Source organism: Micromonospora sp. DT63 (genome assembly GCF_049841615.1).
Classification (GTDB): domain Bacteria; phylum Actinomycetota; class Actinomycetes; order Mycobacteriales; family Micromonosporaceae; genus Micromonospora.
Genome location: NZ_JBNCKQ010000005.1, coordinates 222,864 through 280,534 on the forward strand (window position 1 = coordinate 222,864; position 57,671 = coordinate 280,534).

Annotated in this window: 43 protein-coding genes and 1 pseudogene (1 of these 44 only partly in view); 16 read left to right on the plus strand and 28 right to left on the minus strand. The window is 73.3% G+C overall.

Annotated features, from left to right (window positions below):
• Together mptB (ACLQ27_RS20120) and mptB (ACLQ27_RS20125) are read left to right on the plus strand one after the other, a co-directional pair.
• Positions 1–287, plus strand: partial view of a polyprenol phosphomannose-dependent alpha 1,6 mannosyltransferase MptB gene (gene mptB, locus ACLQ27_RS20120; RefSeq protein ID WP_425868112.1) — the 3' portion only. The gene continues 1,114 nt to the left of window position 1, outside the view; 287 of the gene's 1,401 nt are visible here — the last part of the coding sequence; the start codon falls outside the window, past its left edge; the stop codon is at positions 285–287.
• A gap of 14 nt (positions 288–301) precedes the next feature.
• The gene (gene mptB / locus ACLQ27_RS20125) at positions 302–1,762 is read left to right on the plus strand and encodes a polyprenol phosphomannose-dependent alpha 1,6 mannosyltransferase MptB (protein ID WP_425868114.1); all 1,461 of its coding nucleotides are present in this window, start codon (positions 302–304) and stop codon (positions 1,760–1,762) included.
• 148 nt (positions 1,763–1,910) lie between these two features.
• Here mptB (ACLQ27_RS20125) and ACLQ27_RS20130 read toward each other — a convergent pair whose 3' ends face one another.
• Together ACLQ27_RS20130 and ACLQ27_RS20135 are read right to left on the minus strand one after the other, a co-directional pair.
• Positions 1,911–2,888, minus strand: a complete 978-nt coding sequence (locus tag ACLQ27_RS20130) for a hypothetical protein (protein ID WP_425868116.1) — start codon at positions 2,886–2,888, stop codon at positions 1,911–1,913.
• Positions 2,885–3,250: a PadR family transcriptional regulator gene (locus ACLQ27_RS20135; protein ID WP_357496634.1), complete on the minus strand. Its 366-nt coding sequence runs from the start codon at positions 3,248–3,250 to the stop codon at positions 2,885–2,887. The genes ACLQ27_RS20130 and ACLQ27_RS20135 overlap by 4 nt, the downstream gene beginning before the upstream one ends.
• A gap of 331 nt (positions 3,251–3,581) precedes the next feature.
• Here ACLQ27_RS20135 and ACLQ27_RS20140 point away from each other — a divergent pair, with 331 nt between their 5' ends.
• The gene (locus tag ACLQ27_RS20140) at positions 3,582–4,055 is read left to right on the plus strand and encodes a hypothetical protein (protein ID WP_425868118.1); all 474 of its coding nucleotides are present in this window, start codon (positions 3,582–3,584) and stop codon (positions 4,053–4,055) included.
• 99 nt (positions 4,056–4,154) lie between these two features.
• Here the strand turns inward: ACLQ27_RS20140 and ACLQ27_RS20145 are convergent, their stop codons facing one another.
• On the minus strand, positions 4,155–8,462 hold the full coding sequence (locus tag ACLQ27_RS20145; RefSeq protein ID WP_425868120.1) for a hypothetical protein: 4,308 nt from the start codon (positions 8,460–8,462) through the stop codon (positions 4,155–4,157).
• A gap of 106 nt (positions 8,463–8,568) precedes the next feature.
• Between ACLQ27_RS20145 and ACLQ27_RS20150 the strand changes: the two genes are divergently transcribed.
• The gene (locus ACLQ27_RS20150) at positions 8,569–8,970 is read left to right on the plus strand and encodes a hypothetical protein (RefSeq protein ID WP_425868122.1); all 402 of its coding nucleotides are present in this window, start codon (positions 8,569–8,571) and stop codon (positions 8,968–8,970) included.
• 138 nt (positions 8,971–9,108) lie between these two features.
• On the opposite strand, the gene glnA is transcribed toward ACLQ27_RS20150, so the two are convergent.
• Positions 9,109–10,533, minus strand: coding sequence for a type I glutamate--ammonia ligase (gene glnA / locus ACLQ27_RS20155; RefSeq protein ID WP_234590915.1), 1,425 nt, complete (start codon positions 10,531–10,533; stop codon positions 9,109–9,111).
• A 261-nt stretch (positions 10,534–10,794) separates the two neighbouring features.
• Here glnA and ACLQ27_RS20160 point away from each other — a divergent pair, with 261 nt between their 5' ends.
• Positions 10,795–11,193 carry an RDD family protein gene (locus ACLQ27_RS20160; RefSeq protein ID WP_357496642.1) on the plus strand — a complete coding sequence of 133 codons (399 nt, stop codon included), beginning with the start codon at positions 10,795–10,797 and terminating at the stop codon, positions 11,191–11,193.
• Positions 11,194–11,590: 397 nt separating this feature from the next.
• Here ACLQ27_RS20160 and ACLQ27_RS20165 read toward each other — a convergent pair whose 3' ends face one another.
• Positions 11,591–12,274, minus strand: a complete 684-nt coding sequence (locus ACLQ27_RS20165; RefSeq protein ID WP_234590917.1) for a DUF4191 domain-containing protein — start codon at positions 12,272–12,274, stop codon at positions 11,591–11,593.
• 206 nt (positions 12,275–12,480) lie between these two features.
• Between ACLQ27_RS20165 and ACLQ27_RS20170 the strand changes: the two genes are divergently transcribed.
• The gene (locus tag ACLQ27_RS20170) at positions 12,481–12,651 is read left to right on the plus strand and encodes a hypothetical protein (protein ID WP_234590919.1); all 171 of its coding nucleotides are present in this window, start codon (positions 12,481–12,483) and stop codon (positions 12,649–12,651) included.
• Between the two features lie 302 nt (positions 12,652–12,953).
• Positions 12,954–15,845, plus strand: coding sequence for a helix-turn-helix transcriptional regulator (locus ACLQ27_RS20175; RefSeq protein ID WP_357575175.1), 2,892 nt, complete (start codon positions 12,954–12,956; stop codon positions 15,843–15,845).
• Between the two features lie 12 nt (positions 15,846–15,857).
• Here the strand turns inward: ACLQ27_RS20175 and ACLQ27_RS20180 are convergent, their stop codons facing one another.
• Positions 15,858–17,468, minus strand: a complete 1,611-nt coding sequence (locus tag ACLQ27_RS20180) for a hypothetical protein (protein ID WP_425868124.1) — start codon at positions 17,466–17,468, stop codon at positions 15,858–15,860.
• A 52-nt stretch (positions 17,469–17,520) separates the two neighbouring features.
• Positions 17,521–18,516, minus strand: coding sequence for a lipoyl synthase (gene lipA / locus ACLQ27_RS20185; RefSeq protein WP_357496649.1), 996 nt, complete (start codon positions 18,514–18,516; stop codon positions 17,521–17,523).
• A gap of 439 nt (positions 18,517–18,955) precedes the next feature.
• On the opposite strand from lipA, the gene aspS reads away from it, so the two are divergent.
• Positions 18,956–20,242, plus strand: a complete 1,287-nt coding sequence (gene aspS, locus ACLQ27_RS20190) for an aspartate--tRNA(Asn) ligase (RefSeq protein ID WP_425868126.1) — start codon at positions 18,956–18,958, stop codon at positions 20,240–20,242.
• A gap of 21 nt (positions 20,243–20,263) precedes the next feature.
• Here the strand turns inward: aspS and lipB are convergent, their stop codons facing one another.
• From lipB to ACLQ27_RS20205, 3 genes are all read right to left on the minus strand, one after another.
• Positions 20,264–20,905: a lipoyl(octanoyl) transferase LipB gene (lipB, locus tag ACLQ27_RS20195; RefSeq protein WP_234590279.1), complete on the minus strand. Its 642-nt coding sequence runs from the start codon at positions 20,903–20,905 to the stop codon at positions 20,264–20,266.
• A 106-nt stretch (positions 20,906–21,011) separates the two neighbouring features.
• Positions 21,012–22,265, minus strand: coding sequence for a hypothetical protein (locus ACLQ27_RS20200; RefSeq protein WP_425868128.1), 1,254 nt, complete (start codon positions 22,263–22,265; stop codon positions 21,012–21,014).
• Between the two features lie 62 nt (positions 22,266–22,327).
• On the minus strand, positions 22,328–24,160 hold the full coding sequence (locus tag ACLQ27_RS20205; protein WP_425868129.1) for a DUF2079 domain-containing protein: 1,833 nt from the start codon (positions 24,158–24,160) through the stop codon (positions 22,328–22,330).
• A 212-nt stretch (positions 24,161–24,372) separates the two neighbouring features.
• Here ACLQ27_RS20205 and ACLQ27_RS20210 point away from each other — a divergent pair, with 212 nt between their 5' ends.
• Entirely contained in the window at positions 24,373–25,614 is a 1,242-nt protein-coding gene (locus tag ACLQ27_RS20210) for an extracellular catalytic domain type 1 short-chain-length polyhydroxyalkanoate depolymerase (protein ID WP_357496655.1), read from the plus strand.
• Positions 25,615–25,707: 93 nt separating this feature from the next.
• Here the strand turns inward: ACLQ27_RS20210 and ACLQ27_RS20215 are convergent, their stop codons facing one another.
• Positions 25,708–26,607, minus strand: coding sequence for a TIGR01777 family oxidoreductase (locus ACLQ27_RS20215; protein ID WP_357496657.1), 900 nt, complete (start codon positions 26,605–26,607; stop codon positions 25,708–25,710).
• Between the two features lie 145 nt (positions 26,608–26,752).
• Entirely contained in the window at positions 26,753–27,742 is a 990-nt protein-coding gene (locus ACLQ27_RS20220) for an aldo/keto reductase (protein WP_425868132.1), read from the minus strand.
• A gap of 60 nt (positions 27,743–27,802) precedes the next feature.
• Between ACLQ27_RS20220 and ACLQ27_RS20225 the strand changes: the two genes are divergently transcribed.
• Positions 27,803–28,189 carry a MerR family transcriptional regulator gene (locus ACLQ27_RS20225; RefSeq protein ID WP_234590299.1) on the plus strand — a complete coding sequence of 129 codons (387 nt, stop codon included), beginning with the start codon at positions 27,803–27,805 and terminating at the stop codon, positions 28,187–28,189.
• 150 nt (positions 28,190–28,339) lie between these two features.
• On the opposite strand, the gene ACLQ27_RS20230 is transcribed toward ACLQ27_RS20225, so the two are convergent.
• The 3 genes from ACLQ27_RS20230 to ACLQ27_RS20240 form a co-directional block, all read right to left on the minus strand.
• Positions 28,340–28,840 (minus strand): hemerythrin domain-containing protein, encoded by a 501-nt coding sequence (locus ACLQ27_RS20230; protein ID WP_357575180.1) that lies wholly within the window; start codon positions 28,838–28,840, stop codon positions 28,340–28,342.
• 92 nt (positions 28,841–28,932) lie between these two features.
• On the minus strand, positions 28,933–30,270 hold the full coding sequence (locus ACLQ27_RS20235; protein ID WP_357496664.1) for a low temperature requirement protein A: 1,338 nt from the start codon (positions 30,268–30,270) through the stop codon (positions 28,933–28,935).
• Between the two features lie 45 nt (positions 30,271–30,315).
• Positions 30,316–30,531, minus strand: a complete 216-nt coding sequence (locus tag ACLQ27_RS20240; RefSeq protein WP_425868134.1) for a hypothetical protein — start codon at positions 30,529–30,531, stop codon at positions 30,316–30,318.
• On the opposite strand from ACLQ27_RS20240, the gene ACLQ27_RS20245 reads away from it, so the two are divergent.
• Positions 30,530–31,465 (plus strand): SDR family NAD(P)-dependent oxidoreductase, encoded by a 936-nt coding sequence (locus ACLQ27_RS20245; protein ID WP_357575182.1) that lies wholly within the window; start codon positions 30,530–30,532, stop codon positions 31,463–31,465. The genes ACLQ27_RS20240 and ACLQ27_RS20245 overlap by 2 nt on opposite strands.
• Positions 31,466–31,528: 63 nt before the next feature.
• On the opposite strand, the gene sucB is transcribed toward ACLQ27_RS20245, so the two are convergent.
• Positions 31,529–33,373: a 2-oxoglutarate dehydrogenase, E2 component, dihydrolipoamide succinyltransferase gene (sucB, locus tag ACLQ27_RS20250; protein WP_425868136.1), complete on the minus strand. Its 1,845-nt coding sequence runs from the start codon at positions 33,371–33,373 to the stop codon at positions 31,529–31,531.
• 67 nt (positions 33,374–33,440) lie between these two features.
• Positions 33,441–34,832, minus strand: coding sequence for a dihydrolipoyl dehydrogenase (gene lpdA, locus ACLQ27_RS20255; protein ID WP_357496672.1), 1,392 nt, complete (start codon positions 34,830–34,832; stop codon positions 33,441–33,443).
• A gap of 178 nt (positions 34,833–35,010) precedes the next feature.
• Between lpdA and ACLQ27_RS20260 the strand changes: the two genes are divergently transcribed.
• Positions 35,011–35,340, plus strand: a complete 330-nt coding sequence (locus ACLQ27_RS20260) for a hypothetical protein (protein WP_357496674.1) — start codon at positions 35,011–35,013, stop codon at positions 35,338–35,340.
• 39 nt (positions 35,341–35,379) lie between these two features.
• Here ACLQ27_RS20260 and ACLQ27_RS20265 read toward each other — a convergent pair whose 3' ends face one another.
• A complete protein-coding gene (locus tag ACLQ27_RS20265) occupies positions 35,380–36,954 on the minus strand; it encodes a leucyl aminopeptidase (RefSeq protein WP_357496676.1) in 1,575 nt (524 codons plus the stop codon).
• Positions 36,955–37,116: 162 nt separating this feature from the next.
• Between ACLQ27_RS20265 and gcvT the strand changes: the two genes are divergently transcribed.
• Positions 37,117–38,247, plus strand: coding sequence for a glycine cleavage system aminomethyltransferase GcvT (gene gcvT / locus ACLQ27_RS20270; RefSeq protein WP_425868139.1), 1,131 nt, complete (start codon positions 37,117–37,119; stop codon positions 38,245–38,247).
• Between the two features lie 150 nt (positions 38,248–38,397).
• Here the strand turns inward: gcvT and ACLQ27_RS20275 are convergent, their stop codons facing one another.
• The 4 genes and pseudogenes from ACLQ27_RS20275 to ACLQ27_RS20290 form a co-directional block, all read right to left on the minus strand.
• The gene (locus ACLQ27_RS20275; protein WP_357496680.1) at positions 38,398–39,696 is read right to left on the minus strand and encodes a DUF2314 domain-containing protein; all 1,299 of its coding nucleotides are present in this window, start codon (positions 39,694–39,696) and stop codon (positions 38,398–38,400) included.
• 66 nt (positions 39,697–39,762) lie between these two features.
• On the minus strand, positions 39,763–40,536 hold the full coding sequence (locus tag ACLQ27_RS20280; protein WP_357575185.1) for an adenosylcobinamide-GDP ribazoletransferase: 774 nt from the start codon (positions 40,534–40,536) through the stop codon (positions 39,763–39,765).
• On the minus strand, positions 40,526–42,496 hold the full coding sequence (locus ACLQ27_RS20285; protein WP_357496684.1) for a bifunctional adenosylcobinamide kinase/adenosylcobinamide-phosphate guanylyltransferase: 1,971 nt from the start codon (positions 42,494–42,496) through the stop codon (positions 40,526–40,528). The genes ACLQ27_RS20280 and ACLQ27_RS20285 overlap by 11 nt, the downstream gene beginning before the upstream one ends.
• A gap of 1,182 nt (positions 42,497–43,678) precedes the next feature.
• A pseudogene (locus tag ACLQ27_RS20290) lies at positions 43,679–44,542 on the minus strand (serine/threonine-protein kinase); the annotation flags it as partial.
• Positions 44,543–44,687: 145 nt separating this feature from the next.
• On the opposite strand from ACLQ27_RS20290, the gene ACLQ27_RS20295 reads away from it, so the two are divergent.
• Positions 44,688–44,888 carry a hypothetical protein gene (locus tag ACLQ27_RS20295; RefSeq protein WP_030337978.1) on the plus strand — a complete coding sequence of 67 codons (201 nt, stop codon included), beginning with the start codon at positions 44,688–44,690 and terminating at the stop codon, positions 44,886–44,888.
• On the plus strand, positions 44,888–45,685 hold the full coding sequence (locus ACLQ27_RS20300) for a site-2 protease family protein (RefSeq protein WP_425868142.1): 798 nt from the start codon (positions 44,888–44,890) through the stop codon (positions 45,683–45,685). Before ACLQ27_RS20295 ends, ACLQ27_RS20300 begins: the two co-directional genes overlap by 1 nt.
• A 53-nt stretch (positions 45,686–45,738) precedes the next feature.
• On the opposite strand, the gene ACLQ27_RS20305 is transcribed toward ACLQ27_RS20300, so the two are convergent.
• The 6 genes from ACLQ27_RS20305 to nadA form a co-directional block, all read right to left on the minus strand.
• Positions 45,739–46,737 carry an aldo/keto reductase family protein gene (locus tag ACLQ27_RS20305; protein ID WP_357496688.1) on the minus strand — a complete coding sequence of 333 codons (999 nt, stop codon included), beginning with the start codon at positions 46,735–46,737 and terminating at the stop codon, positions 45,739–45,741.
• Between the two features lie 44 nt (positions 46,738–46,781).
• Positions 46,782–51,845, minus strand: coding sequence for a WG repeat-containing protein (locus tag ACLQ27_RS20310; protein WP_425868144.1), 5,064 nt, complete (start codon positions 51,843–51,845; stop codon positions 46,782–46,784).
• Positions 51,846–52,219: 374 nt separating this feature from the next.
• The gene (locus tag ACLQ27_RS20315) at positions 52,220–52,780 is read right to left on the minus strand and encodes a helix-turn-helix domain-containing protein (protein WP_425868146.1); all 561 of its coding nucleotides are present in this window, start codon (positions 52,778–52,780) and stop codon (positions 52,220–52,222) included.
• A gap of 177 nt (positions 52,781–52,957) precedes the next feature.
• Entirely contained in the window at positions 52,958–53,551 is a 594-nt protein-coding gene (locus tag ACLQ27_RS20320) for a DUF3043 domain-containing protein (protein WP_357496694.1), read from the minus strand.
• 113 nt (positions 53,552–53,664) lie between these two features.
• Positions 53,665–55,020 carry a UDP-N-acetylglucosamine 1-carboxyvinyltransferase gene (murA, locus tag ACLQ27_RS20325; RefSeq protein WP_308195384.1) on the minus strand — a complete coding sequence of 452 codons (1,356 nt, stop codon included), beginning with the start codon at positions 55,018–55,020 and terminating at the stop codon, positions 53,665–53,667.
• Between the two features lie 212 nt (positions 55,021–55,232).
• Positions 55,233–56,408, minus strand: coding sequence for a quinolinate synthase NadA (gene nadA / locus ACLQ27_RS20330; protein WP_234587011.1), 1,176 nt, complete (start codon positions 56,406–56,408; stop codon positions 55,233–55,235).
• A gap of 68 nt (positions 56,409–56,476) precedes the next feature.
• On the opposite strand from nadA, the gene ACLQ27_RS20335 reads away from it, so the two are divergent.
• A complete protein-coding gene (locus ACLQ27_RS20335) occupies positions 56,477–57,616 on the plus strand; it encodes a glycerate kinase family protein (protein WP_357575190.1) in 1,140 nt (379 codons plus the stop codon).
• The last annotated feature ends 55 nt before the right edge of the window (positions 57,617–57,671 follow it).

Here is a 57,671-nt window from a genome sequence, read left to right on the forward strand (position 1 = left end):
TGTGGCACGCCGCCCTGGCGCTGGCCGCAACTGTCGCCCTCGCGCCGCTGTTCCACCCCTGGTACTGGATCTGGCCCCTCGCGGTGCTCGCGGCTACCGCCCGGCGTACCGGATGGTTCATGGTGGTCGCGCTTGTCGCGTCGTTCCTGGTGCTGCCGGACGGCACCGGGCTGGCCCGGTTCACCAAGTCGGTCGGGGCGCCGCTGATGACGCTGTTGGTGATCGTGCTGGTCATCCGGTTGGTACGGTCGGCTCGGGCGGCCCGTCAGCCGGTCGCCGCCGACTGAGGGAAGGTGCGCCGGTGACCGCTCCCGGCGCGTCGCCGCCGCTTGCCGGCCCTTCGGTGGCCCGGTTCGCCAGGTACTCCGGCCTGGTCGGCGCGGTCCTGCTCACCGTTGCCGGGTACCTCGGCGGGGCGCTGCCCGACGCCCCGCTGGGCGCGACACCGGTGTCGATCTGGCGGGCCCCGCACGGGCCCGCGACGCTGACCTGCTGGCTCGTCGGCACGGCGCTGCTGGTCGGCGGCTGGTGGTCACTGCGCGCCGGTGCGCCGTCGGGCCGGTGGGCGTACGTCACCGCCGGGCTGTGGGTCCTACCGCTGCTGGTCGCGCCGCCGCTGGGCAGCCGGGACGTCTACTCGTACGCCTGCCAGGGCTGGACGTACGCGCACGGCGTCGACCCGTACGCGGTTCCGGTGGCGGCGGCCGGCTGCCCGTGGGTGGAGACGGTGGCGCCGATCTGGCGGGACACACCTGCCCCGTACGGGCCGGTCTTCGTGCTGCTCGCGGCGCTCGCGGTCACGCTGGGCGGCGGGCTCACCGGCGCGGTCGTACTGCTGCGGGTCCTCGCCGTGGCGGGCCTGCTGCTGGCGGCGTACTGCCTGCCCGCCCTGGCGCGGGCGGCCGGCGTGCCGACCCGGCGGGCGGCCTGGTTGGCGCTGGCCGCGCCGGTGGTCGGCGTGCACCTGGTGGCCGGGGCGCACAACGACGCCGTGATGCTCGGGCTGCTGCTGTGCGCGTTGCTGCTGGTGATCCGACGGCCGGGTCGACCGGGGGCGCTGCTCGCCGCCGGGGCGCTGCTCGGCCTGGCGGTCACGGTGAAGGCCACCGCCGTGGTGGTGGCCCCGTTCGCCGCGCTGGCCGCGGTGCACGGCCGGCACACCGTACGGGCGCTGCTGCGCGACGGCGGCGCTCTGGCCGGCGGGATGCTGGCCGCGTTGCTGGTCACCTCGGCGCTGTCCGGTCTCGGCTTCGGCTGGGTGGGCGGGCTGACCCGCAGCGGAGACTCCGAACAGTGGACGTCGCCGCCCACCGCCGTCGGCCTGCTGGTGGACTACGCCGGCGCGCTGGTCGGGGGCGACCCGCAGGCGGTGCCGGTGGTCCGGGCGGTGGCGCTGCTGCTGCTCGCGATCGTGGTGGTGGTCCTGTGGCTGAGGGCCTGGCGGGCCTCGGATGATCCGACCCTGGACCGCGCCCGGGTCACGCTGCACGGCGCCGGCCTGGCCCTGGCCGCCACTGTGGTCCTGTCCCCGGTCTTCTACCCCTGGTACGCGACCTGGCCGCTGGCCCTGCTCGCGCTCACCGCCACCCGGACCACCTGGTTCGTGCTGCCGGCCGGGGTGGCGACGTTCCTGGTCCTGCCCGACGGCACCAACCTGGCCCGCTTCACGAAGGCCCCCGGCGCGGTGGCGATGACCGCTCTGCTCCTGTTCCTGCTCCTTCGGGTCGGTCAGAACGGGCTGAAGCGTCCGCCACGTCGATGATCGCGGTCCGCTGCTCACGATCGCGCTCGAACAGGGAAGTAGTGGCATCGCCGGACCTGCGAGGCCACTACTTCCTGAATCGAGCACGATCTTGCGGCAGCGGCAGCGGCAGCGGCAGCGGCAGCAGGGACGTGCGGGGTGGGCGCGGTCAGCGGTGCGTGTTCCAGGTGGCGCCGGGGGTGGAGGGCCGGGCCAGCCGGGCGCGTACGGCGAGTGCCACCGGTAGCAGGGCGGGGCCGACCAGGCCGACCACGGCCGCCGTCGCGGCGAGTGCCGTCCAGCTCGGGTTGAACTCGGCCGGCACGCCGTCGGCGGCCCCGGCCAGTGGTTGCAGGGCCAGCAGGCCCACCGGGGTGAACAGGGTCAACAGGGCCCAGCCGCCCCGGTGGTCGCCGCGCAGCGCCAGTCCCACGGCGAGCAGCACGGCCACCGCGAGCACCGCCACGGCGGCGTTGAGCAGGGCCTGACCCGCGGTCCCCGCGCGGTAGGTCCAGGCGAGGCTTTCCGGCGTCAGGCTCGCTGCCGCCACCAGGCCGGCGACGGCCGCGACCAGCGGCGTCACCCGCAGCGACACCTGCCGCTCGCCGGACGCGCCGAGCGCCACCAGCCCCAACCCGACCTGGGGGAGCAGCACGAACAGCGGCGGACGGGGCAGGTCGGTGAGCGCGGCGGCGGGGACGAGCGCGACAGTGAGGAGCACCGCGAGCGCGACCGCGTGTCGGTGCCACCTGCCGGGTGTCAGCGCCTGCGCCGCGGCGGCGAGCAGCCAGCCGACCCACGCCACGATGCCGAGCGAGACGAACGGCCCGACCGACGGCTCACCGAAGCCCGGCGGTGCGGGGCGCAGTTCGAGCACCGTCCACACGCCGGCGAGCATGGTGGCGGTGAACAGGGCCACGGCGGCCGCGAGGCGTACGCCCGGGACGAGGTGGATCACGCCGGCGGCGCGTACCCGCTGACGCAGCCCGCCGCGCAGGAGGTCCGCGGCGTCCGCGGGCGCCGGCCAGCGGCGGCCCGGCGTGGCCAGGTCCAGGTACGTGCCGACGATCTCGGCGCCACGGGAGCGCCGGTACTCGGCGGGGTAGGCGAGCAGCAGCCGCAGGTAACGTCGCTCAAGATCGGTCATGCCAACCCTCCGGCGATACGCGGGGCGGCCGGCCGGGCGGTGCGGGCCCGCTCCGCCAGCCGCCTGGTGGCGGCCTCGACGTTGCGCCGGAGCCGCTCGGTCTCGGCGCTCAGGGTGGCGTCACCGGCGGGGGAGAGCCGGTAGTAGCGGCGCAGACGGCTGTCCACCACCTCCTCCCGGTCGACCTCGACGAGACCGGCGTCGACCAGCCGGTCGAGTGCCCCGTAGAGCGTCCCGGGGCGGAGCGACACACGGTTGTCGGAGAGGACGGCGACCTCGCGGATCAGCCCGTAGCCGTGCATCGGCTCGGCGGCGAGCGCGGTGAGGATCAGGAACGTGGGTTCACGCAGTGGTGTATCCATCGCCGTAATATATCGGATACGAAGGTATGCCGGGGGGCGGCGCCGCTTCGCACGCATCTGATCGGATACCAGGGGTCGAAGTGGCCCACCGGCTGCGGCGGCCCCGGAGCACCCATCTGCGATCATGCTCCGCTGTGGAGCTATACGGACCGTTTCGCCGCGAGGCGATGGAGCGGGGCATTCCGGCGGATCAGGTTGACCGGTTCGCCGAGCAGCTGCGATTCGCGATCTGGGTAGGTGGCGGTGACGGCGGCGAGGACGTGGTCGGGCAGAGCGGCGGGCTGCCCGGCTACCTGTCGGCGCCGAGTGGCCGTCCGAGCGCGGGATTCCGTTGCCGTTCGTCGCGTCCCTCGACTGCGCGGCCCTTCCGAAGGTGGAGCGGCTTCCCCTGCCGGTGGACGAGAACCTCATGTTCGCCTCGGACACCGTGCAGCAGCTGGTCAGGGAGCTGACGTTCACCGACGAACTCATCGAGCTGGTCCAGGATCTCTGGCCCACGGAGAACGGCCTGGCATCCCTGCGCATCGGTGGATACACGAAACGAATCGGAGGCAAGTACTCTCCGGAGGAGCAGATGGCGCGTGCCAGCCTGCGGGCCCGACTGGCGACCGGACCTGACCTTGCGCGGCCCGAGAGGATCCGCTGGCGCCGCGAAGAGGAATCCCGACTCATTCGGGAATGGGTGCCGCTCGCCCAGTTCCCCACCGAGTCCTTTTGTCACTTCGGTCGCTTCTTGATCAGATTCGACGACCTGGCCGCCGGCCGCTTCGACCAGATGCGCTCCTTCCCCGCATTCACCGAGTAGGCCGACAAGAGCTACCTCGGCGTTTGAGGACCGGGGCGAGCACGGTGACGTCCTGCTCGTCGGGCAGGGCGCCGATCTGGTCGGTGAGGTGAGGTCGGTTCACGAGTCGTCCCGGGTGGTGGGCGGGGCGGCCTGATCGGTGGGCGCTGTGGCGGCCGGGGTGAGCCGGTCCAGGATCGCGGTGACCACCGCGGCGGTATCCGGGTCGAGCCCGTCGAGCAGGGTGGGGTCGCGGTCGCCGGCGAGGATGCGGTGGAGCACTGCCGCGAACGCCGCGCCCTCTGGGTCGGCGGCGAGATCGTCGAGGACCGGGGTGAGCTGCGCGGTGGCATCGGGGTCGCCGCTGGCCGCCGCGACCGTGACGTCCATCAGCGCATCCAGCCACTTCTCCTCGTTGTTGGTGAGGGTGTGCCAGGCGTCGAGATCGACGGTGACCTCGCCGGCGAGGGCATCCAGGAGGCGGCGGACGATCGCGGTGTCGATCGGGTCGAGCCCGTCCAGTGCTGGGGTGTGGTCGCCGGCGTGGATGCGGCGCAGCACCTCGGCCAGCTGCCGCCAGTCACTCTGCTCCCCGCGGGCGGTGAGGGCCTGGTCGAGGGCGGCAGCGGCGTCCGGGTCACCGCCCTCGGCGGCGATCAGGGCGGCGATCACCGGTTCCCACCAGGTCAGGTGCCGCTGCAGGTCGGCTTCCTCCTCGGGGGGCAGGGAGCGGGCCAGGCGGAGCACCTCATCCAGCGCCGCCTGCCCGTCCGGGGCGCGGGCGGGTAGCCGGGCCACCAGATCGGCCAGGTGCACTCCGTCGACCTGGTCGACGATGCGGCACACGTCGGCGAACGCTGCCGGGGGCGGCGCCTCGTCCCGGGCAAGCAGTCGGGCGAGGGCGCGGACACGTCCGGTCAGCTCCCCGGCACCGGTCTGGTATCCGATCACGGCGGCGGCCAGGCGATGGGCCCACACCTGCTGCCGCTCGCCGCCGTACCGGTTCAGGTAAAGGGCGAGGTTGGTGTGGCTGACCCCGATGCCGTCCGGCTCCCCGGCCGCGTAGCCCAGCCGCAGGGCATCCTTGCCCAGCTCGATCGCCGGGCCGCCGTGACCCAGCTGATCCTCCACGTCGGCCAGAGCGGACAGCACCTTGCCCAGCATGGTGATGTTGTGGTCGGCGTCGAAGACCGTCCGGCACCACTGCAGCAGGGTCCGGGCCTCACCGACCCGGCCCAGCCGCAACAGCGGCCCGTATTCGTTGAGCGCCGAGAAGGCCTGCTCGGCGTCGCTGGCCCCCCGCCCCCGCTGGGAGGCGAGTATCTCGGCGCTGAAGTCCAGCGCCTGCTGCCACCGGCCGAGATCCTGGGCCGCCGTACGGCCGAGGTCGAAGATCACCTCCCGGACGTTGAAGGGGTCTGAGGCCTCGGGTGTATCGGAGGACTCGGGGAGGGCGGCCATCGCCGGACGGAGCTGTTGCACGGCGGCGAGCACCTGGTCGGCATGCCCCTGACGGACGAGGATCTGCAGCCGCTGCGCCTCATCGAGCAGCTGGGTCCAGGGACCCCATCCGGCCTGGCGGGTGTACTCCTTCTGATCCTCGGCCAGGCTGAGGGCGTCGTCGAACCGACCCAGCCTACGGTGGAGGTTGACGAGGTCCGTCGCGATCGCCGAGGCCAGTGGGAAGTTCTGCTGGGCGACGGCGGTGTCGAGCAGGTCACGTAGTTCTGTGGCGGCGTGGTGGGGTCGGATGGACCGCAGGGCTCGTGCGTGCAGCCGCCCGGCGCGCAGTTCCACATCGCTGCCGCGGCCGCCCTCGCGGGCCCTGGCCAGCAGCGGCAGCACCGCCGCCGCAGTCCCCGGCGAGGCGCTGCGGTTGAGGACCGCCTCTATCGGATACAGCACCTGCTGCCACTGGTGTTGCCGGATCAGGTAGGGGGCGGCGGCCAGCGCCGCCCGGCGGACCAGCCAGCCCAGCTCCTCCCGCTCCCGCTGCGCAGCAGCGTCCAAGAGGGCTAGCCAGTAGGCGGCGAGTTCGGTGTCCACGGCGTTGCCCAGATCGGGGCCGATCATGGTGCGGCCGGCCTCGGCGACGCCGGGATGCAGGTGGAACCGCGCCGGCCGGCCGGTGTCCGGGTTCCGGTCCACCGCGACCAAAGCCTGCTCCAGCAGCGGCGCCAGGGCAGCGTCCACGTCGGGGGGCGGGCCGGGTTTGTCCAGCCGCTGCCACAACTCGGCCCAGCTGCCCTCGACCACGAGGCCGAGGCGGTCGTCTTGTTCCAGGCAGCACAGCAACCCGAACAGGGTGGCCGAGGCGGCGGGCAGGGTGCCGGTGGTGCCGCGGGTCCAGCCGTCGAGCACCCGCAGATAGTCCTCGCCAGTGGCAGACGCCTCCCCGTGCTGCAGGAAGGCATCCAGGCGGGTGCCGGTGTCCAGCCAGGTCTGGTCCGCCTCGTCCAGCCGGGACTGCAGCGCGGCCGGATCCTGAGCTTGCCCGTCGGCCAGCTCGATCAGCTTCGGGTGGCCCTGCACCACGGCGAGGGTGCGGGCGGCCAGCGCTCGGGCCTGGCGTGCGTCGAGGCCGCGGCTGGCGCCGTCGAGCAGGGCGCGCAGGTGCGGCCATTCCCGGGCCAGCAGCACCGCCTCGGTCAGCGACAGCGCGTGCACCGGCTCCACCAGCACCCCGGGCGGCAGCCCAGCGATCGGGCGGCGGGAGGTCAACACCACCCGGGACAGGCCGCCGTGGCCGGTGAGCGCGTCGATCAGCAGTTGCCACCGCTGGTCGCGCCACCCGCCGGTGTCGGTGAGCAACGATTCCAGGTTGTCCAGAACCAGCAGCACCCGCTGACGTTCGAGGAACTCGGTCAGGGTCGGCAGAAAGGCCTGCAGCGCGGCAGTGTCGTCGACCAGGTGCGCCAGCCGAATTCCGGGCAGCTGCGCCTCCAGATCCAGGGCGAACGCGGTGAGCGCGGCGGTGATGTCGTGGCCCTCCGGCGGGGCCTGATGCCACACCAGCCGGGCGAACCCGTCCTCGTGGGTGTACGCCAACTCCAGCGCGCAGGCGGTCTTCCCGGCCCCGGCCATCCCGTGAAACAGCACCCCGCTGCGGCCGCTGCGCGGGGCCAGCGCGGCGGTGGCCCGGGTCATCGGCCCCACCCGGCCCACGAAACGCTGCGGCTGCGGGTCGAACCGGGCGAGTTTCTGTTGCTCGGCCTGGAACACCACCGGCTGCCCGGGCGGCGCGTCCAGCCTCAGCTCGCCGGCTCGAGCGCCGAACAACGCCGGGGTGGTCACCGACAACGCCGGCGCCCCCGCGGTCGGGGGATCCTGCACCACCCGCGGCAACGTCAGCCCCAGCGCCCGCGCCACCGGCTGCCCCTTACCCAACACCAGCTGGTAAAACGAGCCGGCGAGGGCGATCGCGAAATCGTCCACCACCGGATACCGCATCGCCAGCACCGCGCAGTCCAGCCGGCGCACCAACTCGGTGGCCACCGCCGGCAACGCCCCCTCCGCCTGGTCCGAGCCGCCGCCCGGGGTGGCGCCGTCAGTGCCGTACCCGTCCGGGCCGGCGGCACCGTGTGCGGGGTCTGCGGGGCGCAGACCGAGCAGGCGCAGATGTTCGGCCGCGGTCACCGCCGCCGACTCGCAGGTGGACAGGGTGACCAACTTGATCTGCCGACCGACCACATTCAACAGGTTCACCAACTCGCGGCTGGAAATCAGATCCCGTTGCCCCGTGTCCTTCTCCAGCAGCAGCCCGGCCGGCAGGCCATGCCCGGAAATGTGCAGCACGTCCCAGCCGGCCTCTTCGAGCAGGGCGTCCTCCAGCCGTTTGCGGGTGGCGCCGTACTGCAACACCCGCAACTCCACCGCCTTCTCATTGGCCGCGGCAATCTCCTGCACCAGCTGCGCCAACGCGTAGCGTTCCCGGCGCAGGTTCAACGCCGACGCGTCCTCCGGCAGGCTGAAGACCGCCAGCATCCGCAGCCGATCCCCCACCGGCCTCTTGGCCCGCGGCGTCCGGCCCACCGGGTCGACGACGAAATTCACCCACTGCACCGCCAACGCTTGACCCCCGACGTGGGCCAGCTCCCACGGCCGGTACGCCAACACCTGCGCCTCGGCCGGCACCTCCAGCCGCACCGGCTCCTGCCACTCGGCAAGCGCCACCGCTACCGGGCCCAGCACCCGCTCCCCGATCCACGCCCCCACCTGCGCAACCAGTTGCGCCTCACTGGCCAACCGCCGATCCGGCGCTGCATGCCAGAACAGGTACTCGTCCAGCGCGGTGAACGCCTCGTACTGCCACTCCCCGGCATCCAACTCCACAACATGATCAGCCAGAAACCGGCCGCCGTCGGCGTCGGTCAGCCGCCACCGCCACCGCATCGGCCCCGCGAAGTCCAACACCTCAAGCCGCAACATCCACCCACCACCCCGGACTGTGACCGCACCGTTCCACCCTGGTACACCCACGCCACCGCAACAATCCCCACACCCGCTGATCACCCGGACAGTCAGATAACCGCCAATGACCACGCCGACCGTTCACCCCGTCAACCGGCCACCCGGTGCCGGACTGGACGGTGAGCCGAGGCCGACCGCAATCACGCCTACAGTCCTCCCTTGTGGACTTATCGACCACCTGGTCGTCAAGACCAACACCAGCGCCCGCACCGTCGAGCTGCCTGATGTCGTGGTGGTGGCGCTGCGTCAGCACCTGACCGACAGCTGCGACGCGGTCGAAGTCGACGACGACACGGACCGTCGCCGGCCGGTCCGCCGGGCCGCACGCCTGCTGTTCAAGGGTGTTGGCGGCGAGCCCGTCAACGCGGCGGCCTTCTCCCATACCTGGGCGAGCGCCCGGGAAGCGGTCGGCCTGCCGGCGCGGTGGGCACTACTACGTGCTCGACCGGACCCGGCTGCTCATTGACGGCGCGCTGGGTCAACACGAAACGGCGGTCATGCCGGCTGTGAGCCGGGCATGACCGCCGTTTCGTGAAGTTGTACCCAACCTGTACCCAAGATCAGTAGCGATCCTGTTGCTCCAGGTCAGAGCCCTTGATCAGGCTCAGCAGTCGTAGTACATGGCGAACTCGTGCGGGGTCGGGCGCAGACGCACCGGGTCGACCTCGTTGGCGCGCTTCCAGTCGACCCAGGTGGAGATCAGGTCGGGGGTGAAGACGCCGCCGTCGAGCAGGTAGTCGTGGTCGGCCTCCAGCGAGTCGAGCACGGCCGGCAGCGAGCCCGGGACCTGCTTGACGTCGCCCCACTCCTCCGGCGGGAGGTCGTAGAGGTCCTTGTCGATCGGCGTCGGCGGCTCGATCTTGCTCTTGATGCCGTCCAGGCCGGCCATCATCATGGCCGAGAAGGCCAGGTAGACGTTTGCCGACGGGTCCGGAACGCGGAACTCGACGCGCTTGGCCTTCGCGTTGCTGCCGGTCACCGGGATGCGGGTGCAGGCGGAGCGGTTGCGCTGCGAGTAGACCAGGTTGACCGGCGCCTCGTAGCCGGGCACCAGGCGGCGGTACGAGTTGACCGTCGGGTTGGTGAAGGCCAGCAGCGACGGCGCGTGGTGCAGCAGACCGCCGATGTACCAGCGGGCGGTGTCGGACAGGCCGGCGTAGCCGGTCTCGTCGTAGAACAGCGGCTCACCGTTGAGCCAGAGGCTCTGGTGGGTGTGCATGCCGGAGCCGTTGTCGCCGAACAGCGGCTTGGGCATGAACGTCGCGGTCTTGCCGTTGGCCCAGGCCTCGTTCTTCACGATGTACTTGAAGAGCTGGAGCTGGTCGGCGGCGTGCAGCAGCGTCGAGAACTTGTAGTTGATCTCGGACTGGCCGGCGGTGCCCACCTCGTGGTGCGAACGCTCCACGGTGAAGCCGCTGTCGACGAGCCGACGCACGATCGAGTCGCGCAGGTCGGCGTAGTGGTCGACCGGGGGCACCGGGAAGTAGCCGCCCTTGTACGCGGTCTTGTAACCGCGGTTGCCGCCCTCCTCCTCGCGACCGGTGTTCCACGCGCCCTCGACCGAGTCGATGTAGTAGAACGACTGGTGCGCCGAGGTCTCGTGGCGGATCGAGTCGAAGATGTAGAACTCCGCCTCGGCGCCGAAGTAGGCGGTGTCGGCGATGCCGCTCGCGGCGAGGTACGCCTCGGCCTTCTTCGCGACGTTGCGCGGGTCGCGGGTGTAGGCCTCGCGGGTGAACGGGTCGTGGATGAAGAAGTTGAGCGCGAGGGTCTTCTGCGCCCGGAACGGGTCGATGAACGCGGTGGCGACGTCCGGGAGCAGGAGCATGTCCGACTCGTGGATCGCCTGGAAACCGCGGATCGACGAACCGTCGAACGCGAGGCCGTCGGTGAAGAGGTCGTCGTTGACGGACTCGACCGGCAGGTTGAAGTGCTGCATCACGCCGGGCAGGTCACAGAAACGAACGTCGACGAACTTCACGTCCTCGTTCTTGAGGTATCGCAGCAGTTCCTCGGGATTGGCGAACACACATCCTCCTGGCACGTCCACGGGGTGGCTAGGCTCCTGGCGACGCTATGGCCGGGGGGTTGCCCGGCCGTGTCTTGAGTGTTTCTGCCGTGTTACGTCCCTCGCGGAGCGTCAGCGACGCTCCTGTCCACGCACTCAGCCTGCGCGAACGCCGTACCGGCTGTGCCAGTGTAATGACACTTCATGCCATTGGCCCGAATCGGCACGCAGTGGTGACGGCGATCCGAGGCCCCGATCCGGACGCGGATACCCTTGATCGCTGTGACCAATCCGTACGTCCCGGCAGCGCCGGCCACCGACCCCACCTTCACCCCGCCGAGCCTGGGTCGGCGCTTCGGAGCGTTGATCATCGACTGGGTGCTCTGCCTGCTGGTGGCCAACATCTTCGCCGATCCGGTACGCGACGGCTGGGCGCCCGTGTTGGTGCTGATCCTGGAGTACGGCATCTTCCTCGGCCTCTTCGCCCAGACGCCGGGCATGTACGTCACCAAGGTCCGCTGCGTGAACTGGCACGACGGGGGCCGGATCGGCGTACCCCGCGCGCTGGCCCGGGGCGTGCTGCTGGCGCTCGTCGTCCCCGCGCTGATCATGGACGAGCACCGTCGGGGCGTGCACGACCGCCTCGTCGACTCGGTCATCGTCGACGCCCCGCGCGGCTGACACGCCCGGCACCCGGACTCCCGGACTCCCGGGCACCCGGGCTCCCGCGACCCCGCCCCGCCCGCCTCCGCACCGGTCGGGCCCTCGCCGGCCGGATCGGCTGTCACCTCCGCGGCGTGCCTGTCGGAGGCCCGCCTCCCGCAGGCCGACGCCGACGAGATCCCGCCCTCCGAACGGGAAGACCGGCCAAGATCCGCGCAACATCGGGGATGTTGCTGCCTCCCGCGCGTCGGAGACAGCAACATCGGGGATGTTGCGCGGATCATGGGCGCGGGGCGCGGGGCGCGGGGCGCGGGGCGCGGGGCGCGGGGCGCGGGGCGCGGGGCGCGGGGCGCGAGGCGCGAGGCGCGAAAAGAGCCGGACCCCGTCTGGGTCCGGCTCTTTCGCGGTGTACGGGTCAGCGTCGCGGCTGGCGGGCACCGCCCGGCGGCCGCATGTTCTTCGGGATCGCGCCCTTGGGCATCTGCGGACGGGCGGTGAGCGCCTTGAGTCGCTTGTCCAGCGCGTTGACGTCCTTGCCGCTGAGCGCGCGGGGCAGCCGCAGCAGCGTCGTGCGCAGCTTGCGGATCGGCAGCTCGCCCTCCTGCTGGCCGATTACGTAGTCGTGCAGCGGGGCGGAGCCGATGACCTTGGCCAGCCGTCGCTTCTCCTGCCCGAGCAGGCCGCGCACCCGCTGCGGGTTGCCCTCGGCCAGCAGGATCACGCCGGGCCGGCCGATCACCAGGTGGACCATGTCCATCTGGGTGGTCGAGCTGACGGCAGGGGTGACCCGCCAGTCGCCGCGCATGTTGTCCATGATCTGCGCCGCTGCGCCGGGCTGCCCCTCGGCGGCGTTCATCATCGCCTTGTTGGACCGCAGGTTCAGCACGATCAGCACCGCGAGCAGGACGAAGAGGATGCCGATCGGCAGCCAGATCCAGCTCCAGAGGATCACCGCGACCACGGTGAGCGCGAGCGGGATGAGCACCGCTGCGGCGACCAGCGGCGCGAACCACCGGTCCTGCTTGGCGGTGAACTGGAACACCATCCCGATCTGCTTCAGCCGCTGGCCGAACGAGACCTTCTCCTGGGGCTTTGCCATGTCGCAGAGTCTAGTGGTCCCCGCCGGTCGCGTTGATCCGCGTCCGGGTGCCGGCCGGCTGAGTACCTTACGTCGCCTTACCCGCCCCGACCGGGCGGGTAAGGAGGGTGCGGCCGGGCAAGATGAGGCGGTGTGCCCATGCCGGGCCGGGGCCTTCGCGCGAAGAGTCGTCAGCAGACAACGACGACGCGACGAAGGAGCCCGACATGTTCGGCAACGACGTAGATTTCCTGCTCTCCGTGCACCGTACCCACGCCGCTGAACTGCGGGCCGAGGCTGCGGCGGAACGGCTCGCCCGGTCGGTGCCGCGCCGCTCGGGTCGTGCCTGGTTGGGCCGCCGCCAGCCGACCCGCCGCACGGGTGACGACCGCCGGTGACCCCGACCGCCGCACCCACCGCACCCACCGCACCCACCGCGCCCGGGCCCGTCCCACCGGCCGGCCGGCACGACGACCCGGCACCCGGGTCCGAGCCGTCAGCCGGCGGGCCCGGGTCCGGACCGTCGACCGGCGGGCCCGGGTCCGGACCGTCGGCCGGCGGGCCCGGGTCCGGACCGTCGGCCGGCGGGCTCCGGTCCGAGCCGTCGACCGGCGGGCCAGGAGGCGGGGCAGCCCCGTCGCCGCGTCGCCGGCCGATCGGCGGGGACGGTGCGTCGCCCGGTCATGGCATGCTCGGTCCCGTGACCGTACGTGCCGCCAGTTCCGTCCTCGTCGGCCGCCACCGTGAGATCGCGGCGCTGCGGGACGCGCTGGGCCGGGCCGGGAAGGGCGAGCCGGCCACCGTGCTGGTCGGTGGCGAGGCGGGCGTGGGCAAGACCCGGCTGCTGGAGGAGTTCGCGGTCGGGGCCACCGCCGGGGGCGCCCGGGTGCTGGTCGGTCAGTGCCTGGAGCTGGGTGAGGCGGGCCTGCCGTTCGCGCCGTTCGCCGCTGCGCTGCGCGCGGTGTTGCGCGCCGACGGGGCGGAGGTCTTCGCCGGCTACGAGGCGGAGTTCGCCCGCCTGCTGCCGGAGCTGGGCCGGATGCCGGCGGGGTTGACCGCCCCGAGCACGCGACCACTTACCGACGCCCCACGCGGATACCTGTTCGACCTGGTCGCCGAACTGTTCCAGCGGCTCGCCGACGTCCGGCCACTGCTGCTGATCATCGAGGACCTGCACTGGGCGGACCGTTCCACCCGGGACCTGATCGGTTTCCTGGTCCGGGCCGCGCGGCCGGGCCGGCTGCTGCTGGTCTGCACCTACCGCACCGACGAGTTGCAGCGTGGCCATCCGCTGCGCCCGTTCCTCGCCGAGCTGGACCGGGCCCGCGGTGTCGAGCGGGTCGAGCTGGGCCGGCTGGACCGCGACGGTACCGGCGCGATCCTCGCCGACCTGCTCGGCGGCGAGCCGGCGCCGCGTGCCGTCGACGACATCCACGACCGTACGCAGGGCAACCCCTTCTTCATCGAGGAGTTGGCCGTCGCCGGCTCCCCGCTCGGCTGCGCGGCGCTGCCCGAGACGCTGCGCGACCTGCTGCTGGCCCGGGTGGACCGGTTGCCCGAGCCGGCCCAGCGGGTGCTGCGGATCGCGGCGGCCGGCGGCACCCGCTTCGCCCACGGTCTGCTCGCCGAGGTCGCCGGCCTGCCCGAGGCCGAGCTGGAGGACGCGCTGCGCGCCGCGGTCGCCGCCCAACTGGTGGTGGCCGACCCGGACGGCGACTACGAGTTCCGGCACGCCCTGGTCCGCGAGGCCGTGCACGACGAGTTGCTGCCCGGCGAGCACGCCCGGCTGCACGCGCGGTTCGCCGCCGCGATCGAGGCCCAGCCGCACCTGGTGGTCGCCGGCCGCGCCCCGGCCGAGATCGCCCACCACTGGTACGCGGCGCACGACCACCCCCGCGCCCTTGTCGCCGCCCGGGTCGCGGCCTGCGCCGCCGCCGACCGGTACGCCTACGCCGAGCAGCGTCGACTGCTGGAACGGGCGTTGGAGCTGTGGGAGCTGGTGCCCGACGCGGCCGACCTGCTCGGCATGGACCACCTGGCGTTGCTGGAGCAGACCCTGGACGCGGCGGTGACGGCCGGCGACTTCAGTCGCGCCATCACGTTGACCCGCGCCGGACTGGCCGAGGTGGACGCCGACGCCACGCCGCTGCGCGCCGCCCGCCTGCTGGACCAGCGGGGCCGGCTGATGGCCCTGCTCGGCAAGAGCGACGGCAGGCGGGAGCTGGATGAGGCGTACCGACTGGCAGCCGGCGGGCCCTACGGGGTGGAGCGCGTCCGGCTGCTCGCCGACATCGCCGCCCACCTGGTCAAGATCGATCCTGAGCAGGCGGCCCTGGTCGCCGCCGAGGCGAGCACGGACGCCGAGGCGCTCGGCGAGGAACTGGTCCTGCTGCCGACGAGGATCGCCCTGCTCTGCCACCAGCAGCTGGACAACCGGTTGGCGGAGCTGGGCAGTGCCGAGGCCGTGGCCCAGGCGGCCGGGGACCCGGCGGCTCTCGTGCTGGTCAAGGTGTTCCAGTCGGACGTGCTCTGCGAGCTGGGCCGCTACGCCGAGTCCGCGCAGGCGGCCGAGGCCGGCCTGGCCGAGGCGCGGCGGGTGGGGATCAGCCGCTCGGCCGGGGCGTACCTGCTGTCCAACCGGGCCGAGGCGCTCATCGCGCTGGGCCGGTGGGACGAGGCCGAGACGGTCTGTGCGGAGGCGGCCCGCATCGACCTGTCCGGCGTCACCGGGCTGCACTGGTTGCAGCTGGGCGCCGGTCTGCGGTTGGCGCGGGCGCACCCGGGAGCCGACGAGATGGTCGACCGCGCGTTGGCCTTCCTCGCCCGGCCCTACCTGTGGCCGAACCACCGCCTGCCCCTGCACGAGCTGGGCATCGAGGCGGCGCTGGCCGCCGACGACAAGATCGAGGCGGTCCGCGCGGCCCGCGTCGCGGTGGCCGACGACAGCCTGCCGCACCTGCCCCGCGAGGGTTGGCCGGTGCTGAGCGCCGCCGCGCGTACCGCAGCCCGGGTGGGTGACGGGGAGCTGGCTGCCGCCGTCGCCGCGCTCGCCGCCGACCTGCCGGCGCGACACCCGGCCGCGCGGGCGCACGCCGCCCAGGTCAGCGCTCTGCTGGCGGCGGACGACGAGGCGGTGCCGGCGTGGCGGGCGGCGGTGCAGGCGTGGCGCGTCGACGGTCAGCCGTACCCGCTCGGTCGGGCGTTGCTGGCGCTGGCCGAGGCCGCCGCGGCGGCGGGCGAGCGCGACGAGGTGTCGGCGACGGTCACCGAGGCGGCCCAGATCGCCCGGCGGCTGGGCGCGACGCCGCTTGCCGAGACGGCCGCCACGCTGGCGCGGCGGGTCGGCCTGCGGGGGGCGGGCAACGGTGGGGGCGGTGCCGATCTGCTGACGTCCCGGGAGCGGGAGGTGCTGCGGCTGGTCGCCGAGGGGCACAGCAACAGCCGGATCGCCGAGCGCCTGTTCATCTCCCCGAAGACGGCAAGCGTGCACGTTTCCCGGATCATCGCCAAGCTGGGCGTGACCAACCGCGGGGAGGCGGCCGCGCTGGCCCGTCGTCTCGGTCTGCTCGCCGAGCCCGCCGCGCCCCGCTGACGGGTGGTCTTTTCAGCCGCGCGGCAGGTAGATCCGCCAGCCGTCGACTGTGACCAGGTCCAGGTCGGCCGGGTCGGTGCCGAGCCGCTCGTCGAGCCGGGCCGCCAGCGGTGAGCCGGTCGGCGCGACCCAGGCCGGCGCCGCTGCACGCTCCACCTCGCGGCGGTACGCGGGGTAGCGGTCGAAGCCGGGACGCAGGGTGTCGTCGACCACCGCGCAGACCACCTCCTCGCCGCTCGCAAAGGTGAGGCGGTTGCAGGTCCAGTAGTCGGCGCGGACGTGTCGTACGCCGAGGTGGCGCAGCGTGGCCACCAGCTCGGCGTGCCGGGCCTCGGCCGTCCGGGTCGCCGGGGCCGTCCGGGCCGCCTGCCCGGTGGCGTACGCGGCGGTGACCAGCGTGGCGGCGAGGACGACGAACGCGCCCAGCCGGGTCACCGGCCACCCGGGACCGCGCCGGGCCAGCGTCCAGACCGGCCAGAGCAGCGCCGGTACGGAGATGAGCAGCGTGGACAGGTAGCGCGAACTCTCCACCGGGGTCAGACCGGAAGAACTGCTCAGCGTGTACGCGGCGAGGGTCGCCGCCGCGGCCAGCGCGAGAGCCAGCCGCATGGCCGCCGCGACCCGGGGCGTCGAGCCGTCCGCGCCGCCCAACGCGGGTGGGTGGCGGAGCGTTAGCCAGGCCGTGGCGGCGGCGACGACCAGCAGCACCGGCAGCGCGTACGCCCACCACAGTTGCCAGGTGGCGCAGGAGCCGGGGCCGCAGAAACCCATGCCCAGCGGCGGCCCGAGCAGCAGCCCGCCGTGCAGCCGGTCCGCCCAGCTCGCGGTGGCGTCCGCCCCGCCGGCGGCGAGCACCGGGTGCAGGGGGTTGCGGCCGGTCAGCAGGCTGTGCCCCAGCAGCGGGGCGGCCCCCAGCACGGCTGCCGCCCCGAGCAGCGCTCCGGCCCGCCCGCGCAGCTCCCGGTGGCGGAACCCGACCAGCACCGCCCCGGTCGCCACGACGTACGGCAGCACCAGCGGGTCGACCCAGAGCAGCAGCCCGGCCAGGAACCCCCAGACCGCCCAGCGGACGGGTCGCCACCCCGGCCGGCCGGCGGCCAGGTCGACGGCGAGCAGGGCGAGCGCCACCCCGGCCGCGTTCATCTCGGGGTAGCCGCCGCCGGCGATCAACTGGTTCTTGACCACCCGGTCGGCGCCGAGGGCGAGCAGCGCCACCACCAGCAGGGCGAACCAGCGGTCCCCGGTCAGCCGCAGCGTGAGCCGCCAGGTCAGCAGCAGGAACAGCGCGTACAGCGCCAGCGTGGGCAGCCGCAGACCGAACAGGGACGGACCGAACAGCGCGAACACCGGCGCGGCCAGGTACGCCTCCAGCGGGCCCATGTACTGCTGGCCGTAGAACCAGACCGGAAAGTCCTCGCCCCGGGCGATGTGCAGCGCGGCCAGCCCCATGGTGGCCTCGTCGCTGTTCGTCGGGGGAGTGGCGTGATTCAGCAGCCAGAGCCGGTAGCTGACCCCGGCGAGCACCGCAAGACCGGTGAGCCAGCCGACCAGGCCGAGGTGCGAACCGGGCCGCGGACGCGGTCGACCCGCGCCGCGCGGCTGTTCGCGTACGCCGGCGGTCATCGCTCGATCATGGCACCCGGACGCCGCACGCCCGTGCGGCGCTGTCGGCGGGTCAGCCGGCGGTGACGACCGGGGTGGCGGCGCGGGCGTCGAGCGCCTGCTTGTAGAGCCGGCCGGCCCGGTACGACGAGCGCACCAGCGGCCCGCTCATCACCCCGGCGAAGCCGATCTCCTCGGCCTCCTCGCGCAGCTCCACGAACTCCTCCGGCTTGACCCACCGGGTCACCGGGTGGTGCCGGGGGGAGGGGCGCAGGTACTGCGTGATGGTGATCAGCTCGCAGCCCGCCTCGTGCAGGTCGCGCAGCGCCTGGGAGATCTCGGCGCGCTCCTCGCCCATGCCCAGGATCAGGTTGCTCTTGGTGACCAGGCCGTCGGCGCGGGCCTGCCGGATGACGTCCAGCGAGCGGTCGTAGCGGAACGCCGGCCGGATGCGCTTGAAGATGCGCGGCACGGTCTCCACGTTGTGGGCCAGCACCTCGGGCCGCGAGCCGAAGACCTCGGCCAGCTGCTCGGGGACGGCGTTGAAGTCGGGGATGAGCAGCTCGACGCCGCAGCCGGGCTGCAGCGCGTGGATCTGCCGGACCGTCTCGGCGTACAGCCAGGCGCCGCCGTCGGGCAGGTCGTCACGGGCGACACCGGTGATGGTGGCGTAGCGCAGGCCCATCGAGACGACCGACTCGGCGACGCGACGCGGCTCGTCGGCGTCGAACTCGGCGGGCTTTCCGGTGTCGATCTGGCAGAAGTCGCAGCGCCGGGTGCACTGGTCACCACCGATGAGGAACGTGGCCTCCCGGTCTTCCCAGCACTCGTAGATGTTGGGGCAGCCGGCCTCCTGGCAGACGGTGTGCAGCCCTTCGCGCGACACGAGCCCGCGCAGCTGGGTGTACTCCGGGCCCATCTTGGCCTTGACCTTGATCCATGGCGGTTTGCGCTCGATCGGCGTCTCGGCGTTGCGCGCCTCGATCCGCAGCAGGCGACGCCCCTCGGGGGCCGCCGTTGCGGTACGCGCTGCCTGGCCGGTCGTCGGCGCGGAGTGCTCGATCGTCACGAAAACGAGCCTACGCCGGATGGCAGCCGTCTATGTGCGTCAGGCGACCGGCGTCACGCCGCTGATGTTGTGACGCCGGACACCGGCAAGCCCAAAAATGGCGTCACACGCGCCGGGTTCGGGTGTTAGCGTCGCCGCCAACAGCGACGACGGAGCCGAGTAGCGCCCCGACCCGCCAGTACAGAGAGCCGCCGGTGCTGAGAGGCGGTCTGGCGACGGGTGCGCGAAGACCCTCCCGAGCTGCGGGCAGAACGGCGGCGACGCCTACTAGAGCCCGCCCGGCTGGCCCCGGTCACCAGGCGACGAACGAGGCCCCCGCTCCGGTGGGGGCGAAGGTGTGGTGGCACCGCGAGGTTCCCGCTCGCCCACACCTCCCTGGGGCTGATGCGACACCGTCGCCCCGGTGGCGGCGTCGCGATCGACCGAGGAGCAGCCCGTCATGCGCCGAACCCTGTCGCACCACCTGCCCGCCCACGTCGGCGAGACCGTCCGGATCGCCGGCTGGGTGCACCGCCGCCGCCTGCTGAAGTCGGTGGCCTTCCTGATCGTGCGGGACGCCGCCGGCCTCGCCCAGGTCGTCGTCACCGACCCGGCCGTCCGCGCCGAGCTGGAGAAAATCACCGAGGAGACAGTCGTCGAGGTCACCGCCACGGTCACGTCGAACGGCACCGCGCCCGCCGGGGTCGAGCTGACCGACCCGACGGTACGACCGCTCGGCCCACCTGCCGAGCCGCCACCGTTCGACCTGTACCGGCCGGCGCTCAGCGCGAGCCTGCCCACCCAGCTCGACAACGCCCCGACCGCGCTGCGTCATCCGACCCGCTCTGCGGCGCTGCGCGTCTCGGCGGCGGCCGTGGCCGGCTTCCGGGCTGCCCTGGATGCCCGCGACTTCGTAGAGATCCACACGCCGAAGGTGGTCAGCTCGTCCACCGAGAGCGGGGCGAACGTCTTCGCGCTGGACTGGTTCGGCCGGCCCGCGTACCTGGCCCAGTCGCCGCAGTTCTACAAGCAGTTGATGGTCGGCGTCTTCGAACGTGTCTACGAGGTGGGGCCGGTCTTCCGGGCCGAACCGCACGACACCGTCCGGCACCTCGCGCAGTACACGTCGCTCGACGCGGAGCTGGGCTTCGTCGCCGACCATACCGACGTGATGCGGGTGCTGCGCGAGGTCGTCGCCGGCATGCTGGGCGCGGTGGCTGAGCGGGCCGGTGGCGCCCTGGCGACGCTGGGCGTCGAGGTGCCGGCCGTGCCGGTGCAGATCCCGGCGGTGCACTTCACCGAGGCGTTGGCGATCGCCGGGGCTCCCGCCGACGAGCCGGACCTCGCGCCGGCCCACGAACGGGCGCTGGGCGGGTGGGCCCGCCGCGAACACGGGTCCGACTTTCTCTTCGTCACCGGCTACCCGATGGCGAAGCGACCGTTCTACACCCACCCGGACCCGGTGCGGCCCGCGTACTCGAACGGGTTTGACCTGCTCTTTCGTGGCCTGGAGCTGGTCACCGGCGGGCAGCGGCTGCACCGGCACGCCGACTACCTGGCGGCGTTGGCGGCCCGGAGTGAGCCGGTCGAGCCGTACACCGGTTATCTGGACGCGTTCCGGCACGGCATGCCGCCGCACGGCGGGTTCGCCATCGGGCTGGAACGGTTCGTGGCCCGCCTGGTCGGGGCCGCCAACGTCCGGGAGGTCACCGCGTTCCCGCGTGACCTGCACCGGCTGACGCCGTAGGGCCGGGTGCCGGCTGTGCGCTCAGACCTCGGTCAGGGTGGACAGCCGGCGTTCGACCACCGGGAGCACGTCCGCGACGCTGATCGGGCGGCCCAGTTCGGCGGTGAGCGAGGTGACGCCGGCGTCGCGGATGCCGCACGGGACGATCCTGTCGAAGTACGTCAGGTCGCAGTCGCAGTTGATCGAGAAGCCGTGCAGGGTGACGCCCCGGGCCACCCGGATGCCGATGGCGGCCACCTTGCGGGCCGGCCCCCGGTCGTCCTCGGGCACCCAGACGCCGCTGCGGCCCTCGACCCGGCCGGCGGCCAGGCCGAACTCGGCGCACACGTCGATGAGCAGCTCCTCGGTGCGGCGGACGTAGGCGACCACGTCCACCGGGTCGGGCAGTCGCAGGATCGGGTAGCCGACGAGCTGACCCGGGCCGTGCCAGGTGATCTTGCCGCCCCGGTCCACGTCGACGACCGGGGTGCCGTCCATGGGCCGGTCCCACGGCTCGGTGCGCTTGCCCGCGGTGTAGACGCTCGGGTGCTCCAGCAGCAACACGGTGTCGCCGCGCTCGCCTGCCACCACCGACTCGTGCAGGCGCCGCTGCTCGTCCCAGGCGGCCTGGTAGTCGAGCAGGCCGGCGCGGACGGCCGTCAGGCCGGAGGTCGTCGTCGTCACGGCGTCCAGCCTAGTCCCGCCGACCGCTCAGACCTCCCGTGAGCCGCCTCACCGGGACTCCTGACCGCGACTCCGGGCGGGCGTGCGGTGACGGCTCCGGCCGGCTTCACGAGCTCGGCGTCGGATCGACGGAGCGGCGGCGACGCAGGCGGCGGTAGAGGAGGGCGGCAGTGAGCAGCGGCGGCACGGCCACCGCCAGGTAGACCCAGAGTGGGGCGGCGAACGGCGACGGGCGGCGCTCCGGACCGCCGAACGCGGCCCTGGTCAGCAGATCACCCGGCACCGCCAGGCCGGTCGAACCGTCCGGCGCGGTCACCAGCACTTCGAGGTCACCGCCGGGCGACAGCGCGGCGAGGGTGGCCCGCCGGTCCTCGACCCGTTCCGCCGCGTTCACCTGCTCTATGACGGGGGCGTCGCCGCGCCAACCGACGATCCCGGTGACCGACGGGCCGACAAACAGGGGCTGACCAGCGGCCTGGCCGGTGGCGGCGTCCAGGAATTCGACTCGCCAGATGCGCGCCGCCACCTGATCGGCTGTGCACCGAGGGCCGGCGCAGCCGTCGAAGGCGAGCAGCGCGATCCGTCGGCCGTCGGGGTGCCAGGCGGCCGGGCCGGCCAGTATCCGCCGATCACCCAGGTCGACCTGCCAATGGGGTCCGCCGCCGCCGGCCGGGTCGACGACCACCAGTCGCTGAAGCTCGGCGCCGCTGGCGGCCGGGTCGGGCCAGCCGGCCACCGCCACCAGGTCGCCGCTGGGCGACCAGGCCGCCGCAGTGTGCCCGGCGAATGTGCCGACGTCGACCACCCGCTCGGTGCTCCGGTACGGGTCGACGAGGAGCAGGTCGTCTGGCTTCTCCGGGTCGTTGAGCTGCTCGTTGTTCGGCCCGTAAGTGATCACGGAGTCGTCGTTGCTGCGGGTGCCCAACACCTGCTGCCCATCCGGGGACCAGGCGAACGGATAGATGCCGGTGCTCAGCGTACGGCGCTGCTGGCCGGTGGTGAGGTCCAGCAACTCGCCGGTGTCCGGCCGCAGGTAGTGCCGCCCGTCCGGGGAGAGCAGCCCGTGCCCCTCGCCGACGTGCAACGGGATCAGCCGGTAACCGCCGTCCCGGCCGACCAGCACACCGGTCGACTCGAAATAGCGGGTGCGATTGGTGAAGAAGATCAGAGCAGCCGGGCCGGTCGGGCGCTGCCGGACGGTGGCCTGCCACAGAAACGGATCGTGCACCCGGGTCGGCACCGCGCCGCCAGTGCTGCCGGTGGCGGTGCTTTCGCCGGCCGACGCGACTGGGGCGCTCAGCGCCACGAGCGCCAGGGCGGCGCCCAGCGCGGCGCTACGTCGAACTCGGGTGCCGGTCATGCGCATCACTTCATTAGACGCCACGTCGACCGGTAACGATGCCCCGGTTCGCCGCGCCGGGTCTATCGGTCCGTCGGCGGGATGCGCCAGATCCACACGTCGTCGACCCGCTGCGGCTCGCCGAACAGCGCGGTGGCCGTCCGCCGGACCGCGGCCTCGTCGACCTCGAACTTCGCGCCGTGCACCTCGTCGGCGAGGACCACCGTCTCGATCCGCCAGTGCCGCAGGTCGGAGGTGACCTCCCGCTTCGTGCCGTCGGTGATGATCGGCACCAGCCCGGTGCGGCCGGCCTGGTCCATGAGTGCGCTCAGGGTGCGCGGCACCGGCCCGATCCGGCCCCGCCCGTCCGGGCCGCCGGGGCCGAGGAAGAAGCCGCCGGGGATCGCGAACTCGCCCTGCCGGTGCGACAGGGCGTACGCCTGCCAGCGTTGCCCGTCGGGGTAGATGTCCACGGCCAGCGGCACCGGGGTCAACGTGTTGCCGTCGGAGACGTACTGTCGCCAGGCGCCGGACGTGATGAAGTGCGGGATGGGCTCGCGCTCCCGGGTCAGCAGCGGGGTGGGCAGCAGCGGCAGCAGGGCCACCGCGAACCCCAGCGACCAGGCCAGCTCCGTCGACCGGTGCCGGGGCGGCGCGGCTCGCAGCTGGTCGAGGGTGTACGCCAGCAGCACCCCGATCACCGGTGCCACCACCAGGGCCAGCCGGGCGGGCAGCGCGGCGTTCACGACCGGCAGCTGCCCGAGCACGTCGAACGGCATGGGCAGGTCGGTACGGCGTCCGTCGATTTTCGCCACCGGCCCGAAGGACAGCACCGTGAAGATCACCGCGACGACGCCCAGCGCCCAGAGGACGGCCCGACGGCCGGGGTCGGCGCGTCGCCAGAGCACGACGAAGCAGACCACGGTGAGCACCAGCAGCGGGATACCGAAGAACGAGTTCTCCTCGGTGGGGTTCGGCGCCAGCGAGGTGCCCAGCCCGACCTCCCCGGCCAGGGACCGGCGCGGGAAGGCGACGAACGCGGCGATGTCCTCGGAGTGGATCACCGGGTCGAAGCCGGTGCCGTGGAACCGCTGCGGCCCGGCGAAGTGCAGCCACAGCGGGTACGACAGCAGCACCCCGGCGACAACGGCGGTCACGCCGAGCCCGCGCAGGAAATTGGGCAGCGCGGCGCGGGCCTCGGCCCGGTGGGCCGGGTGCAGCGCCCAGACGGCCACGAACACGCCGAGCGCGAGGGCTGCGAAGAACAGGCCCTCGGCGGCGATCGAGAAGGCCACCGCGACCAGAGCGCCGAGGATCACCCCGTCGCGCAGCCAGTGCCCGGGGCGGCGCAGCGCGAACAGCCGCCAGATCAGCAGCGGCACCAGCCAGCCGGCGGTCCAGTTCAGGTGGGCGTTGGCGTGCGAGACCATGCCGGGGGAGTACGCGATGAACAGGCCGCCGACCCCGGCGGCGAGGCGGCTGCGCACCACGTGCCGTGAGAGCAGCCAGTACCAGGCCAGCGCGGTGGCGAGCAGGTTCAGCGTGAGGATCACCAGGAACGTCGCCGGTGGCCCGATGAGGTACGTGAGCGGGGCGAAGACCACCGCGTACACCGTGATCGAGGTGTTGACCGCGAGGTTCACGCCGTCCGGGACATTGATCAGGTACGTGAAGAAGGGGTTCTCCCCGTGGGTGACCGCGTGCCCGCCGAAGGCCAGCAGCCACTCGAACAGCGCCTGGTCGCTGGAGTTGACGGTGATCGCGCGAACGTTCGGGTCCCGCCACAGGCCGCTGGTCACCCAGACGGCGAGCGCGAGCGCCACCAGCACGACGATCAGGTCGGCCCGGCGGTCCCGGAGGGCGCGCGGCGGCGACGCGGGTGCGGGCCCGGTGGCCAGCGACGGGGAGGACGGCACGCAGCGGACGTTACCAACCGGACCTGGACGAGCCGGTCAGACCGGCGGTTGTTGTCGACTCCGCTGCCTGCGCGGTGGCCATGGTTCGTCGTACACAACGGCTGCCGTGAATGTGTGAGTGTGCGCCATGTCATAGCGGCGACACATCGTCGTAACGTCTCGGCAACTCGACCGTGACCCAGTTCACAGTCTGCCCCTCTCAGGAGGCCGCCGTGCGCCGCTCCACATCCACCCTCAACCGGCTGCTCGGTGCGGCCACCGGGCTCGTCCTCGCCGTGGCGGGGGCGATCACCCTCGCCACGCCCGCCCAGGCCGCCAGCCTCACCCAGGTCACCGGGTTCGGCTCCAACCCGGGCAACCTCGCCATGTACGCCTACCGGCCGGACAACCTGCCGGCCAACTCCCCGGCCGTGGTGCTGCTGCACGGGTGCACGCAGAACGCCTCCGGCTACTTCAGCGGTTCCGGCTGGCAGAAGTACGCCGACCTGTGGAAGTTCACGCTCATCGTCGCCCAGCAGCCGTCCGGCAACAACGCCAACTCCTGCTTCAACTTCTTCGAGAGCGGCGACACCACCCGGGGGCAGGGCGAGGCGCTGTCGATCAAGCAGATGGTCGACCACGCCAAGGCGAACTACGCGGTCGACGGCTCCCGGGTCTTCGTCAGCGGCCTCTCGGCGGGCGGGGCGATGAGCGCGGTCATGCTCGCGACGTACCCGGACGTCTTCGCCGCCGGCTCGATCATCGCCGGCATCCCGTACCGCTGCGCCACCAGCATGGTCAACGCGTTCAGCTGCATGAACCCGGGCACCGACAAGAGCCCGGCCGCCTGGGGCGACCTGGTCCGTGGCGCCTACTCCGGCTACACCGGCCCGCGCCCCCGGGTGGCCATCTGGCACGGCACGTCGGACACCACTGTCACCCCGCTCAACGGCACCGAGTCCCGCGACCAGTGGACCAACGTGCGGGGGATCTCGCAGACGCCGACCAGCACGTCGTCGCTGCCCGCCAACACCAGCCTGGAGGTGTACGGCAACGACGAGGTACGCCTCTACCGGGTCTCCGGCATGGGCCACGGCACCCCGGTCGACCCGGGCTCCGCCGCTGACCAGTGTGGCACCGCCGGCGCGTACTTCCTGGACACCATCTGCTCGACGTACCGCGACGCGCTCTTCTTCGGCCTCAACGGCGGCGGCAGCACCCCCACCCCGACCCCCACGGCCACCCCCACCAGCACGCCGAGCCCCACGGCCAGCCCGACGCCGAGCCCGACCCCGACCACGCCGGCGACCTGCGTGACGGCGAGCAACTACGCCCACGTCACGGCCGGTCGGGCGTACCAGTCCGGCGGCTACGCCTACGCGAACGGCTCCAACCAGCGCATGGGCCTCTACAACACCTTCTACACGAGCACCCTCAAGCAGACCGCCCCCAACTACTGGGTGATCGGCTGCTGACCCCCAACCCCACCCCCACCCCCGGTGATCAAGAGGTTTGCGTCAGGATCCGCCCCCCGGATGACGCAAACCTCTTGATCAACTGGATGAGGGTCAGGCGGTCAGGGCCGCCTGGAGGGCCTGGGGGAGGGTTCGGTGGTGGTAGGGGTAGTTGGCCTTGGTCAGGACTCCGGGGTGGACTCTCGTGCTGGTCAGGGCCTCGTGGGCGAAGCCGCCCAGCGCCACCTTCAGGGCCAGGGCGGGAATCGGGATGATCGCCGGCCGGTGCAGCTGGCGGGCCAGCTCCCGGGTGAACTCGGCATTGGTCACCGGATGCGGCCCCACCACGTTGACCGGGCCGGCGATCTCGTCGTGGGCCAGCAGGAAGAGGGTCGCGTCCAGCCAGTCGGCCATCGAGATCCACGGCAGCCACTGCCGGCCACTGCCCAGCCGTCCGGCGATGCCCAGCCGGAACGGCAGCAACTGCGGCTTGAGCAGCCCACCGTCGCGGTGCAGGGGCAGGCCGGTGCGCAGTCGCACCACGCGTACGCCGGCGTCCTCGGCCGGACGGGTCGCGGCCTCCCACACCCGGCAGACGTCGGCCAGGAAACCCTCGCCGGCGGGCGCGTCCTCCTCCACGACCCGGTCGCCCGTGTTGCCGTACCAACCGACTGCCGACGAGTTGAGCAGCGCCTTCGGTCGGTCGGCGGCCGGCAACCCGGCGATCGTCGTCGCCAGCGTCGTGCTGCTGTCCACCCGGCTGGTGCGGATCAGCCGCCGGTAGTCGTCGTTCCAGCGCTTGTCGCCGACGCCTGCGCCGGCCAAATTGATGACGGCGTCCGCGCCGGCGACCGCCGCCGGGTCGAGATGGCCGGCCGCCGGGTCCCACTGCCGCTCTCGCGGGTCGCGCGCCGGTCGGCGCACCAACCGGGTGACCTCGTGCCCGTCGGCGGCGAGCCGGTCGCCCAGCCGGCTGCCGAGAAAGCCGGACGCGCCGGCCAGAAGGATCCGCATGCCCTTATCTTCGTCGAAAACGTCACCCTCGGACGCGCCCCGGCCCCACTCCCCGCCGATCTTGCACTTTGTGTCGTCGTTCTGCCCGGCAAGGTCCGTTCTGCCGGGACAGCAAGTGCAAGATCGGCGAAGAACGGGGTGGGGGTCAGGCTTGGCGTAGGTCGGCCAGGAGGTTTTCCACCTCGGCGTATTGCTCCTGCGGGAGCGGGCCCAGGGTCAGGGTCGCCAGGTTCTCGTCGGCCTGGGCCACCGTACGGAGGCCGGGAATCGGCACCGTGCGCGGGCTGCGGGCCAGCAGCCAGCCCAGCGCGCCCTGCGCGAGGGTCCGACCGTCCGCGGTGAGCGCCGCGCGGACCTGCTCGACCCGTGCCGCCCACTGCGGCGTGGGCCGGCCGTCGGTGAACCACTGCAACCACTCGGGCGCCCGACCGCGCACGTCGTCCGCGCCGAGCGTGCGGCTCGACTCGGTGAGCAGGCCCATCGCCAGCGGTCCCCGGTTGAGGCTGGCCAGGTCGTGGCGGTCGCAGACGGCGAGCACCGCCGCGTTGTCGCTCAGCACCGACTCGTCGTGCTGGATGGCGGCACTGTTCTTGCCAGCCGCCGCGAACGCGTCCGCCGAGGCCGGGTTGTCGGTGCTCCAGCCGTACGCCCGGATCTTGCCCTGGTCGACCAGCTCCTCCAGGGTGCCGACCAGGTCGAGCGCGGCGGGCGTCGGCAGTTCGTTGATGTGCAGCTGGTAGAGGTCCACGTGGTCGGTGCCGAGCCGCCGCAGTGAATCCTCCAGGCTGCGCACGGCGAACGCCGGGCTGGCGTCGGTGCCGAGCGCCCGCCGGGTGGCCTCGTCGCTGACGTTGCCGAACTTGGTGGCGATCACCGCCTCGTCCCGGCGACCCGCCAGGGCCCGACCGAGGATGCGCTCGCTGTGCCCGGCGCCGTAGTTGCTGGCGGTGTCGAACAGAGTCACCCCGAGATCGAGGGCCCGGTGGATGGTCCGGATCGACTCGTCGTCGTCCACCTCTCCCCAACCGAACGGCTGGCCGTCGTCACCCCAGAGCGGGCCGCCGATCGCCCAGCACCCCATCCCGATCGCGCTCACCTCGATGCCGCTGCGTCCCAGCGTTCGTGTCGTCGTCATGCGGACCAGCCTCCAACCTGGAGTGCGCTCCAGGTCAAGGGGTGGCTACCATGCCGAGACATGACCGGTTACGCGCCCGCGGAGGCCGCCCGGCGCAGCGGCTTCAGCCTGGACACGCTGCGGTACTACGAGAAGATCGGCCTGCTGGCCGACGTGAATCGCACGGCGGGCGGCCAGCGCGTCTTCACCGACGACGACCTGAGCTGGCTGGTGCTGTTCCGCTGCCTGCGCGACACCGGGATGCCGATCGCCCAGATGTGCCGGTACGCGGCCCTCGCCCGCGAGGGCGAGCACACCGTCGACGAACGGCGCGAGCTGCTGCAACGACACGCGGCCCAGGTCGAGGAGCAGATGCGCCTGCTCCAGCGCCAGTACGACCACCTCCGGGAGAAGATCCGCTTCTACGAGCGCCTGCCCGGCCCGACCCCGCCGGACGACGACCGGTGACGGCCGGGCGGGCCGGCGCGGGCCGCGCGCTGCGGCACGCCGAGGTGGCGGATTCCCGGGCCGGCGTGGGTCATGCGCTGCGGCACGCCGAGGTGGCGGTCTCCCCGGTCGGCGACACCGGCAGGTCGGCGACCGGGAGTCGATCTCGGCTCAGCCGGTCGGCGCCGTCAGGCCGAGCAGTTGCTCGGCGGTCCCGGGTCGACCGGTCAGCGCGTTCAGGGCGCTGACCAGCCGCTTCTCCTCGTAGCGGAAGTGCGACTCCAGCAGGGCGGCCAACCCGTCCAGCTCGGCGCGTACCTGGGTGGTCGGCAGCGGGCGGTCGTCGCCCAGCAGTTCCTCGACCCGGCCCAGAATCCCCGCCACGACCTCGTGGTCGACGATCAGGTTGGCCAGGACCGGGCGCAGCTCGGGCACCTCGTCGGCCAGGACCCGGAACGCGCCCGCGTCCTCACCTGTGTGGTGGCGGCCGAGCGCGGCGCAGAAGGTCAGACAGTGGGCCCGCAGGTCGCGCGACGGGCGGGCGTCGCCGCTGGGGGTGTCACCGAGGTCGGCCCGCAGGCGGGCCAGCTCCGCGCCGAGCCAGAGGTGGATCTCGATCATCTGGTTGCCGACGGCGGCGAGCCGCTCGGCGGGTGAACTGTTCGGGTGCACGTTCGTCCCATGCTGTCCCCGCGCCTCCATGCCCACGGCGGCCTTCGTGCCGGGTGCACCGCGACGCTGTGCCGGAGCTTACCCTCCGGCGGTCACGGCGTGGTGGGCTCGTCCGGCTCCCGGAGGTCGTGCCAGCGGGCCCGCCACGCGGCCTCGTGCGCCTCGTGGCTGGTCCGCTCCTCGAAGACGACGGCGCGCAGCGCGTGCCGGGACGTCGACATCACCATCACCTCCACGGCCACCAGCGCCACGCAGATCACCGTCGCGAGGGTGAGCGCGCCCAAGGCGGGCAGATGCTGGCCGACCGGCAGGGCCGCGGTCAGCACCACGATGACGCCCACCCGGCTCCAGCTGAGGGTACGCAGGGTCCGGAGCTGGAACAGGATGTTGACGGCGTAGTAGCAGATCAGCCCGCCGAAGAGCATCGGTACGGCCGGCCCGTCGGCCTTCTCGGCAAGGCCGCCGGCCGGGTCGGTGATCTTGTGCAGGATCTCCTCGTTGCCGATGGAGAAGAGGATGATCCCGGCGATCATCGGCAGGTAGAGGTACGCGTACGCGTCACGGGCCATCGCCACCCGGGGAGCGCCCTCCGCCGCGTGCAGGGCGATCCGGGCGGCCGGGCCGATGAAGTCGAAGTGCGCCCACCAGAGGGCGGCGGTGACCACGATGCTGAGCGTGGCGGCCGCCACCGCCGGCCAGGTCACCGGCTTGCCGAGCAGGTTGCCGCCCACGCCGGTGGAGATGACGGACTCGCCCAGCGCGATGATCAGGATGAGGTCGTAGCGTTCGGTCCAGTGCTCGGCGCTGGTCACCCCCCAGCCCCAGGTGCCGACGATGAAGCCGGTGGCGAACTGGACCACCACCACGGCGATCCACAGGCCGTCCCGGACCATCGCGGCCTGGTTCGGGTCGGCGATCTGCGGCGGGATCAGCGCGGCGGCCAGCAGCAGGACGATGCTGGCGGCCAGCTCGGGGGCGAACCGGCGCAGTTGCCGGCGCTCCTGCGGGCTGTCCCGCACCACATGCTGGTAGAGGATCCAGTGGATGCCACGGACCACCACGTAGCTGACGGCCACCAGCATCGGACCACCGGCGCTGCCCTTCGGGTCGCTGAACGCCTGTGGCAGCGCCAGCGCGAACGCGAACAGGGCGGCCATCGCCACCACCATGAGCACCGGGACGTAACCCTCGCCGAGCCGTACCCGGGTGGCGACCAGGCTGTGCACCACCCAGCACCACCAGAGCACGGCCAGCACCAGGGCGGCGTGCAGCAGCTGTCGACCGGAGATGTTCGCGGCCGTGGCGCGAGTGATGATGAAGAACGAGAAGACGAAGACCAGGTCGAAGAAGACCTCGAACTTGTCCACCCGTGCGCCGGGGGCGATCGGGACGGCTGGTCCCAGTTGTCCACCCCGCCGGAAGCCGCCCACGGTCCCACTCTGGCAGCGTCCGGCCTGCCCGGAGGACGGAACGGGTCAGCCCGCGTCGCGCGACCGCAGGCCGCCCACCAGCAGGTCGAGCAGCCGGTGCAGGCTCCGGGCGTACGGGTGGGTGCCGGACGTTACCTCCGGTCCGGGGCGGGAAACCGCCTGGACCGCGGCCGGAAGCAGCCGTTCGCGGTTGTGCAGCGCGTCCGCCCGCAACGGGCGCGGACCGACCGGCCCGCCCCACCCTGGACAAGGATGGATCATGACGACGAGCAATCCGATCACCACTTCGTTCGCCCATGACTCCACGGCCATGGACGTGATCCGGGGCGTGGACCTCGTCGGCCGGCGGGCGATAGTCACCGGCGGCTCGTCCGGCATCGGCGTGGAGACCGCCCGTGCCCTGGCCAGCGCCGGCGCGGAGGTCACCCTGGCCGTGCGCAACCCCGACGCCGGCCAGGAGGCCGCCGACGACATCACCGGCACCACAGGCAACGACCGTGTGCTGATCGCCCCGCTCGACCTCGCCGACCAGGATTCGGTCGCCGACTTCGTGGCCAACTGGGACGGCCCGCTGCACATCCTGGTCAACAACGCCGGCATCATGGCCGCCCCCCTGAGCCGCACCCCACAGGGTTGGGAGATGCAGTTCGCCACCAACCACCTCGGGCACTTCGCGCTCGCCACCGGGCTGCGTCCGGCGCTCGCCGCCGCCGACGGGGCCCGGATCGCCTCGGTCAGCTCCGCCGCCCACCTGCGCTCGCCGGTGGTCTTCGACGACATCCAGTACGACCGCCGCGAGTACGAGCCGTGGCAGGCGTACGGGCAGTCCAAGACGGCAAACGTGCTCTTCGCCGTGGAGGCGACCCGCCGCTGGGCCGACGACGGCATCTTCGCCAACTCGCTGATGCCCGGCGCGATCCAGACCAACCTCCAGCGTTACGTGAGCGAGGAGGAGCTGAATCGGATGCGCGCCGGTAACGCGGCGGCCTGGAAGACCGTCGAACAGGGCGCCGCCACCTCGGTGCTGGTCGCCGCCTCGCCACTGCTCGACGGCGTGGGCGGGCGCTACTTCGAGGACTGTCAGCAGGCCGCCCCGGCCCGGCCCGGCGGCCGCACCGGCGTCGCCGACTACGCGCTGGACCCGGAGGCCGCCGAACGGCTCTGGAAGGTCTCGACGGATCTGCTCAAGGGGTGAGCGGCGTAGACGAAGGGGCGCCCCGGTCGACGACCGGGGCGCCCCTTTCGGCGTTACTGCGGATCAGGCCAGGCCCAGCTCCGACTCGAAGTTGCCGCCCTCCAGCCGCTCCTTGACCGCGGTCAGGAAGCGGGCCGCGTCGGCACCGTCGATCAGGCGGTGGTCGTAGGACATGGCCAGGTAGACCATCGACCGGACCGCGATGACCTCGCCCAGCTCCGGGTCGTTGACCACGACCGGACGCTTCACCACGGCACCCGTACCGAGCATCGCCGACTGCGGCGACGGCACGATCGGAGTGTCGAAGAGAGCGCCCCGGCTGCCCGTGTTGGTGAGCGTGAAGGTCGCGCCGGCCATCTCGTCCGGGGTGATCTTGTTGTTCCGGGTGCGCTCGGCCAGGTCGGCGATCCGCTTGGCGATGCCGCCCATGTTGAGGTCACCGGCGTTGTGGATGACCGGCACGAGCAGGCCGCGCTCGGTGTCCACGGCGATACCGAGGTGCTCGGCGGCCGGGTAGGTGATCGTGCCACCGTCCAGGTCCATGCTCGCCTGGATGATCGGGTGGGTCTGCAGGGCCTCGATGGCGGCGAGGGCGAAGAACGGCAGGAAGGACAGCTTCACGCCGTGCTTGGCCAGGAACGAGTCCTTGGCCTGGGCCCGCAGCTTGGCGACCTTGGTGACGTCGACCTCGACGACAGTGGTCAGCTGCGCCGTCTCGTGCAGCGACTGCTGCATCCGCTTGGCGATTGTCGCCCGGATCCTCGGCAGCTTCTCCGTGGTGCCCCGCTTGGCGCTCGGCTGCGCCTTGGCGGCCGGCTTGGCCGCAGGGGCCGACGGCGCGGCGGCCGGCTGCGCGGCCGGAGCCGGCGCGGCCTTGGCGGCCTTGGCCTTCTCGGCCGCGTCGAGGACGTCCTGCTTGCGGATGCGGCCACCCACACCGGTGCCGTTGAGCGAGGCCAGGTCGACGCCGTGCTCGCTGGCCAGCTTGCGGACCAGCGGGGTGACGTACCCGGCGGCCTCGTCGCCGCCACCCGGCGCCGGAGCGGACGGGCGCTGCGGCGCGGCGGTCGGCGCGGACGGCTGAGCCGCCTGCTCGGCCTGCGCCGGCTGCGCCGAGGTCTCCGCCTCAGCGGCCGGCTCGTTGTACGACACGCCCGACGTGGGCTCCTCGACCTTCGGCTCCGGCTTCGGCTCGGCCTTCGGCGCCGGCGCGGCCTCCGCCTTCGGCTCGGGCTTCGGCTCGGGCTTGGCCTGAGCGGGGGCACCACCGGCGACGCCGATGATCGCCAGGTCGGCGCCGACGTCGGCGGTCTCGTCCTCGGCGACCTTGATCTCCAGCACCGTGCCGGCGACCGGCGACGGGATCTCCGTGTCCACCTTGTCGGTGGAGACCTCCAGCAGCGGCTCGTCCACCTCGATGGTGTCGCCGACCTGCTTGAGCCAGCGCGTGACCGTACCCTCGGTGACGCTCTCACCCAGGGCCGGCATCTTCACCGCGGTGCCCTCGCCCGACGACGCGGCGGCCGGAGCCGGCGTCTCGGCCGGGGCCTCGTCCTGGGCCACCTCGTCGGCGGTGCCCTCGGCGGCGGCCGTCGGCTCGGCGGCCGGCTCGACCTCCTCGGCCGGGGCCTGCTCCTGCGGCGCGGCCTCGCCGCCACCGGTCGACTCGCCCTCACCGGCGATGACGGCCAGCTCGCTGCCGACCTCGGCGGTCTCGTCCTCGCCGACCACGATCCGGCTCAGCACGCCCGCCGCGGGCGACGGGATCTCGGTGTCGACCTTGTCGGTCGAGACCTCGAGCAGGGGCTCGTCGACCTCGACCGTGTCGCCCTCCTGCTTGAGCCAGCGCGTGACGGTGCCCTCGGTGACGCTCTCGCCGAGCCGGGGCATGGTGACCGATACCGGCATGTTCTCCAGACTCCTTCATTCCCCTTGGGGGATCTTCGCCCGTCGCCGGACGCCGCGGTTTGGGTGATCAGGCGTGCGCGTGCAGCGGCTTGCCGGCGAGGGCCAGGTGCGCCTCGCCCAGGGCCTCGTTCTGGGTGGGGTGGGCGTGCACGAGCTGGGCGACCTCGGCCGGGTAGGCCTCCCAGTTGTAGATGAGCTGCGCCTCACCGATCAGCTCACCCACCCGCGCGCCGACCATGTGGACGCCGACGACGGGGCCGTCCTCGACCCGGACCAGCTTCACGAAGCCGGTGGTCTTGAGGATCTGGCTCTTGCCGTTACCGCCCAGCGGGTAGTTGTACGTCTGGACCTTGTCGGCCCCGTACTGCTCCTTGGCCTTCGTCTCGGTCAGACCCACCGACGCCAGCTCCGGGTCGCAGTAGGTGACCCGCGGGATGCCCACCTCGTCGATGACGGCCGGGGTCTGCCCGGCGATCTCCTCGGCGACGAAGATGCCCTGCTGGAAGCCCCGGTGCGCGAGCTGGAGGCCGGGCACGATGTCGCCGACGGCGTAGACGTTCGGCACGCTGGTGCGCAGCCGCTCGTCGGTCAGCACGTAGCCGCGGTCCATCTTGACGCCCTGCTCCTCGTACCCGAGGTTGGCGGTGTTCGGGCCGCGACCGACGGCGACCAGCAGCAGCTCGGCCTCGACGGTCTCGCCGCCCTGAATGGTCAGCTTGACGCCGTTCTCGGTCTTCTCGACCTTCTCGAACGGCTTGCCGACCTTGAAGTTGATCTTCCGCTTGCGGAACGCCCGCTCCAGCGCCTTGGACGACTCCTCGTCCTCGGCCGCGACCAGTCGGGGCAGCGCCTCGACGATCGTCACGTCAGCGCCGAAGGACTTCCACACGCTGGCGAACTCGACGCCGATCACACCGCCGCCGAGGACGATCACCGACGAGGGGACCCGGTCCAGGGTCAGCGCGTGGTCGCTCGTGATGATCCGCTCGCCGTCGACCTCCAGGCCGGGCAGGCTCTTGGCGTACGAGCCGGAGGCCAGCACGACGTTGCGGCCGGTGTAGCGCTTGCCGTCCACCTCGACCACGTTCTTGCCGACCAGCTTGCCGGCGCCGGCCACGAAGGTGATCTTCTTCGAGCCACCCACCAGGCCCTGCAGACCCTTGTACAGGCGGGAGATCACGCCGTCCTTGTACGAGTTGACGCCGGCCATGTCGACGCCGACCAGCTCGGCCTTCACACCGAACTGCTCCGACTCGCGGGTCTGGTCGGCGATCTCCGCCGCGTGCAGCAGCGCCTTGGTCGGGATGCAGCCGTTGTGCAGGCAGGTCCCGCCGAGCTTGCCCTTTTCGATAAGCGCGACGGACAGGTCCAGCTGGGCGGCGCGCAGCGCCGCCGCGTAGCCGCCGCTGCCACCTCCGAGGATGACAATGTCGAAGGTCGCTTCGTTCGGCTCGCTCACGTCCAACTCCCAGGTCGCGTCACTGCATCGGGGGTCACGGAGGGGTAACACGGACACACCCCACCTCGGTCATCTTGTCACCACCGGGCACAGGGTGCGTAGTGAGGTGCCCAACGACACGTCATCGACACGTACCCTTGGCACCGTTGTCGATGACGTGACATGGGGGAGAGGTTCGGTGGGGTTGTTCCGGCGCCGGAAGCAGGCGCGTGTGCTGAGCCACGACCGCGCGGCCGACAGTGGGGATCTGGACCATCTCGCGCACTTCATCCGCAGTCGGCGCGGCGTCGAGGCGTTCATCGAGCCCCGGACGACTGTCACCCAGACCACAGTCATCCTGATCGCCGACGACGGGGAGTGGACACGCCGCCGCATCGACGGCCCGGACGGCGCGCGGCGCTTCGCGTACCGGATGGGCATCCCGGTGTACGACGTCCGGCTGATGGGCTACCCGCAGCGGATGCGCGACTTCAACGAACGCCGCAAGCGCCGCCCGGAGCAGTACTGACCTGCCGAGGGGCCCCACCCGGGGCCCCTCGGCACCACGTCAGCCGTTGGCGGCGACGTCCTCGACCAGCTGCACCAGCGTGCGGACCGGCACGCCGGTGCCGCCCTTGGTCCAGTAGCCGGTCGGCTCGCCCGAGTGGTAGCCCGGCCCGGCGATGTCGATGTGCGCCCACGCCACGTCGTCGGCCACGAACTCGCGCAGGAACACGCCGCCCTGCAGCATGTGCCCGGCCCGGTCCATCCCGGCGTTGACCTGCGAGATGTCCGCAACGTCGGAGTCCATGCCCTTGCGCACGTCGTCCGGCAGCGGCATCGGCCAGGCCGGCTCGCCGACCGCGTCGCCGACCGTCCGGACCCGCTCGCACAGCTCGGGCGTGCCCATCACGCCGGCCACCCGCTTGCCCAGCGCGATCACCTGACCGCCGGTGAGGGTGGAGGTCTCGAACAGGTAGTCGGTGCCGTCGGCGCACGCGCGGGCGATGGCGTCGGCCAGGACCATGCGGCCCTCGGCGTCGGTGTTGAGCACCTCCACCTTCTTGCCGCTGAACATGCTGATCACGTCGCCCGGCCGGTAGCTGGTGCCCGACGGCATGTTCTCGGCCATCGGCAGGTACGCGCTGACCGCCACGGCCGGCTTCAGCGCGGCGATCGCCAGCATGGCAGCGCCCACCGCGGCGGCGCCCGCCATGTCGGACTTCATCTCCCACATGCCCTGCGCCGGCTTGATCGAGATGCCACCGGTGTCGAAGGTGATCCCCTTGCCGACCAGCGCGACCCGCTTGCCGTTGCCGCCGTCCTGCGGGGTGTAGGTGAGCTTCACCAGTCGCGGCGGGGCCTCCGAGCCCTGCCCGACCGCGATGATGCCGCCGTACCCGCCCGCGGCCAGCGCCGCCTCGTCCAGCACCTCGACGCCGAGGCCCGCGTCACGGGCGGCGGCGGCCACGGCGTCGGCGAACGACGGGGGCCGCAGCTCGTTCGGGGCGGTGTTCACCCAGTCCCGGCTGAGCCGCACCGCGCCGGCGACCGCCTGCGCGCGGGTGATCTCCGCCTGGGCGGCCGGCTCGGCGGCGTCCGGAACGGAGATCAGCACCTCGGCCACCGGCTCGCGCCGGGTCGGCTGCGGACGGGTCTTGTAGCCGGCGAACCGGTACCCGCCGAGCAGCGCGCCCTCCGCGACCGCGCGCAGCGCGGCCGGCGCGTCCGAGTCGTCGGGCAGCGGCATGCTCAGCGCCACCTTCGGCGCCCCCGCCAGGGCCCGGACCGCCGCGCCGGCGGCCCGGCGCAGCGTCTCCGGCGCCGGGGCGGCGCCCGTCGGCTCCGGGCCGAGCCCGACCGCGACGACCAGCGGAGCGGTGACGGTGCCCAGCGTGGCCAGCTTGATGACCTCACCCGGCCCACCTGTCGCACCGAGCAGCGCGAGGGTCTCGGTCAGCTTGCCGTCGAAGGCGACGGCGATGCTCTCCGCGCCGCTGGCGAGCAGCAGGGTGCCGGCGAGGCCGCTGGTGGCGCCCTGCTCTCCGGTCTGGCTGTGCACGCCGATCACGATCGCGTCGACGGCGAGCTCGGCCGGGTCGGTGTCGACCAGGCTCAGGTTGGTGGTGCGGGGTGATGTCACTGAAGCTACTCCGGGCGGGCCGGGCCGGTCGCGACGTCGCGTACCAGCGGTGAAGGTCTCCGGCGGAACCTACCCGCCGGACGTCAGGGCTGTCCCGTCGATCACGCCAACGGGGTCCCGCCGATGCTAACCAGCGGCGTTGCCCCCGGTAAGTTGCCACCCATGACCGACGTGACCTCCGACGCCGCCGCGACCCGGCTGCGTCGTTCCCCGCTGCACGAGCGGCACACCGCCGCCGGCGCCAAGTTCGCCCCCTTCGGGGGCTGGGAGATGCCGCTGGAGTACGCCGGCGGCGGGGTGCTCAAGGAGCACGCCGCGGTGCGTACGGCGGTGGGGGTCTTCGACGTGTCGCACCTGGGCAAGGCCCGGGTGACCGGCCCCGGCGCGGCCGAGTTCGTCAACTCCTGCCTCAGCAACGACCTGCGCCGCATCGGGCCCGGCCGCGCGCAGTACACGCTGTGCTGCGACGACGCCACCGGCGGCGTGGTGGACGACATCATCGCCTACCTGTACGCCGACGACCACGTCTTCCTCATCCCGAACGCCGCGAACACCGCCGAGGTGGTGCGCCGGCTGCGCGCCGCCGCCCCGGAGCGGATCACCGTCACCGACGAGCACGAGGCGTACGCGGTGCTGGCCGTGCAGGGCCCCCGCTCGGGCGAACTGCTCGCCGCCCTCGATCTGCCCACCGAGCACGGCTACATGAGCTTCGACGCCGCCAACCTCGCCGCCGTGGAGCTGACCGTCTGCCGCACCGGCTACACCGGCGAGCTGGGCTACGAGCTGGTGGTGCCGGCGGAGCACGCGGTGACCGTGTGGGACGCCCTCTTCGCCGCCGGCGAGGCGTTCGAGCTGCGCGCCTGCGGGCTGGCCGCCCGGGACACGCTGCGCACCGAGATGGGCTACCCGCTGCACGGGCAGGACCTCTCGCTGGACATCACCCCGGTGCAGGCCCGCTCGGGCTGGGCGGTCGGGTGGGACAAGCCGGCCTTCTGGGGCCGCGACGCGCTGCTCGCCGAGAAGGCCGCCGGCCCTCGACGTACGCTGCGCGGCCTGGTGGCGGTCGACCGCGCCATCCCGCGCCCCGGTATGACGCTGCACGTGGGTGACAAGCAGGTCGGCACGGTGACCAGCGGCACCTTCAGCCCGACCCGCAAGCAGGGCATCGCCCTGGCCCTGCTGGACACGGACGCCAGCCTGGCCGAAGGCGACGAGGTGCAGGTCAACATCCGAGGCCGCCAAGCCCCCCTGCGCCTGCAGAAACCCCCCTTCGTAACCCCCTCAACCCACTAACCCCACCCACCCCCGACTCCCACGGGTCCGCCGCCCGCCCTCGCCCTGGTGATCAAGAGCTTTGCGTCATTCTCGGGCGAGATTCTGACCCAAATCTCTTGATCACCGGGCGAGGGAGGGTGGGGGCGGCGGGCGGTGGGGTGGGGTGGGTTAGGGGGTTGGGGTGGTGGGGGGTTCGCCGGAGTCCAGGACCGCCTGGGTCCAGCCGCCTTCGATGACTCCTGTCGCGTTCAGGACCGCCCAGTCAACGACGTCTGTCGCCTCCACCACCACGGGGGCGCCGATGCGTACGCTCTCGTCGGTGTTGGCGTCGCTGGCGCTGACGCCGACGATCCGCTCCGGGGTCTCCCACGAGGTGACGCCCGCCCAGACGTACTCGGGCCCGTCGTCGCCCGGCAGGCCGTACTTGACGACCAGCTGCGACTCCGCCGGTAGCTGGCCGGCGACGAAGCGGGCCCGGGCGTCGCCCAGCGCGGCGCGGGCGGTGGCGACCGCGCGGCTCATCGCGTCACCGGAACGCGCGTAGCGCACGTCCGGCTGGATGCCGGAGAACAACGTCGCGCAGGCGGCGGCGTAGTAGCGCCCGTCCGGGCCGGGATGCCCGGCCGGCGGCCGCAGGCTCAGGAACGAGTCGGCCTCCGGGTCGGTCGCCGGGTCCAGTTCCAGGCGCAGCAGCACCGGGGCCGTCGCGCCGTGCTGCTCCGGATTGCCGTACGCCACGGCGATGTCGTGCCCGGTCACCGTCGCCAGCACCGGCAGCTGCACGAACGCCGGCACCTCCTCGCCGGTGAGCCCGTCGGTCCAGTCGCGCAGCAGCCGCCGGGCCGCCCCGGTCATCACCGCGCCCCAGGCGCGGGTCAGATGGTCGGGCACCCCCTGGGTCTGCAACTCCAGCAGGCCGAAGCGCCGCAGCCCCTTCGTGGTGAACCACAGCCCCTCGGTGTCCGAGGAGTACGGCACCAGCACCCAGTCGACAAGCCGGATCCGGCCGTTCTCGTCGGGGAGTGAGCGCAGCGCGGTCGCCGGGTCGAGGAACTGGAGGCCGAAGACGTCCACGACGTCGCCGTCGACGGACTCCGCCACGGCGGCCGCGACCGCCCGGGCCGCCCACTCGTGCGCGGGTGGCCACCCCGGCCGGTACTCCGCCTGGACCACGACCAGGTGTGTCGCCGCGGCCAGCCGGGCCAACTGCGCCTCGGTGGCGCCGAACGCGGTGAGCAGATCCGGCGGGAGCGCGGGGAACTCGGCGATCGGCCGGGTGTCCACGCTCATCAGCGGGCTGTCCAGCATCTGCCGGGCGAGCCCGTGCACCGGCTCGGCCAGCCGGCCGGTCAGCGCCGCCACCGCAGTCTTCGCGCTGACCTTCGGCAGCCCCGCCATCGGCACCAGGTAGGTCGCGCTGAGCGACTCCGGCACCGGTACGGGCAGGAAGTCGTCAGTGATGAGCATGTGGGTTCCCCCGGTGGCCGTGCCGGTGCTGTCGAGCCGAACGCTACCCGGCCGGCCGCGCCCGCTTCAGGCGGACAGCACCACACCCAGGTAGACCAGCGTGGTGACCACCTCGACTGTCGCGCCGAGCACGTCGCCGGTGATGCCGCCGAGCCGGCGTACCACGTGGGCCAGCAGCGGCACCGCGACGGCGAGCGCGGCGACGACGGCGACCGGTCCCTGCCACGGGCGGCCCGGCACCGCGGGCACCGCCAGCAGCACGACGGCGACCGCGCCCACGGCAAGCGCCACCGGGCCGACGGTTCCCGCCACCATGGCCCCCAGCCCGTCCGGCCGGGCCGCGGGCACGCCCCGCCGGCACGCCACGGTCACACCCAGCCGCCCGGCCGCGCTGGCCGCCACCACCGCCGCGAGACACGCCGGCCAGGACCGGCCGGCCAGGTCGGCGAGCGCAGCGGCCTGCACCAGGAGTACGACCACCAGGGCGACGACGCCGAACGGCCCGACGTCCGGCTTCTTCATGATCTCCAGCGCGGCGGCACCCCGCCGGTACGACCCGAGCGCGTCCACGGTGTCGGCCAGCCCGTCCAGGTGCAGTCCCCGGGTCAGCAGGGCGGCGGCGCCCACCGTCACGCCGGCGGCCACCAGCGGGGGAGCGAGCGTGCCGGTCAGCAGCAGGACGCCGCCGAGCAGCACGCCGAGCAGCGCGCCGGCGGCCGGGGCGAGCGCCATCGCGGTACCCGCCACCGGGCGGTCGATCCGCCCGGCGCGTACCGGCAACGTGCTGAAGGTGGTGATCGCCAGCCGGGCGCCCGCGACGAGCCGCGGCTCAGCCGGCACGCCAGCCCGACGCCGGCTGCTCGTCGGTGGCCGTGCGGGTCGGCCCCGGCCCGGCCGGTTCCGGCTCGGTGAACTCCGGGTCGGTGTAGTCGGGCCCGGTGTACGCCGGCTCGGCGTAGTCCGGCTCGGCGTCGTCGGTCTCCGGGTCGGCTTCCGGCTCGTCGGTCGGGTCCGTGTCGCCGGTCAGCGACGGGTGCACCGGCAGCGCGGCGGCCAGTGCCAGCACCGAGCGCAGCAGCGGCAACGCGACCAGGGCGTTGGCGCCCTCGCCGAGGTCCAGTCGCAGGTCGAGCAGGGGCGTGAGGCCAAGCACGTCGGCGGCCAGCCGCACCGCGGGATGCTGGCCGTGGTCGGCCAACAGGCACCAGTGCCGCGCCTGCCCGGCCAGGTCCCGGCTGACCATCCCGGCGGCCAGCCCGACCGGCCCGTCCAGCAGCACCGGCACCCGGCGGGCGGTGGCGCCCAGCAGCACGCCGGTGGCCACCGCCACGTCGCCGCCGCCCAGCTCGGACAGCACGTCCTTCGCGCCGCGCGGCGAGCGGCGGGTGCGGTGCAGCGCGTCGCGCACCGCCGCGCAGCGGACCATCCAGGCCGCGTCGTCGATCTCACCGGAGTCGGTGATCACCCGGCCCAGCACCGCAGGTGGTTCCGCGCCGGCCGTGGCCGCCAGCACCGCCGCCGCTGCCGCCTCGGTGCCGGCACCGCACGCTCCCAGGACCAGCAGTTGTACGCCTGCGTCGGCGGCCTGCTCGGCCAGGCGCCAGCCGTAGCGCAGCGCCGACTCGACCTGCTCGCCGGTGAGGGCCGGCTGGGTCTCCATCGGCGCGGAGGCGGGGGTGTCGACCACCTGCAGGCTCGCGCCGCTCTCGGCGGCCAGCCGGGCCAGCGCGCCCCGTCCGGCGCGCGCCTGGGCGGCGCGACGCGCCGACTCGCCCGCGACGGTGCCGGCCGACGCGCCGCCGGCGTGGTCGCCGTTGAGCAGCAGCACCCGCACCGAGCCCCAGGCGGCCGGCGTCGACGTGCCCTGGGTGGCCGCGGCGAAGCCGACCACCCGGTCCAGCACGCCCAGCCCGGCACCGGGCACGTCCAATGTGGCCAGCCGGTCCACCGCCTGCGGGCCGGCGTAGTCGTCGGGCATCGGCAGCTCCATGCCCGGCTGGATGACCAGCCCGGTGGCCACCATCGGCAGCGCCATGGTCGGCGCGGCCCAGGGGTTGCCGGGCTCCTGGTTGGGGGCGGCCGGCGGGGTGTGGGTCAGCACGTCGGGCAGCTGGACCTCGGGGGTGGGCTCGGCGTCGAGCAGGCTCGTGCCGGCCTGGTGTGCGCCGGCCCGGCCCGTGCCGGTCTGGCTCGCGGCCGGTGAGACGGGGCTCGCCGACGCGCTCACGGTCGCGGCGGCGGCAGCGGTGGTGGGTGCCGGCTTCAGCCAGGCCGGTTGGCCCGCCACCACCAGCACCACGGCGTCGCAGGCGTCGGCGACCGCGCGGTTGGCCGCGCCGAGCGCGTCGGTGAACGCCCGGCCCAGCGGGGTGGTCGGCACCAGCGACAGCCCGACCTCGGGGCTCACCAGCACCACCCGCGCAGCGCAGGTGCGGATCGCCTCGGCCAGTTCGGCGATCGTCGCCACGTCGTCGGCGGGCTGGTGCTCCGGGTCGAGCAGCACCGTCACCCAGCCGCCCAGGTCGTCCACGAGGAGCGTCTCGTTGGGCTCGGCGGATTCGAGCACGTCCGCGAGCCGGCGCGGCTCTCCGGCGGTCTCCTCGGTGGTCCAGCTGCCCGGTCGTCGGGCGCGATGCGTCGCCAGCCGGGTCGCCCACTCGGTGTCCTCCGGGTCGCCCTCCGGCGCGGTGGCGACGTAGCGGACCACCGGCGCGTCGGCGACCAGGGACTCGGCGAACTCGGACTTGCCGGACCGGATACCGCCGAGCACCAGGACCGTGTTCCACCCGTCAACGGACATGTCCGTACCTTAGTTCTCATGCCCCGGGTCTGGGCACGTCGCCCCAGCCCTACCGACTGTCGACAGTCCGTTCCGCGTCCATTGCAGGCAAGCGTCCGCTTCCCTGTCGCCAGGTGACGACCGGACCGGGCGGCGTCGTGCGAAGCACCTGCGATCGTCGGCGTTCGTCGGTGGTCAGCCGCAGTGTTCGAACCCACTGCCGTAGCTCACCCCGCCGGTGGCGCCGCCCCACTTCACGCACGCGCCAGCGGCGGCGGCCCGCACCGGCCCCGCGTAGTAGTCGAACGACCCGCTGTCGGTGCTGCGGGCCCGTCCCTGCACCTCCAGGTACGCCGACGCGGCCGTCCTGGCCCCGACCGCGGTGTCCTTGAGGGTGACCACGCAGTTGTTGCCGTTACCCGAGTGGTAGAGCAGGTAGACGCGGCCCTGCCGGCGGCCGCCACCGTCGGTCAGCGTCGCCGAGTCGATCACCTGATAGCCGCTGCCGCACGCCTGCGCCGCCGTGTACGGGTTGGGCCGGCCCGCCGGGCTGCCGCTGGACGTCGGTCTGCCGCTGGCCGCCCCGGTCGGCGTGGTCCCCGGTGCCGCGCTGCGGGTGGCCGGGCTGCCGCTGGCGGGCGTACCCGATCGGTCGCCACCGGTCGGTGTGGCGGTCGCGGTCCGGGCGGCGCTCGGCGTGCCACCGGCCCGGGATGCCGGGGTGGTGGTGTCGGTGGCCGGTGGCGCGACGACGGCGCCCGACGTCGATTCACCCGCCAGCGCCGCCGAGCCTGTCGTCGCGCCCGGCCCGGCGTCCGGACGCAGCGCCGCCACGGCCCCGCCGACGAGCGCGATCAGAACTATCGCGCCCACCCCGACCAGCAGCGGCCCGCGTCGCCGGCTCGACGACGTCGGCACCGGATCCTCGCGGGTCGGCCCGGTCTCGGCCTGCCGGATCGGGGCCAGCCCGGCCCGGAAGGCCGGTGGCCCGGCCGGGTCCGTGGGCGGGACCGGCTGCGGCGTCGGCACGCCGGTCGGCACGGGCGGCGTCGAAATCGGAACGGGCGAGGCCGGCGGCGCGAGGGCCGGGGCGGTGCCCGGAACCGGCGGCGCGAGGGCCGGGGTGGCGTTCAGCGCCGGCGGCGCGGGGGCCGGTTGGGTGGTGGCGCCCACCACGGGCGTCGCCGGGGCGGCCACCGCCCACGGAGGGCGGGCGGACGGCGGGATGCTGGCCAGGGTCGCGTCGCGGGCGTCAGCGGCGGCAGCGGCCAACTCAGCGGCGCTGGCGTACCGTTCCGCCGGCCGCTTGGCCATCGCCCGCGCGATCACCGCCGCCACCGCGGGCGGCGTGTCCGGCGGCAGCGGGGCCGGCTCGTCCTGGGCGTGCCGCAACGCCACCGCGAGCGGGTTGTCGCCGTCGAACGGTGGCCGCCCGGCCAGGCAGAAGTACGCCACCGCCCCGAGGGCGTAGACGTCCGTGGCGGCGGCGACCGGCTGGCCGGTGGCCTGCTCGGGAGACATGTACGCGGCGGTGCCGAGCACCATGTTCGCGGCGGTCAACCCGGCCATGCTGCGGGACCGGGCGATGCCGAAGTCGACGAGCACCACCCGACCGTCCGCCTTGACCAGCAGGTTGCCGGGCTTCACGTCCCGGTGCACGATGCCGGCGAGGTGGGCGGTGTGCAGGGCGTCGGCCGCCTGCGCCAGCACCGACATGGTGGTGGCCGCGTCCAGTCGCCCCGCCGTGCGTACCCGGGCCGACAACGGTTCGCCCTCGACGTACTCCATCACCAGGTAGTCGACCCGGCTGCCGTCGGCGAGCGCGGCCTGCCCGACGTCGTGCACCGCGACCACGCCGGGGTGCCGCAACGCCGCGAGCATCCGCGCCTCGGCGCGGAAGCGGGCGGTGAACTCGGCGTCGGCGACCAGCGACGGCAGCAGCACCTTCACCGCCACCTCGCGCTCCAACAGCACGTCGGTGCCGCGCCAGACCGCGCCCATCCCGCCCGTCGCCACCCGCTCGCCCAGCCGGTAGCGGTCGCCGAGCAGTACCCCCCGAGTCAGCACCGAGCCACCGTACCGGCCGGCGTCGATCGGATTGATCCACCCCGTGGACTGCCGCGGGGGCGAGCGAGCGGCCGTTGCGCGCCGGGCCGACTACGCTTGCGGGGGTTCGTCCCACGGGGACTTCAGCGGCGAGGGGAGACGCGGCATGGCGTGGAGCTGGCGGTACGAGGGCACGGACGGTCAGACGGTGGAGGGCCCGGCGGAATCGTTCGGCAGCCAGGCCGACGCCGAATCCTGGATCGGTCAGACCTGGCGTGAGCTCGCGGCGTCCGGCGTCACCTCGGTCGCGCTCGTCGAGGACGACCGGGTGGAGTACCGGATGAGCCTGCTGCCCACGGCCGAGTGATGGCCTACGACCGGCCGGGGGCCGACGGGCTGGTGCTCGGCGTGCCCAAGGCGGCGTTCCGGCCCAGCCCGGTGTTCCTCGGCCTGGTCGCGCTCTTCGCGGTCAGCGGGGTGCTGGCCTGGAACGGGTACGGCAGCGTCCGCTTCGACGTGTTCCTGTTCGTGGTGTCCGGCTGGCTGGTGTCGCTCTGCCTGCACGAGTACGCCCACGCGGTGGTGGCCTACCGCGCCGGTGACCGGGACATCGCCCACCGCGGTTACCTGACGCTCAACCCGTTCAAGTACACCCACCCCCTGCTGTCGATCGTGCTGCCGGTGGTGGTGGTGCTGCTCGGCGGCATCGGTCTGCCCGGCGGTGCGGTGTGGGTGGACCGGCACGCCATTCCGGGGCGGCTGCGGCACACCCTGGTCAGCCTCGCCGGCCCGGCGACCAACGTGCTGTTCACGTTGCTGCTCGTGCTGGCCGTGCGACTCGGCACGTCCTCGGGTGGCCCGGTGGAGTTCTGGGCCGGGGTGGCGCTGCTGGCGTTCCTGCAGCTCACCGCGAGTGTGCTCAACCTGCTGCCGGTGCCCGGCCTGGACGGCGGCAACATGATCCAGCCGTGGCTCAATCCGCAGTGGCGCAGGATGTACGACCTGTTCGCCCCGTACGGCTTCATTCTGCTGTTCGCGCTGTTGTGGAACCCGCGCATCGGCGGCTGGTTCTTCGACGCGGTCTTCGCCGTCGGTGACCTGCTCGGTCTGCCCTCCTGGCTCTACGCCGCGGGCCTGGACCTGATCCGGTTCTGGCAGGGCTGAGCCGAGCTGTCCGGTCCGGCCGGCGCGGGTGCGCCGACCGGACCGGACCCGCGTCAGGGCCGCTCGGCGGGGGACTCGGTCTTCGCCGGGTCCCGCTCGGTGACCGGCTCGACGATCTCGTCGATGGCCTTGAGCAGCCCGGCGTCGAGCTTCACCCCGGCCGCCTTCACGTTGTCGTGCACCTGCTCGGGGCGGGACGCGCCGATGATCGCCGACGACACGTTCGGGTTCTGCAGGACCCACGCCACGGCCAGCTGGGCCATGCTCAGCCCGGCCTGCTCGGCGAGCGGCTTGAGCTGCTGCACCCGGGTCAGGACGTCGTCGTTCATGAACCGCGAGATGAAGTTCGCGCCCGACTTCTCGTCGGTGGCCCGGGAACCGGCCGGCGGCGGCTGCCCCGGCAGGTACTTGCCGGAGAGCACGCCCTGGGCCATCGGCGACCAGACGATCTGGCCGATGCCCAGCTCCTCGCTGGCCGGCACGACCTCGGCCTCGATGACCCGCCACAGCATCGAATACTGCGGCTGGTTGGAGACCAGCGGGATGCGCAGCTCCCGGGCGAGGGAGTGGGCCGCCCGCAGCTGCTCGGCGGTCCACTCGGAAACGCCGATGTAGTGCGCCTTACCGGAGTGCACGACGTCGGCGAACGCCTCCATCGTCTCCTCCAGCGGCGTGCTGTAGTCGTACCGGTGGGCCTGGTAGAGGTCCACGTAGTCGGTGCGCAGCCGGCGCAGGGAGCCGTTGATCGACTCCATGATGTGCTTGCGGGACAGGCCACGGTCGTTGCGACCCGGCCCGGTGGGCCAGTAGACCTTGGTGAAGATCTCCAAGCCCTCGCGACGCTCGTTCTGCAGCGCCCGGCCGAGCACGTCCTCGGCCCGGGTGCCGGCGTACACGTCGGCGGTGTCGAAGGTGGTGATCCCCGCGTCGAGGGCGGCCCGGACGCACGCGTTCGCCGCGTCCTCCTCGACCTGTGAACCGTGGGTGATCCAGTTGCCGTACGAGATCTCGCTGACCATCAGGCCGGAACGGCCCAGGTGTCGGAATTCCATACTCCGACCCTAGCTCCGGTGGATCACGATCGCCGTGCGGCGACTCACAGCACCGGGTTCGCGTCGGTCAACAGCCGGTCGATCTCCTCCAGCACGGCCGCGCGATCGGGGTGCACCAGGTCGATCAGCGGCCCACCCCGCCGGTCCAGCGCGCCCCACCGGCCGCTGCCGCTGACCACCAGGAACGCCACCGGGTGGATGACCACCATCGGGTACGACGGCTGCACCAGCACCGCGCCGGTCCGGTCCACCACACCGCGCCGACCGGCCACGTCGACGACGACGAGACCCTCGTCGGTGAAGCCGTCGACCGGACCCGCGTCGGTCAGCTCGGTGACGAAGCCGTGGTAGCGGGTCGGCACCACGATCCGGCCGGTCCGGTCGACCGCGCCCCACCCCTCGCGCTTCACCGCGGCCAGCCCTCGGCGGAACGGCCGTACGTCGGCGAAGTTCGGCGGAACCTGCACCGCGCCGGTCGGGTCGATCGCCGTCCATCCGCCGTCGGTGACCACCCAGGCCAGGCCGTCGCTGAACGGGCGCACCGCCCGGTACGAGGGCGGGATCACCGTCGTACCCAGCAGGTTGATCAGGGACCACCGGTCGGTGTCCGGTCGCCGGACCCAGGCCAGCCCGTCGTGGAAGGGCTGCGCCTCGGCGTACCGGGCGGGGATGACGACGTCGCCGGCGTGGTCGGTATAACCCCACAGCGGTCCGTCGCGGTCCGGCTGCGGGGGCCGGTCCCGGTCGAGCACCTCGTCGCGACTCCGGGGGTACGGCCCGAAGCCGCCGGCCGAAGCCCGCGCGGTGACCGCGTCCAGGGCCACCCGGATCCGGTCCAGCAGCTCGGCGTCGCCGGCCCCGCGCAGGTCCAGCGCCCGCTCGAAGTGGTGGCAGGCCTCCATCAGCCGACCCTGGTCATAGGAGCACCGCCCGGCGTGTTCGTGCAGGGCGGCTCGCAGCCGGTCGGGCAGTTCGATCGAGTTGGCCTCGGCGAAGAGCTGGTCGGCCTCGGCGTAGTCGCCCCGCCAGCGCAGGACGTGCGCCAGCCGCGCCTGGGCCAGCGCGGTCCGGCGCAGCTCGCCGGTGGCCTCCGCGTAGGTGAGGGCGAGCCGGCCGTCGGCCAACGCGTCGTCGAGGTCGCCGAGGATCCGCGAGGCGACCGCGCGCAGGCTGAGCAGTCGCGCACGGGCCTTGTTGTCCACGGCCGAGCCCAGCTTCTCGGTCAACCGCCGTCGGATGGCCCGCATGGCGTCCGGCTCGGTCAGCTCCTCGCGCAGGGTCACCGGGTCCAGCCGCCAGCGGTAAGCGGCCAGAACCTGCTCCGGATCGCCCTGATCGGCCAGCGAACGGCGGGGCGTCTCCGGCGCCGTGGCGGGCGGCGCCGACACCTGCGCGTCCTGGTCGGACGACCCGCTGCGCGGCCCGGGAATGCCAGCGAGCGGTACGGCGGCAGCGGGAGACACGGGCGCGGCGGGCGGGGCGGAGACGGGTGGCGCGGAGACAGGCGTCGCTGGTGGCGCGGAGACGGGTGCCTGCGCGGCCGGTGCTGCCGAGGCGGGCGGTGCGGAGACGGGTGCCTGCGCAGCAGGTGGCGCGGAGACGGGCGCGGCCGGCGGTGCGGCGGCGGGCGGTGCGGAGGCGGGCGCCGTCGCGATGGGCGGTTCGGCCGCCGGCTCGGGCGGCGTGCGCGTCGCGTCGGTCGTCGAACCCGACCCTGCCGGGTCGGTAACCGTGTCCGGGCTGGCGGTCGACGGGTACGCGCTGCTCGACGCGGGCGATGCCGGCCGGTCCGACGGTTCGGCGTCGACCAGGCCGTCCCGCGACGCATCGGTGGACGCGTCGGCGGTCGGCGTGCTCGTCGGGCCGGCGGCGTCGTGGCCGTCGTCGGCGGCGAGGTCGTTGTGGTGTCCCGGCGTCTCGGCGTACGACTCACCGCTGTGCGGACGGTGGCTATCGCCCGATGTCGGCTCGACGGTTGCCGTCGTGTCGTCCGCATCGTCGACCAGCTCGTCCGACCAGGTGTGTGGAGCACCGGAGACCGGGTGTGCCGGCGGTCCGGAGACCGGCTCCCGTCCGTCGGTCGGCGTCGGCTCGGTGGTGGGCTCCCCGTGGGTGGCGAGGTCGTCGACCCAGGAGCGACGCTCACCCTCGGCCACCTCCACCGACGTGGCGGAGGCCGGCGGCGCCGAGACGGGCCAGGCGGAGTCCGGCGGCGCGGGTGTCGGCGGTGCCGAGACGGGCCGGGTCGAGTCGGGCGTCGCGGCGCCCGGCGGTGCCGAGGCGGGCCAGGCGGAGTCGGGCGTCGCGGCGCCCGGCGGTTCGGACGTCGCGGCGCCCGGCGGTGCCGAGACAGGCCGGGTCGAATCCGGCGACGCGGGTGTCGGCGGTGCCGAGACGGGCCAGGCCGAGTCGGGCGGTGCCGAGACCGGCCGTGCCACGTCCTGTGGTGCCGAGACGGGCTGTGCCGAGTCGGGTGGGGCGGGGCGTGCGGCGATCGGATCGGCCGGCGGTGCGGACACCGGTCGGCTCGGTGGTGGGGAGAGCGGTTCGGCGATCGGTGTCGCAGCGGCTTCGACGGTCGAGTCGGGTCGTCGGTCGGTTGCGGGGTCGCCGACCAGCGGTTGGGCGGACGTCGCCGACGGGTCCTGCTCGTCCTCGGCGTGTGGCGGCGAGCCGGCCGACCCGTCGCCGGGCTTCCAGTCCTCGCTCGTCTCGGCGACGGTGGCTGTCTCGGGTTCCGCGGCCGGTCGCTGGTCCGCTGCTGTCCCGTCCTGGTCGGGCTCGACCGGCTGGGTGCCGGGGCTGAACCAGGCTTCCGGTCCCCTGGTCAACGCCTCCGCTGGCTCCGCAGGAGTCGGCACGGGCGCTTCCGAGGGCGCCGGGGGCACGTAGCGACGCGGTACGCCAGGGGCGATCGGGAGCGCCGGCTCGGCGTCCGGCGCGGGTTCCGAGGACGTCGGCGTCGTGGGGCTGGCGGGTTGCTCCGGCCGCTGCCAGGCCGGTGGGGGCGCGACCGGCGGGCGGTCATCCGCAGGCGGCGAGGGCCGCTGTCCGGGGCTGGGATGCGTCTGCTGGTCCTGCTGGACCGGCGGTGTCGGGTGCGCGCGGTTGTCCGGGCCGGGATAGCGCGGTGGAGCGGTGGCGCGCGGGTCGGCAGTCGACGCCGGTTCGGTGGGTGTGCGGTGCTCGGGCCGCTGCGGCGGCTCCGGCCGCTCGTCCGCCGCCGGAGGATCCACCGGGGCGGGCAGGAACTCCAGCCGCAGTCGGGCGGCCGGTGGACCGGAGACGGGGACGTCCGCCGGGGAGACCGGTGTGGCCGACACCGGCCGGTCGCGCTCGGCGCGCGTGGACGACGTGGACGGTTGCCACCCGTTGTCCGCCGCAGCGGGAGAGACGGGGGCCGCGGATACCGGCCGGTCCCGGCCGGGCGCGGCGGGCGCTGCCGGCGACACCGGACGAACCGGAGTCGACTGGCCGGTGCCGGGCGTGGCCGGGGAGACGGGTGTGGGTGGCACCGGGGTGGCCCGGCCGGTGCCCGGTGCGGCCGGGGAGACGGGTGTGGGCGGGACGGGGGTGGCCCGGCCGGAGGTGGGTGGCGCCGTCGCGGCGGGACGCGCGGGCCGATCGTCGTACCGGGGCGGCTCCGCCGCTGGCCGTGCGGGTCGCGTCGCCGGTCGTGGCGACACCTCCGGCTCGGCGCCGTAGTGCGGCTCGGGCCGGTAGCCCGGCTCCCGTGTGCGGTCCGGGTGCACCGGACCAGGCGCAGGCCAGGGCAGGCCGCCACCCGAGCGGGGGCCGGGCTGCGACCGCGGCTCGCGGTAGGTCTCCTCGCGGTACGGCTCCTCGCCGTACCGCTCCGGCCGGGCGTTCTCGCGCGGACGCCGGTCCGGGTACGCCTCGGCGCGGGCTGCCGCCTCGCGAGGTTGCTGCCGGTGCGGCTCGACATCGGGACGGCGACGCTCGTCGTCGTGGCGGGGCTGCTCCGGCGTCTCCGGTTCGGGGCGACGCCGCCTCCCGCCGTCGGACGTCTGTGGCGGACCGAACGCCTCGTCGGGCCGGCGCTGCCGGTCGGTGTGGGCACCGGGGCCAGCGTCCACGCGGGACCGGCCGTCGGCAACGCCCCGCTCCGAGCGCCGGGCGTCGTCGGGTAGGCGTTCCGAGCGGCGGGCCTCGTCGGGTAGGCGTTCCGAGCGGCGGGCCTCGTCGGCAACGCTTCGTTCCGAGCGGCGGGCGTCATCGGGGAGGCGGTCGGGGTGGCCGTCGGCGCGGTAGCGGGACCGGCTGTCCACGGGTGCCCACTGGCCGGCCCCCTCGGCGGCCCAGCCGTCGGTCGGGCGGCCGTCGTGGCCCCTGGCCGGTCGGGTGCCGTACCCGTCGCCGGGGTGCCGGTCGTGACTCGCGGCCGGCCGCTCCGACGTGCCGCGCCGGCGTGGCGCCTCGTTCGGCTCGGGCACCCAGCCGGAGTCACCGCGCGGTGCGGGGGAGTAGGGCCCGGGGGAGACGGGTGGCGCCGTCGGGTACGCCCGGTCCCGGTCGACCGGCTCGGGTCGGGGCGCACGGCTGTCGTACCGCTCGGAAGTGGGCTGCTCGCGGTGCCAGGCGGCCTCCCGGGCCGGTCCCCGGTCGTCGCCGGGACGCCGGTCGGACCAGGCGGTCCGCCGGTCCGACTCGGGGGAGCGGCGCTCCTCGCGTCGGGGCGGCTCGGGGAGCGGCCGACGGTACGGCTCATGGTCGTAGTGCGGTGTCTCGGATCGGCCGTGGTGCGCCGTGTCGGCGGGGCGCTCGTCACCGCGCGACCAGCCGTAGGACGAAGTCTCACCCGGCTCGTCGTCCGGCCCCCACCGGCCGTTGGGGGCCGGCTCGCCCGGAGGCTCGTCGGCCCAGGAGCGGCCGAGGTAGGTGCCGTCCGGTCGGGTGGGCGCGAGCGGCGGCACCTCGGTACGACCGACCACTGTCGCCCGTCCGCGCGGCGGTGCGGGCTGGTGGGTGACGCCGATGTCGCCGGGGTAGCGCTGGCCGGGGAACTGAGGGTGCCATTCGGTGGTCGGCTCGACCACCCAGGACGGCTCGTTCGGGTCCCGCCACCGGTCGGTGTAGCGGCCGTTCATCCGTCGAGCCCGTCGCCACACCCGGCCGCGTGGCCGCTCCCCGTCGACGGTGAGGTGGCCGAGGTCGGGCCCCGCTGACCCATGGGCGTCCGGTCGCCGCCTGCCACGCCCCGGTGGCCGGCTCGCGTCCGCTCGCTCACGGCGTTGTCACCTCGTTGCACATTGTCGCGCTGGGGCCTCGCGTGCCGGTCGGGTCGCCCGTTCCGGCAGGGCGTGGCTGCGGATGGAGGGTAACGGCGTGGGCTCGTTCACCGCCACTGTGGCACCGTCCACGAGCGCAAACGTTATCCGATGGTTCCGGACATTTAGGTCGATAACCCAATCTGAACTTCGACGATACCCCACCCGCCAGCCAGGTGGACCGGAGCATCGGGTCAGGGATGCTCCATGACGAGGACGGCGAAGGTGCCGGGGACCAGCGCCTCGTACCGGTGCGGTGTGTCGCCGGGGAACGTCGCGTAGTCACCCGGGCCGAGGTCCACGGTGCCCGCCTCGGGGCCGACGCGCAGCCGTCCGGCGGCCACCACCACGTGCTCGATGCTGCGCGGGGTGTGCCCGTCCGCCTCCCGGACCGCGCCCGGCTCCAACTCGATCAGGTAGACGTCCCGGCGCAGGTGCGCCGTGCCGGCGCTGAGCAGCGTCCCGGTGAAGTCGGCCTGTTCGGAACCGACCCGGGGACCCTCCCCGGCGCGGATCACCCGGATGTCGACGTGGGCCGGCTCCACGAGCCGGCTGATCGGGACGCCCAGCGCCGCGCCGAGCGCCCAGAGCGTCTCGACGCTCGGGTTGCCGGTCCCCGACTCCAGGTGGGCGAGCGTCGACTCCGCCACCCCCGCCCGACGAGCCAGCTCGGCCAGCGAGACACCGACGCGTTCCCGTTCGCGGCGCAGCGCGGCAGCGATGGTGGCCAACGGGGCAGCCGGTTCTCCAGGCATGCGTGTTCGCTCCAGTGGATCAACGTTCGCGGTGACGAACAACGGGCGACCTGTTCACCGTGATGAACTACGCGCACGGTACAACGAACAGCCGCGGCCCGGATGCTTCCCGCTGTGCTTTGCCCCCAACGCGGCCGGAGCCGCCGCCGGGACGACGGGGTCCCGCCGGAGCCGGGATCAGACCTTGTCGCCGATGTTGACCTGAGGAGCCGGAGCGCGCATCCGCCGGAAGGTGATCGACCGCATCACGGCGTAGAGATAGAGCGAGCCCATCCGCTGGTCGCTCTTCGGGAAGCGCTCCCGGACCAGCTTGCCGATCTTGCGGCAGATCAGCAGCGAGTCGACGACCACACCCAGGGCCAGCGCGCCCCAGAGCACGTTGGAGATCAGCCGCACCACCGGCGGCATCGCCGCGTTCGAGCCGATCAGCACGATCAGCGCGCCGCCGAAGAACCAGGTGCCGACGGTACGCCGGGAGTCGACCACGTTGCGTGCCAGCAGCCGCTCCGGGCCCCGGTCGCGGGGGCCACCCTCGCGGCGGAACTCGGCCGCGGCCTCGGTACGCAGCTGGCGGCGCCGCTCCCGCTCCTCCTCCTTGGTGAGGGGACGGGTGGGGCCGGCCGGGCGACGGCCGACGGTCGGCCGCTTCGGCGTCTCCCGACCCTTGGCCGGGGTGTAACCCCGGGGACGTTCGGCGGTCTCCTCGGAGGTCACCGAGGAGACGGCCTCGTCGACGAGGTCGTTGGACTTGCGGCGAAAGAGCGACGGCACGCGGCAAGGGTAGCCAACGGTCCGCGCCCGGTGCACATCGCGGTACGGCGGCGGACGGCTCCAGGTCGCAGCGCGACCTGGAGCCGTCGGGGCCGAACGATTGGTGCGAGAGGTTACGGACGCTCGGCGTGCGCGCCCAGGTCGGCGAGCTTCGCCTCGAAGTCCTCGTAGCCGCGGTTGATCAGGTCGACGCCGTACACCCGGGAGGTGCCCTCGGCGGCGAGCGCGGCGATCAGGTGGCTGAAACCGGCCCGCAGGTCCGGGATGACCAGGTCGGCGGCGTGCAGCTTGCTCGGCCCGGCGATCACCGCCGAGTGCTTGAAGTTGCGCCGGCCGAAGCGGCACGGGGTGCCGCCGAGGCAGTCCCGGTAGACCTGGATGTTGGCGCCCATCGAGTTCAGCGCCTCCGTGTAGCCCAGCCGCTGCTCGTAGACCGTCTCGTGCACGATCGACAGGCCGCGGGCCTGGGTCAGCGCCACGACCAGCGGCTGCTGCCAGTCGGTCATGAAGCCGGGGTGGACGTCGGTCTCCAGCGCCACCGCGTTCAACTCGCCGCCGGGGTGCCAGAAGCGGATGCCGCCCTCCTGGCCCGGGTCGCCCAGCTTCGGCGGCCGGGTGTCGGTGACCTCGTACTCGCCGCCGACGGACCGGAAGATGTTCAGGAAGGTCATCATGTCGGCCTGCTGCGCGCCGAGCACCTCGACGTGGCCACGGGTGGCCAGCGCGGCCGCGGCCCAGCTGGCGGCCTCGATCCGGTCGGGGATCGGGCGGTGGGTGTACCCGTGCAGCTTCGGCACGCCCTGGATCTCGATCACCCGGTCGGTGTGGACCTTGATGATCGCGCCCATCTTCTGCAGGATGCAGATCAGGTCGATGATCTCCGGCTCCACCGCGGCGTTGCGCAGCTCGGTGACACCCTCGGCCATCACCGCGGTCAGCAGCACCTGCTCGGTGGCGCCGACGCTCGGGTACGGCAGGGCGAACTTGGTGCCGTGCAGGCCGTTCGGCGCGGACAGGTGCAGACCCTCGGGCCGCTTGTCGACAGTCGCGCCGAACTCCCGCAGCGCCTGCAGGTGGAAGTCGATCGGGCGCGGGCCGATGTGGCAGCCGCCCAGATCCGGGATGAACGCGTGCCCGAGCCGGTGCAGTAGCGGCCCGCAGAACAGGATCGGGATCCGGCTCGAACCGGCGTGCACGTTGATCTGGTCGGTGCTGGCGCTCTCCACGTTCGCCGGGTCGAAGACGAGCTCGCCGTCCTCGGCGCCGTCGGTCACCTTGACGCCGTGCAGACCGAGCAGACCCCGGACCACCTCGACGTCGCGGATCTTCGGCACGTCGAACAGCCGGCTCGGGCTGTCGCCCAGCAGTGCGGCGACCATCGCCTTCGAAACCAGGTTCTTCGCGCCGCGCACGCGGATCCGCCCTTCGAGCGGAGTGCCTCCATGCACGATCAGGACGTCGTCGGTCAACGCAACCTCCAGCGCGTCGGTGCTGCTGTGTTGATGGTGGGGAGCCTGAACTCTGTCGCTACCCCGGATGCGGCCATATCGAAACGGCCCGCTTGCGTCCTCGCCTCGGCAGCATAGCCCTCGGTGACGAAAAAGGACTCGGTCAGACCGGCGTGTGTGGCATTAATCGGTGATCCGGCACTTTTGCGTACCAAGGACGTCACAGATCGTGATCACGCACCGGGCAGGGCGAGCATCTGGTCCAGCGCCACCCGGGCGTGGTGCGCGGTGTCGGCGTCGACAGTGATCTGGTTGACGACCCGACCCGCGACCAGCTCCTCCAGGGCCCAGACGAGGTGCGGCAGATCGATCCGGTTCATGGTCGAGCAGTAGCAGACAGCCTTGTCCAGGAACATGATCTGCTTGTCCGGGTGGGCCAGCGCCAACCGGCGGACCAGGTTCAGTTCGGTGCCCAGCGCCCACGCCGAGCCGGCCGGCGCCGCCTCGATGGTCTTGATGATGTACTCGGTCGAGCCGACGTGATCGGCGGCCGTGACCACCTCGTGCCGGCACTCCGGGTGGACCAGCACGTTGACCCCGGGCACCCGCGCCCGCACGTCGTTGACACTCTCCAGGGTGAACCGGCCGTGCACCGAGCAGTGCCCCCGCCACAGGATCATCTTGGCGTCACGCAGCTGCTCCGGCGTGAGCCCGCCACCGGGCTTGTGCGGGTCGTAGAGCACGCAGTCGTCCAGCGACAGGCCCATCTCCAGCACCGCCGTGTTGCGGCCCAGGTGCTGGTCCGGCAGGAAGAGCACCTTCGAGCCCTGCTCGAACGCCCAGTCCAGGGCGCGCTTGGCGTTGGACGAGGTGCAGACCACGCCGCCGTTGCGGCCGACGAAACCCTTGATGTCGGCCGAGGAGTTCATGTACGTCACCGGGACGGTCTCGGCGGCGATGCCCAGCTCGGTGAGCGTGTCCCAGGCGGCCTCGACCTGACCCAGCACGGCCATGTCCGCCATCGAACAGCCAGCGGCCAGGTCGGGAAGGATCACCCGCTGCGCGTCCGTGGTGAGGATGTCGGCGCTCTCGGCCATGAAGTGCACGCCGCAGAAGACGATGTACTCGGCGTCCGGCCGGGCCGCGGCCTCCCGGGCCAGCTTGAACGAGTCGCCTGTCACGTCCGCGAACTGGATCACCTCGTCGCGCTGGTAGTGGTGCCCCAGCACGAACACCTTGCTGCCCAGCTTCGCCTTCGCCGCCGTGGCACGGGCCACCAGATCCGGGTCGCTCGGCGCCGGCAGGTCGCCCGGACACTCGACGCCGCGCTCGGTGTCGGGGTCGCTGCCCCGGCCGAGCAGCAGCAGAGCCGTCGCCGTGTTGGAGGGTTCCACCCAGGTCGAAGTCACGTAGCCCATGGTCCCACAGCGCGAGCGCTCCGCAGCTCCGCTCGGTGTGGGCTGCCACACTGCTCGACATGCGCGTGCTGCTCTGCCCGGACAAGTTCGCCGGCACCCTGCCCGCACCGGAGGTCGCCGCCGCGGTGGCGGACGGTTGGCGCAGCGTCGCCGATGGTGACGAGCTGCTGATCCGGCCACTCGCCGACGGCGGGCCCGGCTTCGTGGAGGTGCTCGCCGAGGCGCTCGGCGGCCGGCGGGTGACGGTGCCGACAGTCGACCCGCTGGGCCGGCCCGCGGCCGGTGAGATCCTGCTCACCGTCGACGGCACGACGGCCTACCTGGAGAGCGCGCAGGCCTGCGGCCTGCACCTGCTCTCCGCGGCCGAGCGCGACCCGAAGACCACCACGTCGTACGGGCTGGGTCTGCTGGTGACCGCCGCCGTGGAGAGCGGGGCCCGGACGGTGGTGATCGGGCTGGGCGGCTCCTCGACCAACGACGCCGGCGCCGGCATGCTCGCCGCGCTGGGCGCGACGCCCCTCGACGCCACGGGCGCGGCGCTGCCGTACGGCGGGGCGGCCCTGGCCCTGGTCGACGCCCTCGACGGCGCTCCCCGGCTGCGCGGCGCCCGGCTCGTCGCCGCCACCGACGTGGACAACCCGCTGCTCGGCCTGCACGGCGCGAGCAACGTGTTCGGCCCGCAGAAGGGCGCCGACCGCGCCGACGTGCTGCTGCTCGACGCGGCCCTGGAGCGTTTCGCGGCGGTGCTGGAGCGTGACCTTCCCGGCTGCCCGGCGGGGCTCGGCGCGCTGCCCGGCGGTGGCGCCGCCGGCGGCCTCGGCGCGGCCATCCTCGCGCTCGGCGGCGCCTGCGAGTCGGGCATCGGCCTGGTCACCCGGGCCACCCGGCTGGACGCCGCGCTCGACACCGCCGACCTGGTGATCACCGGGGAGGGGTCCTTCGACCACCAGTCGCTGCGCGGCAAGGTCGTCGCCGGGGTGGCCGGCGCCGCCCGGGATCGTGGGGTGCCCTGCGTGGTGGTGGCCGGGCAGGTCAGCACCGGCCGACGGGAGGCCGCCTCGGCGGGGGTGACCGACGCGTACAGCCTGGTCGAGCACTTCGGTGGGGAGCAGGCCGGCGGGCTCGACGCCGCGTTGAGCCGTCCCGCCGACGGGCTGCGCGAGCTGGGCGCCCGACTGGCCCGGCAGTGGAGCCGCTGAGCGCTCCACCGACCCGCTCCAGGCCGTCGCGTCCGGGCCGACCTGGGGCGCTGGT

Bases quoted from the DNA above. Each gene is read 5' to 3' on its own strand.
- ACLQ27_RS20130 (WP_425868116.1), bottom strand. From the start codon at position 2,888: ATGACCGATCTTGAGCGACGTTACCTGCGGCTGCTGCTCGCCTACCCC.
- ACLQ27_RS20135 (WP_357496634.1), bottom strand. From the start codon at position 3,250: ATGGATACACCACTGCGTGAACCCACGTTCCTGATCCTCACCGCGCTC.
- ACLQ27_RS20145 (WP_425868120.1), bottom strand. From the start codon at position 8,462: ATGTTGCGGCTTGAGGTGTTGGACTTCGCGGGGCCGATGCGGTGGCGG.
- ACLQ27_RS20150 (WP_425868122.1), top strand. From the start codon at position 8,569: ATGACCACGCCGACCGTTCACCCCGTCAACCGGCCACCCGGTGCCGGA.
- ACLQ27_RS20165 (WP_234590917.1), bottom strand. From the start codon at position 12,274: ATGGCAAAGCCCCAGGAGAAGGTCTCGTTCGGCCAGCGGCTGAAGCAG.
- ACLQ27_RS20170 (WP_234590919.1), top strand. From the start codon at position 12,481: ATGTTCGGCAACGACGTAGATTTCCTGCTCTCCGTGCACCGTACCCAC.
- ACLQ27_RS20180 (WP_425868124.1), bottom strand. From the start codon at position 17,468: ATGACCGCCGGCGTACGCGAACAGCCGCGCGGCGCGGGTCGACCGCGT.
- aspS (WP_425868126.1), top strand. From the start codon at position 18,956: ATGCGCCGAACCCTGTCGCACCACCTGCCCGCCCACGTCGGCGAGACC.
- ACLQ27_RS20200 (WP_425868128.1), bottom strand. From the start codon at position 22,265: ATGACCGGCACCCGAGTTCGACGTAGCGCCGCGCTGGGCGCCGCCCTG.
- ACLQ27_RS20215 (WP_357496657.1), bottom strand. From the start codon at position 26,607: ATGCGGATCCTTCTGGCCGGCGCGTCCGGCTTTCTCGGCAGCCGGCTG.
- ACLQ27_RS20220 (WP_425868132.1), bottom strand. From the start codon at position 27,742: ATGACGACGACACGAACGCTGGGACGCAGCGGCATCGAGGTGAGCGCG.
- ACLQ27_RS20225 (WP_234590299.1), top strand. From the start codon at position 27,803: ATGACCGGTTACGCGCCCGCGGAGGCCGCCCGGCGCAGCGGCTTCAGC.
- ACLQ27_RS20245 (WP_357575182.1), top strand. From the start codon at position 30,530: ATGACGACGAGCAATCCGATCACCACTTCGTTCGCCCATGACTCCACG.
- ACLQ27_RS20240 (WP_425868134.1), bottom strand. From the start codon at position 30,531: ATGATCCATCCTTGTCCAGGGTGGGGCGGGCCGGTCGGTCCGCGCCCG.
- sucB (WP_425868136.1), bottom strand. From the start codon at position 33,373: ATGCCGGTATCGGTCACCATGCCCCGGCTCGGCGAGAGCGTCACCGAG.
- gcvT (WP_425868139.1), top strand. From the start codon at position 37,117: ATGACCGACGTGACCTCCGACGCCGCCGCGACCCGGCTGCGTCGTTCC.
- ACLQ27_RS20275 (WP_357496680.1), bottom strand. From the start codon at position 39,696: ATGCTCATCACTGACGACTTCCTGCCCGTACCGGTGCCGGAGTCGCTC.
- ACLQ27_RS20285 (WP_357496684.1), bottom strand. From the start codon at position 42,496: ATGTCCGTTGACGGGTGGAACACGGTCCTGGTGCTCGGCGGTATCCGG.
- ACLQ27_RS20295 (WP_030337978.1), top strand. From the start codon at position 44,688: ATGGCGTGGAGCTGGCGGTACGAGGGCACGGACGGTCAGACGGTGGAG.
- ACLQ27_RS20300 (WP_425868142.1), top strand. From the start codon at position 44,888: ATGGCCTACGACCGGCCGGGGGCCGACGGGCTGGTGCTCGGCGTGCCC.
- ACLQ27_RS20305 (WP_357496688.1), bottom strand. From the start codon at position 46,737: ATGGAATTCCGACACCTGGGCCGTTCCGGCCTGATGGTCAGCGAGATC.
- ACLQ27_RS20310 (WP_425868144.1), bottom strand. From the start codon at position 51,845: ATGAACGGCCGCTACACCGACCGGTGGCGGGACCCGAACGAGCCGTCC.
- ACLQ27_RS20315 (WP_425868146.1), bottom strand. From the start codon at position 52,780: ATGCCTGGAGAACCGGCTGCCCCGTTGGCCACCATCGCTGCCGCGCTG.
- ACLQ27_RS20335 (WP_357575190.1), top strand. From the start codon at position 56,477: ATGCGCGTGCTGCTCTGCCCGGACAAGTTCGCCGGCACCCTGCCCGCA.